The following is a 54,374-nucleotide window of genomic DNA, read 5'->3' as shown; positions in this document are numbered from 1 at the left end:
GCCCTCAACAAGCTCTATAACGAGCTTCGCAAGTTGAAAGTCGAAAGCAATCCCCACATTGGATCGGCAATGATACGCATCTTCACGGAAAAGGCCACTATGGTTTTTCTAGAAGATATGAGCGTTACCTGCAGGAATCCTGGAGGCTGGCTGGATCAAGGCATCAAGCTTAAAGAAAAGGTTGGAGCAGCTCTCCACGTCTTGGATCCTAACAAAAAGGATGCAACCCTTGCCTATGCCCGTGATATTGCTAATGGAACGAAAAGCCACGCACATTCTCTCGATCAGTTAAATAAAGCGATTCACGACCACAAGGCTTTGCCAGCTCCAAGCGAATTGATCACAGTTTGGGATCGCCTGCACCCCTATTTTCAAGCACTCTTTGCTTGCCTTAAAGTCAATGGAAAATAACGCTGGCCGAGCGCGACAACACATGTTACGCCTCATTCCAGCGAGGTAAAAATGGCAAACTATTCTCCATTGAGATATCCCGGAGGCAAGGGAAAACTTGCTCCCTATATCGAGGCCCTTCTGCAGATGAATGGCCTCGAAGGCGGACACTACGCTGAACCGTTCGCAGGTGGAGGCGCTGTAGCCCTGTCACTCCTTTTCTCGGAGAGAGTGAAACAGATACATATCAATGACTTGGATTTCGCGGTTTATTCGTTCTGGAAAGCCGCAGTTGATCACACGGACGAATTGATATCAAAAATTCTTGAAACAGAAGTGTCTGTCGACAATTGGCGCATCCAGCGTGATATTAAGAAAGACCACACCAATCGTAGCATCGTAGAAATTGGTTTCTCCACCTTTTTCTTAAATCGTACCAACCGATCAGGTATCCTGAATGGGGGAATGATTGGTGGCGTACTACAAGCGGGCGAGTGGAAGTTAGATTGCAGATTCAATAAAGAGGAACTTGTTTCACGTATTAAACGAATTGGATTTTATAGGTCGCGTATTAACGTTACTAATCTCGATGCTTCCGTTTTCCTCACGGACCATCTCAGTAATGTGTATCAGAGGTGCCTGATTTACATTGACCCGCCTTACTACGTTAAGGGCGCTTATTTATATCAAAACCACTTTTCTCACGATGATCACGTTGCTTTAGCGGAACGAGTGAAAGCAATAAAGGATCACAAATGGTTTGTATCCTACGATAACGTGTCTGAGATAAAGAATATTTATAAGGATTGCGAGCAGGAAGACTTTAGTATTGGCTATAGCGCGCGCAATTACAGTAAAGGCGCCGAAGTGATGATATTCGGACCAGGTATGTCCCGCCCCAATAGCGTATTTTCTAATAAAGCTGAATATCGAGCAGTTAAAAAAGCCTCTGGATTTTGACCTAGCCTTAGTTCTGACGAAAAATAAACCCGCCCAGCATTGAACTGAGCGGGTTTTAGGGAGGACGCTGGCTTAGAAGCTGTGCGGATTGGATCAGCCAGCCAACGTAGTAAATGCGATCAAGGTTAATGCTGGGTAAGCGAAATATCTGACCGATACGCTTAAAGCGCCTTTAGCCCGCCACTCACAATGTACGTGATAGCCGCGGCCAATATGCCACCAATGACTATTCACATGTTATCCGGCCTTCTCAAGGCTAAAGTTTGCGCTACGGAGACGCACTCACGAACGACCGTGCCGCCCCGGTGTTTTGGGAAGAGCGCCGGGGCAACATAAAAAGCCCACCCAGCGAGATGACGGTGCTGGATGGGCCTTCATAATTGATATCCGGAGATCAACGCTCATAATCTTAACGCGGTTTTCTTTTCTGGCAAGCCCATGCCTCCAAAAGGTCAGATTATAGGCTTTGCCCGTTATTCGGGCATATTCGCTACAGCAGGCAGCTTTCGGTCCATGATGAGAACTTCACCGACTGGTTTCGCCTGCCCGCCACCAACGGTATAGGTCAGCGACACATCGCAGATCTTGAACGCCGAGAAGATTGATCGCACTTCAGGTGTATCGTTAAGGGAAATCAGGAAGCGTCCCTTTATATCCTGCATCCGCTTGGCGATCCTCTCGAAATCGTCACGGCTGAAGACGTTCTTGCCGTAATCATTTTCACAACCGAAATATGGCGGATCCATGTAGAACAGCGTTCCCGGAGTGTCATACCGATCAATGAATTCTGCCCAAGACAGATTTTCGATCTGGACGCCTGCGAGACGTTCGTGGATCTCTTCCAACAATACGCCAAGGCGGTTGACGTTGAAGCGAGCAGATCCGCCCGTATCTACGCCATAGTTGCGTCCGTTGACCTTGCCGCCAAATGCCAGACGCTGGAGGTAAAGAAACCGTGCAGCGCGTTCCAGATCCGTAAGCGTTGAGGCATCGCAAGCTTTGAGCCTCTCAAATTCCTTACGAGATGTGATCTGGAATTTTAGCGTTTCCATAAATTGCGGATAATGTCGCTGCAAGATCCGAAAGAGCGTAATCACGTCGCCAGACACATCGTTGATAACCTCACATTTGGCGATCAGCTGACGGCGGAAGAACACGCCACCCATACCAACGAATGGTTCTGCATAGACAGCGTGCGGGATTTGCTCGATGACAGATGTCACGCGCTGCGCGAGTTGCTTCTTTCCGCCAATGTAGCTCGCAGCCGGAGACACTGGACGAACGCTCGTAAAAGAAAAACCTTCTTGCATTTTTATTAACCTGTAGAGGCCAGTATGCCCGCGCCCGCAAGGGTCGGGGTGTGGCATTTGACCTACCGTCATGCCGGGCGGGCTAGACGCCAATCGAAGACCGCCGCTTTTCGGTGTTTTGCCACCGATAGCCACCCCGTTAAGGGCGGATTTCCACAACCGCAAAAAGGCGGATTGACTCTTATTCCAAATGAGAACATTTTAGGAACATATCCACATTGAGCGGAATATGTTCCTGTGCACCCCTGTGCGCGAGGCAGGTTTCGTTCGCCCTGTTTTCTGGAGTTTGTAATGCGTCTGCCGGAGGCGATTGAACGGCTATACCTCGATTTCGACGGCTTTTTCGCATCAGTCGAACAGCAGTGCGACAAGCGCCTGCGCGGCAGGCCGATAGGTGTGGTTCCATTTGAAGGCACAAACCGCACAGCAGTCATTGCATGCTCGAAAGAAGCTAAGGCGCAAGGCGTCAAGAACGTGATGCCGATCAAGGACGCATTGCGGGTGTGTCCGGATCTTGTACTTGTTCCGCAAAAGCCAGACCTTTACCGCCGAGCACATAACGCCCTGCTCTGCGAGATCGAAACGGTGATCGCCATCGACACCGCAAAGAGCATCGATGAACTGACATGCGTTCTCGATGACAGCGGAAAGCGAGATCCTGAATTGCTCGCAGCAAGGATAAAAGCTGCGATTGCTGACAACATCGGCCCATACATCACCAGTTCAATCGGCTTTGCCGCCAACCGCCAGCTGGCGAAGATCGCCTGCAAGGCTGGCAAAGAAGAAAGCAAGCGACACGGAAGCTATGGCAACGGCCTTGCGATATGGCGGCCCGCCTCGATGCCCGCGCCATTGCTTAAGGTCGAGCTGGAGGATATTCCCGGCATCGGGTCGAGCATGGCAAAGCGGCTTTATCGAAATCGGGTTTACAGCACCGAGCAGCTCTATGCGCTTCAACCGAAACACATGCGCAAAATCTGGAACAGCGTGAATGGCGAGCGGCTTTGGTATGCGCTGCACGGATATGACATCCAAGCGCCAGAGCAGCAGCGCGGCATGTTCGGCCACGGTCGAGTGCTACCGCCCGAAGCTCGCAAGATTGACGGCGCATATGAGATATCGCGCCTATTGCTCACGAAAGCTGCCCGTCGCCTGCGCAGAGAGAACTATTACGCCGGGGGCTTATGGCTCTGGCTGTCGATCCGTGACGGCTCATGGTTTGGCAAGCATCACCTTTCTGTCGTCAATGATGATCAAGCCATTTTATCCGGCCTGCATGCACTCTGGCAGAACGTCAGAAAAGACTTTCCGAAAGGCGTCGAGATCTTTCGGGTTGGCGTCACACTTTACGACCTGTCACCAGCCGACGAGCGGCAGATTGATTTGCTCGATAATGACGACGAGCTGCGCCAGAAATGGGAACGCGCCAACGGGGCAGTTGATAAACTCAACTCGAAATATTCCGGCACGATTGTCAGCATGGGTGAATGGAAACCACCGGCAGGCGGTCATGTCGGTGGCAAGATCAGCTACACGCGGATCCCTAGCGCCGAGGATTTCTGGTAATGGGAAACTGGAAAACAACAGTCAAGGTTGGCGATCTGGCAGACGATCAGAAGCTCGAATTGATATGCCGCAAATGTAACCGCCTCGCCTATACGGATCGAACAATGCTCTGCCAAGAAAAAGACCGCTCGCAACTTTATCTAGATGAGATCGAGAAAAAGGCCGTATGCAAACGCCGGGGCTGCAATGGACCGATGCGCCTATCCATGGTGCGCCTTAAAGAAATGAGCGGCTTTGTGGGTGGTTTAGCATGAGCGGTTATGGTGGTGATAACGGTCGCGTGTCCAAGCCCGGAAAGCTTTTTGAGCATTGGTGTGATGCTGAAGGCTGCAAGGCATGGGGATCCTTTGGATATAAAACCAAGTATGGGCAGCTCTGGTTTTGCCGCGCCCATAAACAAGAAGGCGAAGAGGCACTGGCTGGACGCCGGTAAAATGCGCGCTATTCTTCCTCAAGCAGGAGGAGCGCATGTGCAATCTATATAACATCACGACCAATCATGAGGCCATGCGCCGTCTGTTCCCGAAGTTCGGTGACGTGACGAACCGTGTTGATCCGCAGCTTGATGTGTATCCAGATTATCCGGCGCCAGTACTTCGGAACGTCGAAGCTGACGACCCAGAGCTTACGATGTTGCGCTGGGGCATGCCGACGCCCCGTGAGTTTCTGAAAACGGAAATCGATAAAGGCGTCACGAACGTCAGAAATCTAAAGTCATCCCATTGGCGGCGCTGGCAAGGCGTCGAAAGCCGCTGCATCGTTCCAGCCACTTCATTCTCTGAATACGGACAAGAGCCAGATCCGAAGACAAAGCGCAAGCCGCTGCACTGGTTCGCTCTCAACGAGGAAAAGCCACTCTTTGCATTCACCGGTATCTGGACGACATGGAAAGGTGTGCGGAAGAAGAAAGAGGGCCCGGTCGAGGTCGATATCTTCGCATTCCTGACAACCGAGCCTAACGCCGTGGTCAAGCCGGTTCACCCAAAAGCAATGCCGGTCATTCTACGCACCACCGAAGAAATAGACGTGTGGCTGCGCGCTCCGTGGGATGAAGCCAAGGAAATGCAGAAGCCTTTGCCAGATGCTGACCTAATCGACCTGACGCCAAGCAACGATAATGAAGAGCAGACTTCGCTCTTTTAGGAGCCTTTAGACGTTTGGCGCGTTCTTCCTTGAGCAGGAGGATTACATGCTAGGACCAAAACAATCAGGCTTCTATCCAGACCGAGATGTGGATTGCCAAGAGGCTGTAGCACAAGGCATTACTGATCTTATCGAGCAAGCAACTTTATCAGGTACGTCTGAAGCTGACGCAGCTGCTGCACTTGCTGGAAAATCGACACCCGGCATTCCAGACCTGATTGCCGAGGCCAAGGCGGCAGGCTGGCATGAAATGGAAACGGCCAATGCTATTAGGGTCGTAGCAGCTGGAATGGCGAACGGTTACGCTGGGACTGAGCCGGAAGAGTGAAAATCGTCTTTAAGAATATCAGTTTCTTGATAGTATAATAAATTCCCAGCTTGGAGGAAGCTGGGGTACGACCACTTGCGTGGCCCCGCGACATTGGGATACGTGGGGCCTTTATTTGCCTGAAGCTGCAATATCCTCCAACCTCAAATAATTAAAACGATACCATCCCCGATAATATCGAATGAAGAATGCATGCCGGTTATGCGAATTTTCGGACGCGTTTAACCTGAGAAAAGTCGCAATTCTCTTTTCATCAATTAGCGGCAAGTATGGCGCCAATGACTGAGCGCTAAATGGTTCGGAAACCAAACTATCTACAATGACTATTCGATATATGTCTTTAAGCACGTCCTCTATCCAGCTTAAGACGACCTAATCTAGGGCAGCGCTGTGTGAAATAAAGAGAAAATGAAAACATAGGTGAGCCGGGAACCGCCCCGAACGAATGATCAGCCGACGATAGCAGCCCAAATCTTTTTACCGAACGTCACCAGCAAACCGCCAAGTGATGCCGCGACGAACGAAACGAGCATGATTGCGCCGGCGACGAACGAAACGAGCATGATTGCGCCGACACCTCGCTCTCGCCAGCGGTTGAAATCTGCTACCGGCTCCTCAACCTTCTCAAGGCGGTTGTCCACGCTACGAAGCTTGCGCATGACCTCGTCCAAGGTTCGATCGGTCTTTTCTTGCTTCTCGTATTGCTGTTTCCGATCATCCCGCGCCCGATCCATATCCTTGATGATCTGGTCGAGCTTGCCTTCTACACGGCCAATGGCTCGGTCCTGTCCCGCTTCAGTTGTCATTACCAGCAACCCCATCGCTTCCCATTTTCATCGTTGCCCTCAACCCGTTCAGCCCCTGCCCGATCCGTTTTGATCAGAGCGACAAGGCCTGCGGGTGAGATGTTATTCTGTCTGAACCCCGCGCAGCTCGTCGCACTGGTCGATTGGCAAGCCACGACGACGAAGGGCAACAACGCACAAATCATAATCCGACAGGCCACGTAGTTTCTCATCGTCCTTGCCCCTCTCTCTTTCTGCTTTCACGGTTTGCTTGAGCTGGTATGTGATGGCGTCCTGATGGCCTTGGCGCTTACCGGCGAGATACCCACTCGCCAGAAGCAAAGACGCTGCCACAAGGGCAGCTATCGAATATTTCAGCCAGTTCGGGATTAAGGCCCAAATGACGCTCATAGCGCGTCCACCAGCTTCTCAAGCTTGGCCTTGGCCTGTGGCATGGTGAAGATTGCATAAGCCGCGAGCGCAAGAACGAACACGACAAGCGCCATCTGTACCCGCCAATCGACAAACGGGATTGCAGCACCTGCGCCACCGCTGCCGATCCACGTCCAGAAGCGCGAAGATTTCGATATTGGTTTTTCCTCAACCGGAGTTGGCACCACATCAGCAGCCGGTGCAGTCACCACCTGGCCAACGCCATAACCTTCTGCAAGCAAGGCCTTATCGTAATCCTTGGCATATCCAGCGATCAATTCGGCCTTGTCCGTGCCATTGACGATCCGGCGAGCGTTCTTGAAATCAGACTTCTGCAGGGTGATGTAATCCGACAGCTTCTTGCCGGTGAACCAGCCTTCGACCATCCCCGCGATAATGATCGGTGCCGCGTATTTGGGCTGCAGGAGAAGTTCAGGCTTCAACACGAAGTCAATACCCAGAACTCTGCCAGCCTTTTCATAGTTGGCCTTCCAAGTGATCTGGACGTATCCGCGCCCGATATACGGCCAGTATTTCTTGGACCGGAGATACTTCTCACCGCCCATCTCATTGATCGGCTTCATCGTGTGCGCAGTCTCGTGGTACGCAGTGGCCAACACATACGCCATCTGATTGCGCAATAGTCCACGCTTTCGACCCGCCTCAATCAAGAGGCGGGTATCGCCAAGGTGCGTATTCATTTTTCCCTCATATTTTGATAAATTGCCCTCTTGAAAGGGCGCGATTACTGACTAAATCGAAGCCGTCATTCCGACGTAACGCGTTCGATCAAATGGAGGCTTCGATGAACGATCGTTTGTTTGACCGTCCTGTATTCGTGAAGGACGGGCCATACCTTGTGCGTGAGATTGCCAGCATCGGAGATGCGCTAGATTTTCTCTACGAGTGGCCCGAATATGACCGTGGCCACATTTACGAAACCGCTTGGAAAGCGTGCTGCGACAGCCACGATGGCATCAAACCAGTGAAAGCGGCAGAGAGCGCCATTCGAGGTTTCGCCAAGAAGAACGGAATTCTCGAAAAACCAGAAGTTGCGATCCCTTGGATGAAGGGCAAAAAATCAGGAGGCGGCCTAGTTCAGGCTTGAAAGCGCATCATGATTTGGGTTTTGCTATTTGAAGCGGCTATTCTTGCTACGCTGTCATATGTGGTAGCCTTGATCGGCTGGAAAGAGATCAGGTACTACATGAACAACCGACGTAAACTGTAACACTAGTTTTAAATCAAACCCCGGTCCCATCTCCGGGGTTTTTGTTTGTTTCCTCTTTTAAGATATCGTTATGACAGAGCGGGTTCACTCACCCTGACTGGTGCCTTACATTGTTAATGCGCACCGGATCCCAAGCCCCCCCCCGCTTACCCAATCGGTGCGCAGACCCCGGCATGGACCTCCGAGCCGGGGTTTTTCTTGTTTGTTTTTGGTGATACAGTTTTCCCGCATCTCGTGAACAATCAGGGCGTCCACGTGATGCCGCCCCGGCTTTCTGGGAGGTCAGCCGGGGTTTCTTATGAACTATAATTTTGCTCCTGCGACTAGTTCACTTCACAGATCTGCGCCCTAGCTTAACGGTGTTCACTGTTACAAACCTCCACTCAATCACGACAGTGAATAGCCCCGGCGAACCAGATGGCTCTCATCGCCGGGGTTTTTATTGTCTAAATTCGAACGAGATTGCCGCAGCCGGTATAGTCGGCAGTTCACTTATGTTTATAATTGATCCAGCTTGGTAATGAGCGGCTACTCTGGCTGCAAAACCTTCGCAATTGAGGCTCACACAATGGCTAAACCATCACGTCCCGGGTTCAATAAAATTCTGGGCGCTGGAACTACAGTCCTCAATGAGGATCCGCTACTCGGCATTCTGACACTAAAGACAGATACAGGAATGATCGAGCTGGCAATGATCAACCCCGTGGCTGAAGCGTTGATGGCCGAACTAATCGAATTTCTTCAACATGGGAAAGGCGATGACGCTCCGAGTTTCGCTGTAGAACGGGATCAATAGCTTCGTCAGGCTGCGTGGCTCTGATGGCGAGTGACATTGTGTTTTCCTGAGATTGTGAGAATATAAAATGGCATGAATGTAAAATTTGCCCCGGCTATTGAGCGATACACCTCAAGGTCGGGGCTTTTTTCTGACCAGGTATTGATCAACCGCTATGCCGCGATATCTCCTAGTCATTCACTGCTATGAGCACCCCGCTCGGTTGCACCAGTGAATGGCCCCGGCTTGGTCCCTTTCACCGGGGTTTTCTTTTGCCCTAATTTTGCTATTTACACAGCGCGCTGAGACAATCGCATGCCCGTTGATGCGCAGCCCCGTGACGTTGGGAGACGTGGCGGGGTTTTCTTATTTGTTTTTGGTGATACAGTTTTCCCGTATCGCGTGAACAATCAAGGCGTCCACGTGATACCACCCCGGTCATGGCTGCCCGCCTGCCGGGATCGGCCCCAGAGATCGCAAGTGTCCTTGGGGCTTTTCTTTCTGCGTGACCCTTGCTAACTAAGGCTGCGTTCAACGGTTTCTGATCAATGCAATTGAGCGCCACCCCGGTCATGGCTGCCCGCCTGCCGGGGTTTTCTTTGCCTCGCCACAAGTGTAAAGCTGTCAGGCGTAAGCCAACAATCTAACGCGACTGGAGGCTTGCGTAGCCCCGGCTTTCTGAGAGGTCAGTCGGGGTTTCTTCAGTAAGGGAGTAGTGATGAGCCAAGTAAGAGAGTTCATTGCGTCAGATATCGGGCAGGTAGTTATCGGCGGGGCAGTGCCCATTCTGGCCGTAGTGTTCTTGGCGTTGCTCGCCCAAAACCGTCGCGTTCGCTTCTGAACAAAGACCTAAGCAGCCAGCAACTCAGCGGCCCGCACTTCACCGAATAGCTGTGTCGCCATACTTTCCAGAAGCGGCCAAAGCTCGTGATCTGATCGGAAAGTCGTCGCCGTTCGGAAGATATTGCGAGAACGCGCGTCCTGAGTTTCCATAGCCGCTTCAATGTCAGCAGCCTCTTTCTTAGAAGTACGTTCCCACAGAGTGACCGCAGGCAAAATGACTACGGGATCTGGCATCTCGATGGGTTCCGGTTCTGGCGGGACAGTGATCTTTCCGTCTGGCGACAACCAAAGCTTCATCGACTGCGCATCCTGCCATTGCTGATCGGTCACAGCGTGCGCGTCAGATGGAATACCTGGATTTTCAGCAATCGCTTCGCCTTCATCGTTCACAACAGGCGGATAGGTGATCTCGCAGTAATAGAAAAGCGGATAGCCCTCAGGGCCGAATTTGATGAATTTATATTGCATTGTACTATCCTATTAAAGCACCATAACAAGAGCCTCTACCGCCAGCCGCTTTAACTGTACCTGCCCAACCCTCAAGAGTTAATCTTGGTTGAAATGTTTCCCCGGCTGCAAGTCGTGTGATGGTGTTGAGTTCAATTCCATGAAAGTAATCTGTTCTTCTAGCTCTGACAGTTTCTTGCCACCAATTATTCCTTACGAACAATGATAGAATTGTGTTTCCATTATTCTCAACACCTCCAGTTATGGTAAAATCACAACCGAAGTAATATAATCCATCTTCTGGAGCGGTAAATACTGTTCCGTTCCATCCGTTCCCTACATTTACGTTTACATTTTGAAACGAAACAATATTTACGCCATTTGATAGAGAAACATCGTTTAGTACAGTTGCTTTGAAAGCAGGCCTAGCAAGTCCAAGCGTTGCTCTTTGTCCCGCAGTTGTTGTGTCATCCAAGAGGTTGCGAGCGACGGGCGTTATCGGTGTAAGCGCCGCACCACTGGCACCATTAAGATAAGGCAGCCGGTCCGCTGCCGCTGCGCCGCCGAGATTGAGCAGTGCGATTGCAGCCGCAGTAATGTCAGACTGGACAACGTTTTCATCGGTGTCGGTGCTTAGAAATTTGTTCGCAGCCAACACCAAAGCAGCCAACTTTCCAAGACTGCCGTTCGGGTCTTGGACGCCGAAGGTCGACTGATCCTTCAACTCATACTCACCAGCCGCATTACCGACAGGCACTTTGCCCTCTTCGACACCGAGCTCAGCAAGATTGGATAGAACACCATTGCCGAGCAATTCGATCAGCGTCATAGCCTGCGCAGTCACGCGAGCACCGTCTGGCAAATATCGCGCGCGATAAGGCGCATCGGCCAGCGAAGTGCCAGTCCACGGCTCAGTCAGGGTCAGCGATGTATTACTGTTCACGCTGGCAATGACGGCCGTCAGGTTCTGAATTTGAAGCGTGTCACCTTCACGAAACTTCGCCACATCGAACAGCGTGCCGGTTCCGGTCACAGCCGTTGAGCCATTGGCAAGCGTTATCGTGCCAGAGGTGTAATCTGACAAAACAGCCATAGTATTCTCCGATTTCGGATTGTTAGAGCGTGGTAGCTCCGAGGATGTAGTAGCGGACGCCGACAGGGTCTGGGAAACCAGTCACGGACCCAGCACTGTTGCCAGGCGAGATATGGACAATGCAATGATCGCTGTTGACGACAGTCGCCATGGAGTGCCTCAGCACTTCAACGCCACCGCCCGGTGACAAGTACATGGTGTGATTGCCTTGTCGGAACATGTCTCCAAAATCGACAATAACCTTGGGAAACACGAATAAGCCTTGGCTGTCGAAATCAATACGGGCCGCGATATTTCCGTAACGCCAGTGAACCTGATTGGTTGCGCTGAAACTTGAGGCTGGGATATACCCTTCTGCCAAAACCGTCACAGCTGCGAAACGAGTGTCCAGAAGGATATCGTTGTACCCCGGCGCGACATCACTGGAACCCGGACTTTTAATCTGAAGATATTGACCTTCAACCTTTCGGATTACAGCGCTTCCGCCTGATGTTCGGCCTTGGACGCCGGTAGCGTAGAGCATGAACCGAATAGCAACCGAATGCGTACCGACGACCGAGAACCTTATGCCGCCATGTTCGACGCGGTAATACGCCCAAGTTTGCTGTTCATCAAAGCCAGTATTCAGGTTGACTGGAGGAATGGCAAATCCCCAACCATTCAGGCTGCAAATCGTATCGCAGACCATTGAAGGGGACAGGTCGAAGTCAATCGAAGTAGGCTTTTCGACAAAGTATGATGTTCCCGGCGCGATGGCAGGCGTTTCGCCCATCATCACACACTTGATCGGAGTCCTGTCACTATCCATGATCAGCTGACGACCTGTCGCTGTATCAATTGAAAACCCCGGCCTTGCCATCTTGATGCGGTTGTTGGACGCTTCAAATGCTATCTGCCCTGCGATAGGCGTTCCGACAGGCTTAGGAATTGGCACGTTGTTACATGGCAAATCCCAGATCATCGTATTCACGTATTCTTTGTCGCCGCCGAGGTAGGTGTCAAAACTCGCGGACGTGTCCGATGGCCTTATGCACCACCCGGTATAGCCGAAGTCTGAAGGAATACGTCGATAGCCGAGGCCAGTTGTGCCAGTCTCCGTCGAGTAGCAAGTCACGCCATAGTTAGTGACGCTGAAATAATAGGCGCTCGAACTTCCCGGTTTATTGTTCCAGAGAATGCGAGATGTTCCATCCGCAGAAATGAACTTCACCTCTGCAAATGGGATGGTGCCTGCGAGGTCAGGCATTCGACCAATCAGCCCATAGATATCATAACGAGTGCCAGTCTCATTAGATGTCGTGTAGGTACTTTTCATAACCCACTGATCGCCAAGCGAACCAGTTTGCAGGCCATACATGCCCCCCGGGAGATATCCCCCGGGATAGTTCGATTTGTTCAGGGGCTGTGGTGTCTGAAAGTTTCCAAACACATAGGAAAGATTGCTCGCCTCCGAATTGAAATAGAAGCGATTATGCGCATCGTTCGGCACATCCAACGGCCAGTCGCTGTCATACTTATTGACCTTCATCACCGCGCCTACGCCCGGCTTGTTTGCAACGATCCAGCTAACCATCAGACAATAATCCTTAGATAAGCATTTCCCACATCGCCGCGCATATCGAGCTTTTCATTGTCGGACTGGAGCCGTTTAAACTTCACGGTTCCGACAACGATATTCTCAACCACAACTCGACCATCCTCAACGACGAATGGATAAGTGAAGCTGCCATCGTCGTTCGGATCTGCAATGGCAAACTGATTGGAGATGACAACGAACTGGCTTGAAGTAGGCGTGACATTGACAAACCAACCCGCCTGTTTCCAGCTATCGCCAGACCCAACACGCCCAAACGCTGAAATCTTTACAGACTGGCCTCCTGCTCCCTGTGTCGCTGTCATGCGCCAGGCCGCATTTGAGACGGAACCATCAACCGATGCATTGACTTCAGTCAGTGCATTGGAAATGGCTGTCATATCGCCTTCGACGCCATCAACACGGCTCTGCAACAATGACACGGTGCTTGCATCGGCTTTGTTTCCCAGACTGACATTGATTTGTATCAGCTGCTGACCAATGGCGCTGTTCGGGCCAGTGGCGGTCAGAATGTCTTCCTGCCATGATGCCTTTGCTGTCCCGTATGTGCTGGTTAGCCGCCGACTGAGACGCTCGATATTTGAATAAGCACTGAGAAGACCATCGGCGGATGAGGTAGCATTCTCTTGAGCCTGCCGAACAAGTTCACGTCGATCATCCGTCATCCAGTTAAGAAGGCCGGTCACGTCATCATCGAGGCGACCATAATCGACCGGGCTGTTGTCTGTGGACGTTTCTTGCGTCAGTACCAGCACTGGCGCAGACCAAGTCACAGGTCGCGTTCCTGCCGCCACTCTGAAACGATACCGGACATTCCATTCAGAGAGCCTCGTAAGTCCGTTCACGATCTGAAAGACAGTCACATCACGCGGCACATAATCCGTGAATATCTGGGACGGATCATTCTCAGGCCAATATTGGATTTCCACGCCTTCAACTGTGGTGTCTGCGATCTCATCCCAGAACAGACGAATGCCGGGGTATTCCTGACCGTCATCACCAATGACTCTGTTTGGAATGGCGTTGAAGTTGGCAAGTTGCGTTTGATAAATCGGCTGGCCATTCGGAATTGGAACAGGTGGGTTTGTCTCGTATGCGGTCGGGTCAAAAATACCGTCGCCAACTTCTTTCCAGCTGATCGAAACATCACGAACACCGTCGCTGCCCATCGCGCCAAGAGATTTTGTATGAACCTGAAATCTGATCGTGCGTTTATACCGGACTGACTGCCATTCAACCCATTGCCCGACTTGAAGGCCGAGGAACTTCGGACGCACGACAAAGCTGCCGTTCGCCTGATAGCGGGAGGCACGGATTGCAATGTCTGCCAGCCGGTCACCCACGCGAGGATCAGTGACGGCGGTATAATCCACCTTTGACGCCAAACGCTCACGATCCTGAGCTAAGGCAACAGCGTCAATTCTCGTGGCGAGAGGTGACGTTTCATAGAACAGATCCGGGCTGACATATGTCGCAGCCATTGTGTTGACCAATTCTGATTGAGTGCGATGCAAGGAAAGCTGAAAGGGCTTTTCCCATGCGATATCTTGGTCGGTAATCGTTGCAACAACTGCCTGATTGGCACCGACAATCGGATACTGGCCACGTACGCTTTCAACCCATGAACCGGCGCATGCCTCACGCAAAGGCGTCATATTCGAGTCATGCGTAACACCATCGCCAGACGACGCAATGAGGGCAGCCCTATATCGTCGGCTGCCATCCGACATGACTTCATCGCAGATATTCATCGCGGTGAACCATTCGGAAAGTGGGAGAAGGCTTGCAGCAATACCACGCCCGACAATCTTTTCAGTGCCTATGTAAATCCCACGCTCAAGGTTGAACATTATGACGGGCGGATTATCTGAAAATTCCCAAGTGCTTTGATCATTCCAGCGGTGAGAGCCAAAGCCGCCGACCGAGCTGTCTTTGCGTGGATCATAGAGAGGAGCGCCACGAACTTCGAAACGAAGGCCCGGAACAGCGGTGATATTATCAACATCGGTGATGGTCGTAACGATCACATAGCAAAGACCCGCACCGCGATGCGCTGTCGTCCAGCGGCCAACCGGATTGGCGTATGCAACAAGTGCACTATCCGAAGTCTGATCAAAAGCACCGTGATAGAAGCGGACAAATAACTGACCGCTGTCTTTTACACCAAGAACGCGCTGACCATAGATGCGGCCCTCGTCGCCCTGTTGGTCAGGAGAGAGCGATTTCCACTCGCCATCCATCTGCACGCGAAGAAGTTCAGTGCATCGGAAGTCCGAAAGCTTGAACACGTCCTGGACAATATGATTGCCTTTGTCGAAAGCGTTTCGATAGACATGATGTCCATTGGTGCCGAAGATACCCAGACCGACTTCACGTGTCAGATTCTCGCCGTACTTGGTTTCTGTCGCTGATGCAGATGATTTTGGCGCTTCACTATAGAGCTTTGCATAGGCGTACTGCGCCGCAACGGCCAAGCCACCCAACACCAGGTTGGCCAGCATCGTCCCGCCGAACAGCCATGAACCGGCTGCACCGATAGCACCGACGATCAGGGAAACAGGTTCCGCCGCCGCAGGCGATGCCAGCAGCGCAAAGAAAATAGCCAGAAGATATTTCATCAGGAAACCTTGAAAGCTCGCTCGGTCATTATGCGAGGGAGAAAGCGTAAGCCGTCCTCACCCTTCACAGCGAAACCATATTCACAGAAGTAACCAACCGTACTTTGGTAAAGACCAAGATCACCGCGCATTGCCATGGCGGGGCCAATCTCTTCAAACCTATCGGCAAGAACCTCACCCAGATTGGCAAATCCATATTTTCTGATCAGCCGGTAAGCGCCGATTCTGGTCTTGTATCTGCCACGAATATCAACGGCTGGATCGGTACCGAGAACAGCCGAAACAACGTCACATGCAGTGAGAAGGCAATCCGACTTGCCCCAAACGAGAGGCGTGACTAAGTGCGCCTCCGTGACAGCCACGAGACGTTTTTCCCATTCTGGATGGCGCATGATTGCCCCTTACTGGTATGGCGTGATGTAGAAGTTTTCGAGCTTCACGGTGGAGGCATATTCAAAGAACTTGTCGCCCTGTGAAATGAGCTGCTGATCTTCGTGCGAGGCAGTGCGATAGCCGTCGCGGTGATTTTCGAGCGCCGTCGTTTCGATGTTCGCCTTTAGCATCATTTCGCCACCATCAATCACATGATCAATGGTGTCGATATATCCGCGATACATCGGCTCCACATGCAGCAGCTCGCGTGTGTCCGGATCGATATATGCATCATAAAGGATGATCGAGCGCCCCTTGTAGTCGACGCTCTCAATCTCGGCCAACTTGTCCGGCGTGATGCCATAGTCTGCTGCTGTCGGCATCGTGATGGTGATCGGAAGCGCTTCTGAACCCATTTGCATAGGGGGCTCTTCAATCGCGATAAGCTGGTTGGGAATGTATGTGTTTCCGTTCCAGACAAGTTCAGATGAGCCGTTCCAGACATACCAGAAGCCGGTTCCGAAATGAAAATCACCGAGAGAGCGCACGACAATGCGCCCCTCTTCCAGCAATTGCTGTAGACGAGTTGGGAAAGCCATGTGATAACCGATCTTAACTTGAGTCTGATATGAAGGTTTTCAAATGCGGGGCGCTTTAAAGATCTTAGTTCCACTTATCGCACTTAGTTTGGCTGGTTGCGTAACCATGCCGAAATACACAAACGAAGAGATCTTAGATCTACGCCTTCAACTTACTCAGTGTATATCGACGCTGTCTAAAGCGAGAGCTCGTCCGGAGGAGCGACTAGTTATCGTCAGCATAGATCTTGCTAAAGGTGGCGTTATCAAACGTGCTGTAGTTTCCTATCGCAGTAAGTCAACCGATGCCAGCCTTGGGGTTTTAGCGATGCTGCTGATCAGAAAATGCTCGCCTTTGAAAACGCGAATAGAGGGACCTGTTCACGTCCCAATCGTATTGGTCAGCAAAAAGACAAATTAACTATTTCGGCACCTCGATAAGCTGAAAAGACGCCATTGGAAATGGGCCGTCCGACATTTGGAAACTGTCTTTGATTAGTCTTGTATTCATTTCGGGTTGCTTGAACCGGACCGTCGCCCCGATCCCAACGTAAGACGAAATGGGCTGATCAACCTTGACCGTTATGGTCGTGCTCATGGCCGTAGCTCCCCCGCCATAAACGACTTGCAGGAACTGCCGATAATCACCGCTCATGAGTGAAAACATATCACCATCCATGAGCGTCAACCCCGGAACAACTCCTGTTATCTGAACCGTATAGCCATTCGTCACGGCACCACGCGAGGCGGTGCCGATGATATGCGGATTGTTAGGATCTCCCCAATAAGCTCTGGGAATGCAAATATGCTGAGGACGATAGACAATCGTTTCCATACCTCCACGCGCTGCCGCAATAAACGCCTGAAGCTGCACTGCCTGATCAGCCCGCATTGAAACGGTTTTCATGTCAACGACACGGTACGGATCGGCGTATTCAATATTGGAGATGGTTTTGCCGCCGAATTTGGACTGACTGACAGGAACGATTAATTGCGGATAAGAGGCGATGAAGTCGACATTTGCTATAAGATCGATCATCTCTTGAGCATCCCCCTGCGTCCTGCCTGTTTGCTATCACGGGCAAAGCGTGCCGCTCCCGCTTTATCATAGGACTTCACTGCGCCCACGCTTTCCAGACGAGAAACATTCTTTACATAAGCTTGCAGATTGCCGTTGTTATCGACGCTGACACCGACATCAACCGACACTCTACCGCCAGACGTTTCTGCAATTTGCGGCGATGCGGGTAAGTCAGCCAATCTCAGATCAACAGGGATACTCCTACCATCGGGCAATGGAACCGCGGCCTCCGCCATTGGGCCTTCACCAAAGATTGCCGGCTTATCGCTGATGCCGCCCTTCGCGTAGAGACCTATACCGCCATTCATCGCAATGGACTTCTGCCCGCCAAAGCCGAATAGACCTGCGACGATACCTCCGAGGCCAGGTCCTTTCGATCCGCCAAACAGACTGCTAAAGAAATCGGCATAAGCACCCTTGCCAGTCAGGGCAGATTTCACAATCTCGATGGCGAGTTTTTTAAATGCGTCGGCGGCTTCTTCTGTACCTGTAACCACATTGCCAAGTGCGTCGACGGCGTCTGATCCAATCTGGTCAAGACCCGTTATAAAATCCTGCTGCGATTTGTTCGCTCGTTCCTGAGCCGCCTTTTGTGCATCAATGACAGTGATCAATTCAGTGATGCGGTCTTTTTGCTCCTGCGTTGCGCCTGCACCGAGCTTACGTATCTGATTAGAAATGTTCTGCTGTTCGGCTGTCAGCCCGACAATAGACAGCTCATGTTCCAGCGACTTGATTAACTCGTCTGCCGCCTTTTTCTGCCGCTCGGTTTCAGAAATGGCTGTCTTTCGGCTGCTGCCTTTCGAACCTGTATCGATAACCATGGGTGGAAGCGTAAAACCGTCATCGGGTTTATCGCGCGGCTTATTCCGATCTTGGAAATCCTTGATCTGTTTCTCAATTTCGGCAAGATCTTTTTCGAGCTGCTCTTTTGGAGGTAAAAACGCGCCACGATAGTCGCCCGTATTTTTCATTTCGAGCGCGCGTACTTTTTCTCCACGCTGCTTTTCCAGCGTCGAAAGGCTGCGTTTGTCGACATCATTGAACAGATCAAGCACGTAGCGAACTTGACTGGCGACACTGACAACAGCTTGCTTGAGGCTCACGCCGACAGTTGTCACCACGGTGTTGAAGGCAGCATCCAGCTCCGCAGCCTGCTTTACCAACTCGTCCTCAATGACAATACCCAACTGATGGGCTTCATTGATCGTCTGGCGGATGCCATCTTCACCTTGTGCAATAAGTTCCACGAAGCGCTCACCTGCGCTGCCGCCGAATAATTCATCCATCACGCGAATCTGGGCCGCTTTATTAAGGTGCTGAACACGCTTGATAATTTCGGCGAATAGCTCGGACGGTTCTTTTAAACGCTGTGCCACATCCTTGGCGTCAAATCCAAGTCGCTGGAATGCTTCCGAAGCAGAGCCTTTGCCCGTGACAGCAAATTCATCGGCACGAAGGCTCAACTCTTTCATGCCGTCAATCATCGCATCGACATCAATGCGGTTCTTTTCGGCAACGTATTTCATCTCCTGAAAAGCTTTGATCGAAATACCGGCGCGCCGGGCTTCGCGATCAATTGAAGCAATATCACTGATGACCTGTTGCGCCCCTGCCAGGCTAATTCCAACACCAAGACCCGCAAGCGAAGCCTTGAGCAGGCCCATGGAGCGATCCATGCCAGCTGACAGATTAGCAAACTCACGTTTGGTGTCTTGGGCGGTATCCTTGGCATCGCCCCGAACACGTCGCATCGCATCATGAAAGCCACGAGCATTCGCGCCAATGAAGGCCATGATATCGGCGCGAGTGCTCATTGTGGTTTGCTCCTGATGGATTTGGTGGGAGGATGGTGTCGGGCGATTTCACGCGCTCGTTCTGGCGTGATGACATCGTTCAGTTTTCGACCTGTCCGCCCTTCAATGGCTGCCTGAACTTCAGGCCATGTCGAGCGCCAGAAAGTGCGAGGCGACCAGCCTAACTGGCCAGTCGCAATTCGCTGCATATGAGAAATGCGCTCACTTACACTGAAGGGCTTAGGACGTTTCCCGGGTCGAGCTTATCAAATGCACGATCCAGATCAGCGATAGCATCAACTTCATCTCGGATTTTATGGCCTTGCGCGATATGACCCGTGAGGGCTTTTGTGATGGCGTCGCGCCATTCCGGTTCGTCTGCACCACTAAGCTGACGCATCGCCTCATGTGCCAACTTACGGGCTTCATCCTCACCATCTGAATGCACTGTCAGTGTTCGAATGGCAGCCATGACAGTTCTGGGGTGAAACCCGATCAGACGTTTATAAAGCGTCTGCATGTCGTCGCAGTCTGCCAGCTGGCACAATTGCGCCAGGCGAGCAAACTCAACAACCATCACGATTTTCGTTTTGCCGATCTGGCATGAGGCTTCGCCTCGTGCGGGGTTGAATATCGGATCCATTATGCTGCCGCCGTGAAGCCGATATTGCCGGTCGCAGACATTCGTCCCTGCGCCTGCAATTCGCCAGTCTTGTCACCAGACAGTGTCATTGACACAAGGAAGTCTGCCTCGAACGTGCCGACACCAGGAACCACGACTTGATAGGATGTGACGATCTGATTGACGGCATCGCCGGTCATCGCTTTCTGCGCCGCATTGCCGACATAGGCACCATCCAGCTGCAAACCAATGCTCTGCATGCCATACATCAGCGAACGAACAAGCTTACTACCGGGGTTCACGCAGTCGGGCTTGGTAATATCGATTTCTTCGTTGTTGATTTCGATAGAGCGGGCTTCGGAAACGCAGACCGAAACGAATTCCTGATCGGCGTCCATGTATCTTTTGATGACAAGTTCACGCCCCATGTACTGAGCCATGGCAAATTCTCCTGTAGATTGAAAACGAGGGTCAGGCAGCCCGGTCAGGAATGCCAGCGAAGGTGCGATAGCTCACTTCGAATACGACACGGCCCGAGCCAAGACTCTGGGCTGTTTGCGGGTCAATGAACATTTCCGAAGCGGTGGGTATAATATCGATGACCAGACCACCCAGATGTGATGGCGGTATCGCTTGCTCCACCAACTCTGCCAGTTCATCGAACTCACGCTGTGGGTCTGAACGGCCTTTGAATTGAATAATGACATTGACCAGTAACCGGCGATTGATGCGCGCCAGCTCCTGATTGGTGACCTCATCCAGAATGACGCCATCGGGTGTGGATGTTTCGCCCGTATGAATGATAGTGAAGAATGGCATATCCTCCTGCTCGATGGCGCGTGCACGCATCAGGGATACCCTGCCGTTTTTGGTGACGATGAAAGGCTGTAGATCAGCCTTGAGTTTTTCGAGGATCTGATAACGAAGATGCATAATCAGTGATCCTGTAAAAGAAGACGTTTCATCGCGCGGCCATCATCAACATGCCCCGCAATCTCAAACACATCCCCGACGTTCTTGCTGTCATCACTCTCAAGGATTTTGACCATATCGCCCTGCCGAACGGCATCGATCAGATTTCCTTGAATTGCGAGCGTATAACGGATGCCTTCGGCGGCGATGCCTTCGAGATTAATCAGATCGGTATCGCGAACGCTTCGAAAAATCCCCCGAAGTGGTGCTTGAACGACGCCTGCAATGGTGAGTTCTATTTCAACATTGCCGAGGGAGGCGACAAAAGCGCCTCCCATTTGTGCAAAGACACCGGGCCGCGACATTAGCCCTGTGCGTCCTGAAGCGCCTGTTCAGCAGCATTGAGCGCTTTCTCTGCCGCCTCAAAAGCTTTCAGCTCATCATCGCCTGCGTCTTCGCCTTCCAATGCCGCTTTTGCTGCATCGAATGCCTGTTGCGCCGTTTCAAGCGACTTCGCGAGAGCATCCGTCTCGGATGCTTTTGCGATGACAGTGGCATTGCGAGACGGCTTCACCGCCTCATTCACAGCCGGGATGACGCCAAAAATGTCACCAATTCGTTTGGCTTCATCTTCGGGCAAAGAGACAGGCGTGCCGGGAGGTATGTCCTTGCCCCCGACGATGAGTGTGGCTGCATAGGCCTGCGTGACAGTTTTTTTAGCCATTTCAATGATCCTCCGTTTCAACAGACGCGATCAGCGCACAAGAGCGAACAATGATGCGTTCGCATCGCCGGGAACCGGGAGCGGGGCGCTCTGCGTCATCAACATCGTGGCGGATGGGTCCTGCTGTTCCCACATCTTCGCGAAACGGGCGAGTGGTGCCAGCCTTGCGCCTGTGTCCTGGATAGCACCGTGCGCCATAAAGCCCTGTAACTGCGATGGAGAGACCACGCCCACACCATAGCTAGGCCACACTTCGATATCGTTGCCGGCATCATCCTGAAATAGCTGCGTGTATTGCCAGTAATTAAACTGACCAACAGAGCCGAGGTAGACTGCAACCATATCCTCACTGCCCGCAGCAATCGGGCCAAGCTGCATGACGCCATCTGCCTGCCGGCGGTTATCAAGGAGCTGCCGCATTTCCTCATCGGTCTGAAGCAGTTCTGCAGCTTCTGCACCCAGAATGATTTCAGTTGCAGCACCACCTGACGCCTTTGCAACACGAGTACCCCAATCACGGATGGAAGTTCGGACCTTCACGCCGTTCTCACCCCAACGATTGGCACCTGTAAGCGCCACTGTCAGTTCCGCCTTGCGAGCGTAGTCGACAACCTGCGTTTCATAGTCTTCCCCGCTGACGGTGATCTTTCCCGATTTCAGGGCTTCGGCTGCCATGATCTCTTCGCGTCGGGTGATTTCGTCATCCTGATCAAAGAGTGTGTCGGTAACAGTTTGCAGGTAACGATCTTCCGGTGACAATTCACCGCCGATGCGCTCGCCGGGGCGACGGCGGAAACCCTCACCTGGTCGAATAGTATTTTTCGGCTTCACGTAAGCGGGCGTGAAAGTGGTCGTCTGTCGACCACGGATTGCACGCTCGCGACCCGGCACCAGTGGAGACACAAACGGTGCCACATTGCGGCGACGTTTAAGCTTGTCGAATGCGATTTCTTCTGAATCCGACTGAAAGCCATTCGGGAAGAATGTATCGCGGATCCACGCTGTAGGGCGGTCGCGCGATTCAATGACCGCAGCCAGCGCAACCGTGCTGAAAAGATAGTTTTCCATTCCGGAAAATCCTTAGATTGGGCGTCTAAACGCAGATGATGAGTGATGAAGGCTCAGGCGAGCTTGTGGATGTAGAGCGGTGCTGAAGCTTCACGGAATGCCGCTTCCACCGTGTCAACGGTATGACCTTCACCAAGAATGAGCTTGGAACTATCGAAACCGGCAGAGGTGTAAACGCGCTTTTGCACGGGTCCAGCCGTGGTATCGACGTCAACAGCAAGGACAGCCGACGGCACTTCCGAGCCGTCTGTTTCCGCAGCAGCGGACAGCTTGAAGGTGCCGGCAACGCCGCCCAGCACTGCGCCGCGTTTCAGGACTTGGCCAGCACCAATTGTGACGGTGCGGACAGCAACGGGGTAATCGCCGACAAGCAGGTCGCCGGGCGTATAATCTTGGGTCTGCATGAGCAGCTCTCCCTTATGAGATTTACGGAATTACGAACCTATGAGATTCAGGCCTTGCGAGCGGCGGCGCGGCTTTTGGCAAATGCGACGAGTTTCGCATCAGCCGTTTTGGGCTGAGTGGTGACACCACCATTACCCAAGGCCGGGACACGACCATTCATGCGGGAAGCAAGTGAAGGTTGCGTAGATGCTGCAGAGCCAGAGGCACGAAGCGCAGAAATGGCGCTCTTGGCACTCATGCCGGTTTTAAAGGCTAGATGAGCAGCAAGCGTAGGATTGCCGTCAGCATGTGAGCACCCGAGAATCGACGACATGCGCTTGCGTTCCGCACGGCGACCTCGGGCATATTCGCCGCCTTCTTTTTCATCGTCAGCAACAGGCTCGTCCTCATCCGCTTCCGGCTTTGGCTCGTCTTCATCGTCTGCTGCGGGGTCTGCGTTTTCGTCGTCCTCTGCGTCTTCAGGACGTTCATCGTCTTCCAGTTCCTCGGGCTTTTCATCCTCAAGGCGGTATTTCATGGAACGACCGCCAACGGCGGCCCGGATAGCGCGTGCAAGCGACATCGGCTCTATTCCTTATAAGTTTGTCTGATTTTAGGGTTGGTCAGGCTGGGCGCTTATGCGCCTATCGCTGCCAGAAACTCGTTGAATGCATCCTTTGGTCGTGCAACCGCATCGACCAGTCCGAGATCAACTGCCTTCTGGCCTCGAAACGTATCCGCCTCAGTTGCGAGAGCGGCATCAAGTGATATGCGACCACCGCGATAGCGCGCGACAGTTTCAGCAAACAATACGCGCATGGATTCGAGATCCTCAATTGCGGTGTTGTATTCGTCGTCGGACATGGCTTCGAACATGCCAGGACGAGCTTTGCGCTCGCCAGCACGAAGGATTGTCACGCCAAGCCCCTGTTTCTTCGCCCATTCGGACGCATCCACATGCATTGAGATGACACCAATGGAGCCTGCATAACCGGTCGCCGGAATAACAATCTGGCGGCAGGCTGATGCAATCAAATACGCTGCCGAACAGGCATGATCTGTCAGAACTGCAATTGTCGGCTTTTTCTGAGAGAGCTGAAAAAGGTCCTCGGCACAGTTAAAGCAGCCGTCAACTTCGCCGCCAAAACTATCAACTTCAATGACTGCCGCTTTGATGTCGTCGCGCTCATGGCAATCAGCAATCTGGATGTTCAATCCCTCGTAGGAGGTGACACCTGATGACTTACCGACCCAAGCGCCCTTATTGACCAGAGAACCTTCCGCTTCGATGACCGCAACCTGCCCCACCATTTTAGGGCCGTTATAGATTTTCTCGCCGGTCCATCCGTCACGAAGCTCGCGCATGTCTTCCGTGAGAACTCCCATCTCAGGTGATGCACGAACATTGACCTCGTTTCCGAGCACGCGCGGCCCAAAGGCGCGAGCGATGATATTGGCTTTCCCCTCATGCAGCATCAACGGCGTGTTGAAGAGACGAGCTGCAACTTCGGGCATGGCATATGGCATCATTTGCTTGCCTCTTCCTTTTCTTCATCGCCCTGTTCGTTTGGATCGGATGCAAACCGCGACACGACGCCGGCACTTGCAGTTTCGCCGGACACAACGCCCAGCTTGCGAGCAAATCTCTGTTCGCGCGCACGCTGCATCATATCTTCCTTCCAGTCGCGTCCTTGTTCCGCCGATTCCGATTCTTGCGTGGTAAGACCCGTTGCAAGACGAATGGCAGCGGCTTTCGCTTCCTTCTCAGGATCGACCCAACCGCGCCCGCTGCCAATCCATGCAGCCCGCACCCAGCCCGCAGGGTTGGCCTGAAATGAAACCGCGTGCGGGGGCAGTATGATGCGGCGCTGATCAAACACCTCCTCAAGCCAAGCCCAATAAATGGGCTGCATAAAGGAATGAGCGAAGCTGGATTTTTCCGCAGAAAGACCGCGCCAAATTTCAAGCAATGCTGCACGCGCACTCGAATAATTGACCTTCGACCAATCCATGGTGAGCTGTTCGTATGTCAGCCCGACGCAGGATGCGATGTTACGAAGGGCTGCATTCACAAACACTTCGAATGCAGCATTCGGGTGCTCAGACTTGGTAAAGACGACGTCTTCGCCTGGGTTTAGAAAATTGATCTGAGCGCCTTTGAGGCGGATAGGATCAGCCCCATAAGCTGCAGCTTGTGCCGCAGTTAATGCATTGATTGATTTTCCGATATCGCCAGCGCCCAGAGAATCTGCGAGCTGGTCCATATCGAATGGTGTTTTGATGAAAGCAGCCATCACGGCATTTAGCGACGCCGCCTGCAGTTCGTAATCATTATAGTCCGACACCTGCTTCAACTGCTGCAGGATAGGTGCCCATCTCGACGCGCCTCGTGTCATGCCAGCGCGGGTCGCTTCATATGAATGAACGGCTATCGGACGGCCATATTCATCCTCTCGCTCAATGCGCTCCCAGATAAACATTTGCTGCATGCGCCCGAAGACGTCACCCGGATGTGCCTTGCGGATATGGTAGGCAACAGGCGCACCATATTCGTCGAGTTCTACACCATCACGCAACGTTTCCGAATCCATCTGCCCCATCGGATTTGATAATCGGGCAGGATCAATTACTTGAACACAAGTACCGTAACCGTTCCCACCCATGCGATAAGGCAGGACAGCAAATGCTTCTCCATCGGTAAAACGATGACGGGCAGCAAGTCCGAGGATGCCAGCGACCGACTTGGTACGTTCAGCATCAAACCAGTTTCGGGGATCAGTGGCCACATCAGACCAAAGCGCTTCAATCTGATCACCAATCTCATCCGCCTCATCTTCTGTGAGATTGAGCGTTCTTGCATTAGGCTTCGATGACAAGCGCCAGCCTGAGCCTATGACGTTATCCACGAGACGCGTGACACCTGCTGATGCCCAGCCGCTGTTCCGCACAGCATCATTGATCCGATCTACAACAACATCACGGTTCAAACCGAGCGCGGACTGTCCCGAGTAGGTTCCGGGCCGCCATGCGGCCATAGAGGAATGATCGTTGCTGGCTGCACTATAGGCCGCGCTCATTGCATATCGCCGGCGAGCTGCTGCACGCACGGGTTCAGGCAACGGATTGCCTGAACCGTCGAGAATGACTGTATTGCTCATCCGAACACCACGCGACGTGCACGAGAACGGGATGGCGCAAGACCAAGCTGCGATTCCAGTTCCCGAATATAGTTGCGGAGCTTGCCTTCATCGGCTGTGGTGTAAGTCACGCTTTCACCCTGATAACTTAACTGCACCGTAGCAGCGCCAGTCAGAAGGCGATGCAAAGCGTCCTGTGCCTCGGTGAGACGCTTTTGGATGATCTCACGATTGGCCATTCGAGACTCCTGTTAGCCTCGGCGCGATGCTCTCGCACGCGCTCTGGCAATGGCCGCTGCAACGAGCGGATTTTTATCTTGTGGTTCATGTCTTGATGAAGACTGCGATGGTTGCGACGTCTGAAACATCATTTCTTCAAGATCGAGCTGGGCTGGCGGTGGCTCGCTGGCGAGCCGTTCTGCCAGTGCGTCCCATTCCTCCTCCGTCCAGTAATTGATGCCGAGACGAAGGGCGGCGGCCTGCGCCTGATTGATCATGTCCAGCGCTTCGTTGCGAATGCCTGATGGCAATTCCCATTCATAATAGGGATGGCCTGCACGGTTTTTGCGCTGAACCCGTCGTTCCGAAGTTGCTTGCTGGAAAAAGTCATCTCCCAAGCCTTTCGCAAATTCGATATAGCCAGTCTGCTCAGGGTCTTCTTTTTTGTAAGAGCGGTAGAGAGCAGCTTTCATCACCGAAGCGTTGAAGTTAAAGAAGCGGCGCTGATATTTGAGTGGCTTGCCGCGTTTGTCTTTTTCCTTCTTGACCTGCCCCAACATCGGGGCGGCTTCACGGTTGTCACCGCGAACCATAATGACATCGGTGATCGGATGCTTGCGCGCCCATTCCCACACGTCCTCGGTATAGGCGTTGCCGTCGATGGCAGTCAGATCGGCCTTGCGCCTGTTGCCCCATGAATCGGGCCATTCTCTCTGGATAAGCTTTGACAAAGCATACTGCACCTGCGGCTCTGAGATATGGCCAGAGTGAGAGACGTAGCCAGGCAAAGTCCGCCCAGCCGTGTCGTCAAAGATCCCCCGATCAATCACCACGCGATATCGGTTCTTACCGTGTCCCAGAAGCTGCCATTCAACGCGGTCACCCTGAACGTCGATGCCAATTGTCAGGACAAGCGCACGAGGCGGGATCACGCCGCGAATGACACTGCCCAGTTCCGCGCGGTCACGCAGTAGCTCCCAGCCAATCGCTTCACCATCTGTCTCAAACGGCTGGCCCAGCCAGTCATTGAAGAAGACCTGTTCGGCACCTGACTTTTTACCTTTGTCATCGGGGCCGCCGCGCTGGACGTTCAGATATGCCCGCGCCAGCGCTTCCCAGCTTTCCAGCGGCGAATACGCCACCCAGATGTGAAACGAACGATGATAGCGCGCACGTTCTGGATATTTGGCAACCCAGTTTGCACCATTGGCCGGATCAACCATCCATGCGCGATGATGCTCCCGAATTTCCCCACCGCATTTAGGACAGAAGAAGCCTGCTTTCTCTGGATGCTCAGCATCGATATGATCCCGCATGTTCTCCCATTCGAGCGCATGCAAATGTCGGCAATGGGGACATGGAACATGGTAACGTTCCTGTGTTCCTTGCTCAAAGTTGGTTGAAATCCTGCAGCCCGGAGCAATCAGCGGCGTCGAAATTTTAAGGATTTTCGCCGAGATAAACGCCTTCGACCGGCTTTCTGCCTGACTTTCCGGGTCGCCTGCTTCGTTGTTCTGCCATTTCGACAGATCGTCCTGCACCTGCTTACGCGGTGAAATCATCGAAAGGCCAGATGGCGAGTTGGCACCCGCTGCCTGAATTGCGCCGCGCCCGTCGGCGCGCTCCTTATAATGGATCGAATTGCTGCCATCGCGGCTCTTTTCGGGAAAGAGCGATGCGAGAGCCGTGGTTTCCCGCAAGAGCGGCATCAACTTCTGCTTTGACCAACGCGAAGCATTTTCCTCGGTCGGGTGAACATACAGAAAATCGCACGGGTCCATATCCATGGTTCCCAGCGTGAAGATGTTGGCCAGTACCGTGCCGCCGACCTGTGCCGACTTGGCAATGGTCACCATGCGGCAAGCATCTTCTGGCGACAATGCTCGCAGAATTTCTGAGAAGAACGGAAACAGCGCCTCGTTGTAGGGCCCCGGAAACTGTGTGATGCGATCAGAAAAGACGATATTGCCTTTCGCCCATTTCAGATAATCGACTGGTGGCGGCGGTTGCGTCTCCTGCATCAACACCTGATACGTGAGGCGGCGCGGGTTGCACAGGAGCGTCATTGATCGTCCTCGCTGTCGGCATCCATCAGGTCATCGGTGATATGGGCCGGTTCATTGTCGACAGCGTCGCGAAAGCTCTGAGCGGCACGAGCACGCACGTCGCGAAATGACTTCTGCAGGTGATGCAGAATATCGCGCTGTGGCACTTCAAATTGACCGGCAAGATATGTCGCCATATCCGCAAGCCCGCCCTCCATCACTCGATAAGCCATAGCAACAGCACGGGTGATCTCAGCCTTCGCATCGTCTGCGAAAATGTACCGGCCCTTCGCAAGTGCTTCCTCGCGGCGTGCCCGCGCGGTCTGCATTTTGGCCTGTTCGAGTTTTTCAAGTGCAATCTGGTCGGCAACGACATCAGTGCGAGGAAGCGTGACCGCTGGCGCGCTTGAAAGATCAAGTTCCTGTTTCGATTCTTCTAAAGGCGCAGCGCGAGTTGCGATGCCGTTGAGGCCGAGCCGCTGCGCAACGTCCAACCGACCATTAAGATGGCGGCGAGCCTTATCAACAATGATGCGTGCGCTGCGCCCTGTTCCATCCAAGGCATCCGGCCCGATCTGGCCTGAAGCAATGTACTGAGACACACGGCCCGGCGTGACATTGATCAATCGGGCAAACTCACCCTTCGTCATCGTGGGCAACGATTGCGTTGCTGTCATCTCTCAACCTCGGGATAAAGCATCGGCGGCGCTTAATCCCGCGCTCAATGTTCCAACTTTAGTGTTTGAGTTTAGGAGTTTAGCCTTGAGTTTAGGCTTCGTTTTCCGGCTCAGACTGACCCGATGCAGCCGTGCGAAATACCCGCAGTCAGACCGGGCTTGGAAGGACCCGAAACGTTTTTGAGGGCTTTCCGGTCATGGGCCGATCACCGTTTCATTCGCTTGCCGATCTCCTCGGCCATGAACTGTCCGAAGCGCTTTTCAGCAACGTTCTTAACGACACCAAAGAAGTCGACACGCTTGGTGTATGGACGCATGCGGACAAACAAAAACACCGCCTTGATGCCATTATCGCGAGGGTCGCGTTGCCAAACTCCAGGGTGGAGGTGTGAATTTCGTTCTGGCACAAAGAAACGAGCGAACCGATAGTTGCGGTTCCGTTTCGTGGATGCATCGCTACGCTTGCGGTTGTACCCCTCGGTTCGCGGCGTGACCTGAAGGTCAGCAAGGATGCGGACTATGAGGGCTACCCTAACATTTCCGTATTGATCGAGCGGCGTGTCCCGCGCAGGCACTGCATACTCACCGGACTTCAGGTGACTGGCTGATTGTAATTGCCGTTCGAAGGATTTGAGATTGCGCTGACCACCAAAGAATTGCGGGGTCAGGAAGTTCGCAGGTGGCGTTGAGTTCTTCAATCCCCATGATCGTCCAGAAATCATAACCGTCGCGGATAGCCGATCCTTATTGGCCTGTTCGTAGATGACACCTCGTTTCGCATATGGCGTCACCGCATCGAGCTTGAGTTCCATTTCCTTCTGGACTTCAAGCCGACCTACGGCAGCGGTACGGTTGAGTGCAGCAACAGCTGCCTTCGGCATGACTTCGCGCTCAACAGAGTTCAAGAGAGCATCGAAGTTCTTTGTATCGAAGTTAAGATAGGCAGCTGCGGACGACCCGTTCAGTCCGGTCGACACATCGAGGTTCATTGCAACCCTCATATACATATGGAAAGAGCGCCACATGGGCGCTCAGTGTGATTGGTGAATTTCAGACATAGCTTACGCTCTGGCCCTGAATCGATGTCTCGTGATTGAGACAGTCAAGGCGGGGTCCGAGCGCGACCACCTCAGCAACTTGTGCCCACGTGCTACCGTGTATTGAGGCTCACTATTCTCTACCGGATCATCCCGTGGAGGGATTACGCTCATAAGGGAGCGAGGAATGCAAGAGGCATAATCATTGATCTAGATTGGCCGAAAATCTCGAGCTCTACAACAGCCACACCTTTGCCTTTTGCCGGTCCCGATATGAATTTTGCTTCTTTACCCGCGAACACACCTTCACGAATAGCGACCCTCTTAACGCCGGTAAACGCTGATTGCGGCACCTCATGATCAAACTCACCTTTCCCGGCCTTCTCATTGAATTTATTTACTTTATCGGCATCGACCAAATAAGGCCTCTCGCTACCACCAAGCACCGATACGACATGATCAAACGTTAACAATCCCGCCAAAGATGCATTGTTCAGTTGGCATCTAACTAAGATATACCCGACCATTACTGGCTGCGGTTTGGCTGGTATTTCTTTATGAAAACGACGAAGCTTTGGCCCCATTTTCATGGGGACAATCACTTCTATATTTGCGTCTATCAGCTGATCACGCACCGATAGTTCACGGCCAGTCAACACGCTTAGGACGAACCATGGAGAATCATCTCCTGCGCGATTCGCTGTTTCCGACCTCAAACGAGCGATACGACGGCGCTCTGCAATCACCTTGTCTATCGCCCTGCACTGTTCGTCAGTGGGAGTGGATGCTATCGCTCTATCGATCTGACGTGGATCAATTGTCATCATTTTCACCCAATCCCTTCAAAGCTATTTCGAAACCGTTCAATCCTTGTGGCCCACCGGCTGGGAAATACACCCATTCAGCGCTGCCCAGATCGGGCAACCAAGGCCAACCGCGCTCAAGGTGAAAAGCCTCCCAAGCCTTCCATTCATCGCTACCGATGCGAACCTGGACGAGAAGATCCTTGATTGCCTGCAAGCGAACAGGAAGAAGCGCACCGCGTCGGTTCGCAGCACGTTCGAACAATTCATTCACAGCCGGGAAACCTTGCCGTGCCTTCTTTTCGCGAAGAAGGGCCTCCGCCGTAAAGCGTCCGCTATCTGCGAGGTCCCGCTCGAATGCATTCAGTGAGACAGCCTGCGTGGGACCATTCAGCAAAAGCTCATAGACGCGTGCGCCCCAAATCTTGCCGAGTTGCGGCGCTGGCACCGAACCCGATTGTTCGACCGGCGCTTTCGCTGGCAGCTTTTCCCAACGCTTTTCTCGAAGATAGACCGCATAGGAGCATACAACCTTACGTCCAATGGCCTTTGCGGCCTCGACGTAACGAGCCGCACCATCCGAAGCCGCTAAGCGATCTTCCGGCGAGAGCGTATTCCAGACCCGGAACGCGTCAGGCTCGCTGTCCGTGACCGCAGTCGGCCAAACGTGGAAAGCCTTTTTGAATGCACGCTCAATGGCCTTCCTGTTTTCCCTGCTTTCCTGATCGCCCTCGCGCTCTCTCTCAGATGATGGTTTATCTGATGGTTCTATGACGGTTCGGGTGACACCATGACACCCGTCGGCGTCGTCAATGTCACCCGTCTCAGCCGCCGTTGTCACGGGTGACACCGTGTCACCGGTGACACCATGACACCCGTCAGCGGCATCTTTTGCATCGCGCAAAGAGGTCAATGACTTCATGTTGAAGTCGTAGCGCGTCGGTTCGCCTGGGCGACCTGTAGCAGCGGAAACCACTAGCAACAGACCCTCATCCACAAAATCGCGCAAAAGGCGCTGCACGGTCCGCTCTGACAGGTCCGTTTCACGCGCCAAGGTGGCGACAGAAGGCCAAATGCCCCGACCGTCATCATCTGCAAAATCAGCCAAGCGAACCGCAAGCATCTTCCGGCTTGATGAGCCTAACTGTTTTTTGAATATCCGCGACATGACGGCAATACTCATTGTCCCACCCTTAGCCATGCTTCGAAAGCAGCGCGCAGATCCCGCCAGCGATCAGCCGCAGCGCTGTTTTCGTTCAGTTCTTTTCTGGATTGTATTTTCAGGATCGTGCGCAGTTTTTCCGCTGCCCGTTCCTTTGTTAAAGGCCACTCAAGGCCGTGCCGTTGCTCAAGAAAAGCCTTGAACGCGTCGTCGTCGCACTTCATTGCAGCCTCAGCTGCATAGTTCTGCAACTGGCGCTGTCCGCCTTGCTTTGGCCCACGCTGTCGCATCGCAACAATTGCCCGATCAACCAATTCGAGCATGGTTGTCACCATGCGCGGCGCACTTACGATGAAATCAATCTCGTCAAATGTAGCGCCGGGATGGAACGTAGCGACCTTATTAAGCTCGCCATGTCGCGTCTTTGCCTCAACGAACGAAACATCACTCTCGCAGCACAGCTGCCAGTCAGCGCCTTCCAGCGCCGCCAGTTTCGCGCGTATGCGGCGCAGATCAGAAGCATCAGCGCTCATAACGGCACCTGCTCGGATAACAGCAGCAGTCGCCCTTCGGCATGCTTCAATGCAGCGCCGCGAACGTTTCCACGAAAACGCGTCTGATGCATGGCAGCATAAAAGCAAACGAGATACTCGCTACCAGCATCGAAATCGTGTCGAGCGCAGGCGCTTTCCAGCACCTGACGATACTTCAGCATGATTGAAATCGGACACGTCAGCAGGATTGCAGCGCGTTCAGCGTCGGTCCCGGCGTCATGCATGGCGCGGAGGATAGGCAGCATAGTGTCTGTCATTGTGCTGCCTCCACAAATTCAGCGGCAGGCAAGCCACCCCATTGATCAGCCATGGCGTCAGCAATGCCGGTGAAGAAACGGCTTCGCTCGCGCCATCTGTCAGGACCGGGCGGCATTCTGTGGACGCGCGCCGTCCTGCCATCAACAATATTGGTTGCCTGTAACGGCGGCAGATTATTCAGCCAGAAGCAGGTTCTTTTGACCTCACCATGGCCAAACTGCCACGGCTGCACGCTTTGCGCAGGTGGCGCATAATTTCGTATGCGCGACTTGGCATGCTTGTGCATGACAGGGTTTTCCACGCAAATACGATGAATTGGCGCATCCCAGAAGGTCGAGAACAGTTCGGCGGCTTCATCAAGCTCTTGCCAAATTTGGCTGACAGTCTTTCCGCGCGGCGGCTTTGTCAGCCATCGCACCCCAGAATTGCATAGTCTCGTGCATGGCGGATGAGCGACAATCAGCAAATCCCATCCGTCATTAAGGTAATCACGAGCATCGCCCACGATGTGCCGGTTGGTTTGGTCTTCTGCTGGCAGAAGATCACATGACCATGCGTCATGACCGCGAGCGAGAAAGGCATTTCTTACCGTTCCCGAAAACTCACACGCGACGAAAACACGAAGGGGCTTCATTCCACAGCCCTCCCCGCAGCTTCATAGCCCCAGGCATCCCAACCCGGACGCGGATCGCGACAGAACATCTCCAACTTTGGCAAGTCCGGGTAAATCCGTTCGAGCTGCTCAGCGAACCAAGCAGGCTTCTCGGAATGACGCCTTTTCTTTTGGGTATAGAGACTGGGTGCAGCATCGCCCAACTCAGGCGAAAATCCTTTGCCGCGCTTGGCTATTAACAAGCTTTCATGCTGATCACGAACCTGATAGCCGGTGCCGATATTGACCTTGTTCCAGATTTGCTCTGAGACGTATTCAAAGCCCCAAGCTGGGAGCAGTTCATTGATGGCGCGGCCTTTCATAGGCGTTGTCACCCAGAGATAAAGCATTGCGTCTGGGGTGGCTGGATCGCCTATTTCTTTGAACAGCCGACAGATCGCGTCAAATTCCATCGTCGGATAATGGTTTTCCGCGCCCTTCTCGCCCCCGGTAATTTCCGAATGAGTTTCAAACTTCCACGGCGGATCGGCATAGATGATCGGATAGAGCTTCTGGATAATGCCGGGCGCAGTTTCTCTGCCCCGCTTTGCGATCTCAGCTGCGATTGTCATGCGCACTGCGTGTTTGACCTTTTGTGTATGCGCACGAGCTTGCTTGCTCTCAGCTGCAACCCGCTTATCCTCAGCTTTCAACCCCTCAATGAGGGCGATCTGGGCAACGTCACTGGGGAGCTTTTTGAGCTTATCGAGCGTCGTTCCGTTATCAAAACGGGTTCCGCGCAACAGACGTAGCGCAGCTTCACAAATCTTCTCACCGCGATCAGCATCGCGCCGGATTGCACGTTCCGATTTCCCCGATAGTTCGGCAGTCGCGGCGACAAAACTCTTTCGCTCCTGCCGGTCGATCAACTGGCCAACTTGGCCACTTGATTTCCTATCGCCGCCATGTGCGGTTTCAGGATACTTGAGCAGATACAGTTCCTTGCGACGGAATGTGAATACAGCCCTGTCAGCTGGCGACAATTCAGAACGGGCGAGATTTTCATCAATCTCCCACAACTCGGAATCAAGCTTGCTTTCATCACGAATAAAGCCCGGAACCTCCAGCCAGCCCAACTCCCGGGCAGCTTCCAGACGGTGGGCACCCGCAGATAGTACAAACGGCAAACCGTCCTCACCAACCCGAACCGTGATCGGCGTGCGCATACCCAGTTCGGCAAAGGATTGCTTGAGTGCTTCAACCTTGGATGCATCGACCTCGCGCAAGCGGTCGCGAACATCGATATCGGCAATCTTGATATGGACAGGTGCATCCATGTCAGCGCCCTTCCGCCAGATAAATGGCTATAAAAAATGGAGAAGCCGCCATCAGATTGATCAGGACAGCGACGATGACGGGGATAAGAAAATCGTGCTTAAGCAGGCCCTTGATCATTGCCGCACCGCCCGGAGGGGTTCCAACCCTTCAAGCTTGCGCAACTCGTCCACCAGTTTCCGCACCCGGCGGCGAGGAATGGGACGCCATTGACCGCCGTTCTGCGAGTAATGACAGCGCCAGCCCTGCATGCGCAGGCGGATACCAAAGCGATGCAGATAGCAATTGAAGTATTCAAAGCTCCCGCTTACTTCCGGCTCGAACCGGCGAGGAGCGCCATTGTCAGCGATCCATTGATCAACAAGGCTTGAGACGGAAACCATCGTTAAGCCCCCACCTTGCGCAGCAGGTCTTCGAGCGCCCGCATTGCCTCGCGCGCTTCCTTGGCGATGGTCTTGCGTTCACCAGCATCGATACGACCATCTGCCAGAGCTGCAAGAACAGCCTGCGAAACGTCCATCGTTTCAGACATGACGCGGTGCGCATCCATTGCCGTCAGCGGCGCGTGATCACCGTCAATCACAGCATTGGCAGCAACCAGTTCATAACCAAGCAGTTCCGCAGCTTGCTTAATGATCGTCGGGGATTTCGCTTTGCGATCAACCTCGATAGCAACATCAAGCGGCATGAAACTGTCGTGATGCTCATCATTGAATGATGCGTACTTGGAAAGCGTCGAAGTGCCGACGCGGGTAAATGGCAGAATGCAGCTAATGCCGCCTGCCAAAGCATAAGCGCCATCGGTGGCAGACTTAAGCGAACGCTGTTCTTGCTCGGAAATAGTGCGCACGAAACACCCCCCCTGAAAATTTCAAGGAAAAAAAGTCGTCAAAGGATTCGGTGAAACTCTCAGGTCGCGCCGTTAAAGCTTGACCATCTACTCGAAACGAGGCGGACCACAGGTCCAACGCTTATGAAAGGATGCGAATGATGGTTTCATGGCGCTACCACCAAATCGGAATTTGCGGTCGGGGCGCGCTGCCCAACATTGTTACAGCGCGCCCCAGCTTCGCCACTGGGGAGGTCAGCAGGCGAAACACTAGTTGGGCGGAAAATTCCGTTAGGCCAATTCAATCCGTCGGGCCAATTTGACGAAAACCATCGAAGTGCAGCGTTAAGCCGCGAAACAGTGAGATCGCCGCCACTTCGTAGCGATGAGATTTTCTTACTGTCTCCAAAAACACGACTACTGACAGTTTTGTCCTGCAAGCCAGTCGAACTCTTGTAGCCATCTATAAGGATCAAAAGGTGCTCGATTTCCAACATGATCAAGAAATCGGTTATTTTACCGATATTGTCAACAGGCCACTTCGGTTTTCTTATCGATACCCTCAACATGCTAATTTCGGTAATATTACCACTATGTTAGCAGATGTTCTAAACCGTATCCAAAAAAGGCTCGACGCTGTCGGCCTCAAAGAATCGCGGGCTGCAACAATTGCAGGCCTAAGCGATTCTGCAATTCGAAACATGCGCAGGGCGGTAGAAGCCGGGAAAGATAGAGGCGCGTCTATTAAGACACTTGAGAAACTTGCGCCGGTATTAGGCACCAATGTCACGTGGCTAATGGAAGGTATCGGCAACGAAGAAGGCTCTGCCGAACCAGCATCAATTACGGACGTTCCTCTGATATCATGGATCAGTGCTGGCGAACTCACGCACCAAGATCCTGTTGGCTATCTTGACGATCACCCTACAATACCTGCCGTCAATCTGCCGATTGGCGAGTGGATCGCCTTACGTGTCGATGGGCCATCAATGAACAAAATCAGCCCGCCTGACTCGATCATATTCATTAACACACAAGATAAGCGCCTTGTGGCAAACGGCTGTTACGTTATCTGCGATGAAACAGGCAAAGCCACCTATAAACGCTACCGGCCAAACGAAACCCCTCAGTTTCAGCCCGCATCCTACCAAGAAATAGACCCGCCGATTTTAGAGGGCGCGATCACGGTTATTGGCAGAGTCAAAAGATCAGTCATAGACATGTAAACTGGTAGAAACTGAAAAAGCCTCACTTGATGAGGCTATTTTTTTGACCGAAATTTCCGTTCTTAAACAACGCTATGCCACTTAGACGCATACGCGTCGCAAATCTTTATTTCGGTTTTTTTACCTACTCCTCTTGTCTATCGGTTATTTTACCGATATCTATTTCCTTGCCCCGTCAAGGCGACCGCGCTGAATGAGTACTTTGTAGCAACGCGGTCGCTCCTGACAGAACAGTAGCAATGGAGATCGCCATGATTAAAGTTCAGCCAAAAGCAATTTCAAAGCCTGCTCCAACTTGCCGTGACAATGTCATTGTCAAAATGGCAGACACGATGCGCGTGCTGGCATTTTCTGGCGACAACGTTTCCCCTGAAACACTTGCGCACCACGGCTTTTCCGGTGATGTGGTCGACCGTTTCGGTGCTCGCGCAGCTGCGCTTGCACGCCGCCTATCGGTTCGTCAGGTTGCCAGCCATGTATAACGAAATCCGTTTCCAAACTGAGGTTGATGGCGGATTTCATCTTCCTACCGCTTACAAAGCACATGCACGCCAGCTCGATCATATGGTCGCGATTGCCACGCTGATTGCAGGCAGCGTATGTGCGGCGATCTTGGCTGTAAGCATTTTCGGCTGATCGCACCAATTGTCCGCAGGCGGGCCAAATCCAGCAACTCTGCAATTGATTGCGGATGACGCCCGACAAGCAGTGCTCGACACATTTCACGAGCAATGGCGAGAAGTACGGACAATCGGATTTCCCCCAGCCGAAACCTTAGACGCACTCATTGATGGGCTTCTACGGGCGACAGCAGACCTGATTACACATACTGCCGCGCCGGAAAGGCGCGAGGCGATCCCGCGCATAGCGGCAGAGCGATTAATCCAAGCATTTCAACTAGCCCGCGAGAGGGAGTCTCATGCCAGCAATCATACACTTCGCGATAGAGCGACGCGCCCTCCTTCCGGCTCTTGCTGTGGCTAACCGCGCCGTGGAAAAGAAGCCAACAGTCCCAATTCTGGGCAATGTACTGATTCAGTGCGAAAACGGCCATCTGACAGTGTCAGGCACAAACCTTGACGTGGAAGTTAAGGCGCGTGCCGTGCAGGGTGGCATTTCGGACTTTCCGGCATTTACGGTTTCTTCCGGCCTGCTGCACAGCGCAGTCAGCAAACTACCGGACGGCTGCGAGATTGAGTTTGAAGGCGATGACGCTGTTATTAACATCAGAGCCGGTCGCTCGAAGCTTCAAGTTCCGGTTCTACCAGCTTCTGACTTCCCGGAGATACCGGGCAACAACTTTCCGCACGCGTTTAACTTGCCCGCAAATGACTTATCGCGAGCACTTTCAAATGTTGGGTTCGCGGTTTCAACCGAAGAGTCGCGATACTATCTCAACGGCATATTTATGCACGGGAATGAAGGTAAGCTGAACTTTGTCGCGACGGATGGACATCAGTTCGCCTATTTGAAAATCCAGGCTCCCGATGGCTGCGACGGCATGCCGGGAGTTATTATTCCACGTGGCATTCTCAATCTTCTTTCACACTGCACGAAAGCGGGTGGCGATACTGTCATCAGCCTATCGGATCGAAAGATACGCTTCGCGTTTCAGGATGGCGTGACGGTCACGTCAAAACTCGTCGAGGGCACCTACCCGGATTATCAGCGCATCATCCCGACCCGCAACGACAAGCTCTATCACGTAGACCGTGAAGCAATGCTCGAAGCGGTAGGCCGCGTCAGTCTGGTCGTTGGTGAGAAATCCGACGCGATCAAATTCGCATTCGGCGCAGATGATGTCCGGCTCGAAATTGAAAATCCGTTGGCTGGCAATATGGAAGACGCGGTTTCGCTCTCCGAAAGTCACCCGGAAGATATCAGTATCGGCCTTAGCTACAAATACTGCACCAACGTCCTCAGTGCGATTGGTTCTGAGGAAGTACGGTTCGCGCTCGAAGCGTCGAACAGCCCATGCCTTATTTCACCCGTGCAAGATCCCGAAGCGGGCGACCCTCCCCTGTTCATCATCATGCCAATGCGTTGATAGGAGCGCGGAAACCATGACGACCAAAGCAAAGCCTACCGAAACTGAAATCCGATATGCAATCGAATACGCGTTACGCAGCGAGACCGTCACAGCTGAAGTGTCTGATGGCTGCGGAGGATCGACGCACAAGGTCGTTTATATGGCCACCTCCGATCTCGAACCGTTCGTGATGCGCATGCTGCAAGAACTTCAAGTGATCTGAGGTGGCGACCATGAAAGTCACAGTCGAATGGCACAACGCCGGTCCCCATACGATCTACGGGAAGCTTGAGGCGCGCTTGGGCAGAAAGCCGACTGACAAAGAAGCGTCAGACGAAGTGAAGCGCATATTGCGGGAGGTTAAACATGAGCGATCGTAAGGAAATTCAAGCTCTGCATGCTGCAATCAGCCACCGCGATTGGCATGCCGTTGAAATTGCGGCCAACGTGCTGCGCGATCAGGACGCTCGCCCCACCCCCTCCCGTGCGCAGGCGTTGGAGGACGAGATTGTCAAACACGCAAACAAGACTGTGACGCTTGGCGGACAGAATTATAAGGCAATCTTGCTTGAGGACGTATTGTCAGTTGTCCGCGCCTTCTCGTCTCTGTCCATGGACGTAACTTTTCCTCAACATGAGGAAGAGCCTACGAAATGGCAATGGTGGGGTGGGCGCGATGAAGAATGGTTCACCATTGGCCCTTGCGAGAGCAAGGAAGAAGTCATTCAGCTTGCTATCGACGAGCGCGTCGGTGAGTTTTTCAGTGACGATGGGAAATGGTACGTCGCGGTGCACGTAATCGAAGCGCAGCAAGAACCCGTCAAGCTTTCAGACTACATCCTTGACGCGGACAGGCTCCTTCAGTCTGCCGAGGAAAGTCTGGCGGAAAGCGACCGAGCCAGCGCTGAATATGACGAAGGTCCCTATTTTGACGCGACTGGCGACCAGATCAGCGATCTTGATAAGCGCACCAGGTTAGCCTGCGACGAGTGGCAGCACAGCCATGGCCTTAAGTTCGTTCCCAGTACTTTTTCAGCCAGCAGGAATCGCGAGCATGTTGTGGCCGAAATCCCAACCTCGACAGAGGTGTCATCGTGAGCATGTCATGGATCAGAAAGAACTATCGCGTTCCTGCCAAGCGCGGAGGCCGCATTGAATATACTGGCGGGAAGCAGCCTCAATATGGAACGATTGTAGGCGCTCGCAATCAGTACCTACTCATTCGCCTTGACGGTGAGAGCCATGAACCCGGATCGTACCACCCAACGTGGGAAATCACCTACTTAGACGGCGGTGCATCATGATCGCCATCGCCCAGCATGTTCAGATAGTTGGTGATTTCTTGCGCTTCATCGCGCCGCAGGTTGGAACAAAATTGGCCATTCAGCTTGGCAGGCTCACCCGTCAAAAGCCTAACCACGGTCCATGTTCCATCCGGCTCTTGCCGCTTATTAAAGTGAATTTTGGTCATGGCAGTATCAGTTCGTTTCTCTGCCAGACAGATAAGACTGTGAAGCCTGCATTCAAGCCTTGGAGATATCAAAATGATTGATAGACCACGTTTACGCCGCAAGGACGTTCCTGAATATCTTCGCACAACTCACGGGATCGATATATCCCGCTCGACGCTTGAAAAGCTCGCCACTAACGGCGGCGGCCCGTCAATGCAGTATCAAGGGCGCTTTCCGCTTTATCATAAATTGGATTTAGATAGATGGGCGGAGCAAAAAATATCGCCGTCGGTCAGTTCGACTGCCGAGCGCTAAGTTGAGAGAATATCTAGAATCAAACAGCCCCTTTCAAAGGGGCTTTTTCTTTACCAGCATTACTCACCAACCTATCAACACCGTGTGAGTATTTGGTGAGTTGCATCATTAAGGAGCTAGTCGAAATCCATCTAAGTGATTGATTTTATGGCGCACCCGACAGGATTCGAACCTGTGACCTCTGCCTTCGGAGGGCAGCACTCTATCCAGCTGAGCTACGGGTGCATCGCTGGGAGGCGTAAAGCCTCAATCCAGCCGTTTCTAACTGAACCACGTCATTGCTTCAATGGTCTATTTGGCAAAATAACCATGAAAAATCCGCGTGTTCCGTTTGTGTGCTTTTATGGCGGGCTTATTGTCCTACCTGCGCCTAACGTGGGAAGGAAACCATATCACCATAAAGTTCGTAGAGCTTAGCTTTTACTGCAGATGAGTTCTGATAAATCTCAATAAATTGCTTCAAGCGAGGATCATCTCGCAATTCAGGGCGTGTCACGAATTGAAACGCATAAATCGGTTCATTTTCGAATATCAGCCCTGATGATGCTTCAAGCCCCGCGAGCTTGGCAAAAGTTGGGTAAGTTGCTGCAGCATCCACATCATCCAATGATCGTGCGATCTGCGGACCATCCAACTGCACGATCTTAAGCGGCTTCTTCCAGGTCAATACGTCTTCAAGGCTGGCGCGTTGATCTGTACCGGGTTTGAGGTCCAGAAAACCTGCCTGTTGCAACAGAAGCAAAGAGCGTCCTGTGTTGATCACATCTCCAGAGAAGGCGATCTGGGCGTTATCCGGGAGATCCGCAAGCTTTGAATATTTCTTGGAGTAAAGTCCGAATGGCGTGCTGAAAGCCGGTGCAACGGGAACGAGTCCATTGCCCGTATTGAAATTTGTGTAATTCAAATAGGGAATATGCTGGAAGAGATTGGCATCGACTGTCTTGTCTGCAACGGCAGTGTTTGGCGTGTTCCAGTCGCTGAACTCTACCAGTTCCACATTTAATCCCTGCTCTATTGCTTCAGCAACGGCTATTTCAGCAGCCTGATTGGAGATGCTCGTGGCAAGAGCAATCCGCAACGTCCCCTTATCTTCAGCATGAACAGTAATAGGCAATGATATTCCAAAGAGCATTGCTACTGAAAGAAGCAAAAAACGACGACGGTGCGGCTTACCCAAAACGTTCTGAACAAGAGATTGACGGAGGACGATCATGACATGTCTAAAAGTTGATATTTTTTATCCAGTATATAGATTAACGTCGGCATTAAGAAGCTAAATCTAAGGTTTGAGTGCAAATCAGAGAACACTTGATCACGATCAATGAAGCCGGTGTTAGCTATCTCTAAGTGTCTTATTAACGTCATCGGTCAGTGACAACTTCGCGGTTTATACCGATGTTAAGAGCATAAACGCCCCCCACTTAACAGCAGAAAAGGACACATCATGTCAAACACAGCTAAGGTTGCATTGGTAACAGGTGCGGCACAGGGTATCGGACGCGGCATCGCTCTCCGTCTCGCCAAAGATGGCTTTGATATTGCACTGGTCGACCTGAAAGCAGACAAGCTTGAAGCAGTTAAGAAGGAAGTCGAAGCGCTTGGGCGTAAGGCATCGACCTTCTCCGCCGATGTCAGCAAACGCGATGAGGTGTATGCTGCAATCGACTATGCCGAGAAAGAACTGGGCGGGTTTGATGTCATCATCAACAATGCAGGCATCGCGCAGGTTCAGCCGATTTCTGATGTCATGCCTGAAGAAGTTGATCGTATCCTGAAAATCAATATTGAAGGCGTCTTGTGGGGCATTCAGGCGGCGGCAGCCAAATTCAAAGCCCGCGGACACAAAGGCAAGATCATTAATGCATCGTCGATCGCGGGGCATGATGGCTTTGCTATGCTCGGTGTTTATTCGGCTACCAAGTTTGCCGTGCGCGCACTGACGCAGGCGGCTGCGAAGGAATACGCAAGCGCGGGCATCACCGTAAATGCCTATTGCCCTGGAATCGTCGGAACAGACATGTGGGTCGAAATCGACGAACGCTTCTCAGAACTGACCGGCGCACCAAAGGGAGAAACCTATAAGAAGTATGTTGAGGGCATCGCACTTGGCCGCGCCCAGACGCCGGAAGATGTGGCTTCGCTGGTATCGTTCCTCTCCAGCGCGGATTCAGATTACATCACTGGACAGGCCATTCTTACCGATGGCGGTATCGTGTACCGATAGGGTTTAGACAAATGAAAAGGCGGGAAACTCCCGCCTTCTCATTATCCAACATGCAGCCCCGGCGCTTCCTGACCGGTGCTTTCAACATATTCGCTGTAGCCACCGCCGTATTGCTGAATGCCATCCGGCGTAAGTTCCAGAACGCGATTGGAAAGTGCTGCCAGAAAACGACGATCATGCGATACAAAAAGCATCGTGCCTTCATAAGCAGAAAGCGCCTTGATCAACATTTCCTTGGTGTCAAGATCCAGATGGTTCGTCGGCTCATCAAGTACGAGGAAGTTCGGCGGATCAAACAGCATTGCGGCCATGACAAGTCGGGCTTTCTCACCGCCAGACAACACACGGCACTTCTTTTCGATATCATCGCCTGAGAAACCAAAGCAGCCTGCCAAAGCGCGTAAAGGCGCCTGCCCTGCTTTTGGAAAGCGCTGTTCGAGCCATTCAAGAATGGTGCTGTCGCCATCGAGAATATCCATGGCGTGCTGCGCGAAATAGCCAAGCTTCACACTGGCGCCAAGGTTCACAATGCCCTGATCTGGTTCAGTCGCGCCAGTGACAAGCTTCAGCAAGGTCGATTTGCCTGCGCCATTCACACCCATGATGCACCAGCGTTCGCGGCGGCGAACCATGAAGTCCAGACCATCATAAATCGTACGGCTACCATAGGTCTTGTTGACGCCTTTGAGGCTGACCACATCTTCGCCAGAACGCGGAGCAGGCGCAAAATCAAAGGCAACAGTCTGGCGGCGACGTGGTGGCTCGACCCGGTCGATTTTCTCAAGCTTCTTCACGCGGCTCTGCACCTGCGAGGCATGTGACGCACGCGCCTTGAAACGTTCAATAAACTTGATTTCCTTGGCCAGCATCGCCTGCTGACGCTCGAACTGGGCCTGCTGCTGCTTTTCATTAAGCGCACGCTGACCTTCATAGAAACCATAATCACCGTTGTAGGAATTAAGCGAACCACCGTCGATTTCGATGATCTTGGTGACAATCCGGTTCATGAATTCGCGGTCATGCGAGGTCATGAGCAACGCGCCGTCATAATTCTTGAGGAAAGCTTCAAGCCATATAAGGCTTTCAAGATCGAGATGGTTGCTTGGTTCGTCGAGCAGCATCACATCAGGACGCATCAGAAGAATGCGGGCAAGCGCCACGCGCATCTTCCAGCCGCCGGACAGTTTGCCAACGTCACCATCCATCATTTCCTGGCTGAAACTAAGACCTGCCAGAACTTCGCGCGCGCGTCCATCGAGACCATAACCATCCAGCTCTTCGTAGCGTCCCTGAACCTCGCCATAACGTTCAATGATTGCATCCATCTCGTCGAGACGATCAGGATCACACATGGCGGCTTCAAGTTCACGGAGTTCGGCGGCAACAACACTAACCGGCCCTGCTCCATCCATCACCTCAGCAACGGCCGAACGCCCGCCCATTTCGCCCACATTCTGGTTGAAATAGCCAATCGTCACGCCTTTTTCGACAGTGACCAGTCCTTCATCGGGCAATTCTTCGCCGGTAATCATACGGAAAAGCGTTGTCTTGCCAGCACCATTCGGACCAACAAGGCCAATCTTCTCGCCACGGTTCAAGGCGGCGGAAGTTTCGATAAAGAGAATACGGTGGCTATTGGACTTACTGATATTGTCGATACGGATCATTTGCGTGGGAGGCCTTGTGATAACTTGGCCTCCCTATGGCATGGCTTGCCCGCGCTGTCACGCGGCGCGATGGTCGTTGCAGCCATTCTTTGCTTATGGGATGTGGTGCAGCCACTTTTCGGTTGCGAATTTCTCCTCAACAAGCTGTTCGGCGGCTGCAAATTCCTCAGGCGTGATTGATCCGCTCACCCCGCCATTTAATGATATGAACATTTCCGTCATGCGGTCGATGACTTCGCGGCGCGGCAAGCCGGTCTGGCTACGCACAGGGTCGACACGCTTGACCGCACTGGCTGTACCTTTATCCGAAAGTTTTTCTCGCCCAATGCGCAGAACTTTCACCATTTTCTCGGCGTCCATATCATAAGCCATGGTGACGTGATGCAAAACGGTTCCGCCCGAATAACGTTTTTGTGCCGCGCCGCCGATCTTGCCCTTTGAGCTCGAAATGTCGTTGAGCGGCTTATAGAAAGCATCAATACCGAGAGAGTTCAGCGATTTTAGCACCCATTCATCGAGGAATGCATAGGAATCGGCAAAACTCATATCGCGGACCAGATCGCCCGGCGCATAAAGCGAATAGGTAATCGAGTTACCCGGCTCTACAAACATCGCACCGCCGCCCGTTACACGGCGCACCGTTTCCACGCCCAACTCCTTGGTTGCTTCCATATCCACTTCATTGCGCAGCGACTGAAACGCACCGATGATGATCGACGGGCGTTCCCACTCCCAAAAACGCAGCGTCGGCGCACGGCGTCCTGCAGCCACTTCGCGCGCCAAAACTTCGTCCAATGCCAAATGCATTGTCGGCGTAAGCGGCGGAATATCGATGATCTGCCATTCGTAGTCGCGCCATGTACGAGCAACACCAAGCGCCCGACGAACAGCAATTGCCACAGCTTCCGGGCTAAACCCGATCATGAATGCATCAGGGCGAAGTTCCTTACGAACAGCGTCTGCAATCTCTTCGGATGAAGCGGTTGCAGGCAAACCATTCAGTGCATCGCGAATATCATCTAGCGCTTCTGCTGGCTCGAGGAAAAAGTCACCTGCAACCTGAACCTCGCTCAGTTTGTTATCCTGAACTTCCAGATCAATAACGACCAGCTTGCCACCGTGGACCTTGTATTCACCATGCATTTTCTTACGACCTTGCTGACGAGAAACATCAGACCGCACTCTTGCGGATTCATTAAAAAAAGGGAACTATCTAACTGGAATTTTTACACGATTTGCGTTCAATTAAAGCATTTCCAGCAAAAAGTGCGAAGCGGTTTTGCGTAGGATAGTGCGTAAAAACAAATAGTTACAACAGTTCCAACGATTCAGTCTTAGCTGGAACCGCTGTAATCGCACGTGATTGAGATTTCGATCCGTTGAAACACGGGTCGCTGTTCATTCTATATTCAAGAACTAAATTCTATAAGAACTCATCAGACATTCAAACAATGGTGTTAGCCATGACAGCTCTTCTGTCTAATAAAATAAGCCTCATCGCAGGCCTCTCAGCTTTCGTTGCATCTCTGTATGCTCTTGCACCTGCACCAGCCGAGGCCGCACAATTGCAGCGCTGTGCCGGTGAAAACGAAACATGCAGGCTTCCCTACCCAACCGAAGTCATCTACGGCGCGAATGGCCGTGGAACGTCTCAGTTCATCGACGGTCCGAACGTGCGTTGCTCCAACCAGGTTTTTGGTGATCCAGCCCCTGGTGCGCGGAAAAGCTGCTCTTTTGTCGTCCGTGATCGTTATGAAGATCGACGTGATGATCGACGCAACGACTGGCGTGACGATCGTCGCGATGATCGTCGTAATGACTGGCGTGATAACAGACGTGATGATCGAGGTCGCGGCGATTGGCAACAATGCGCGAAAGAAAACGGCTTCTGCGATTTTTATGGTCGTAAGGTCGTACGCTACGGAGCCAAAGGGCGTTTTGTAGAACGGGTATTCCGTGATGGTGTCCGCTGTGACAATCGTACTTTCGGTGATCCTGCACGCGGTCAGGGAAAAGCTTGTTACGTTCAGAACTAAAATAGAAAAGCGGGCTTTAAGCCCGCTTTTTTTGTTCTTGATGCTGTTTGTCTATGCATACAGCACTATTCGTTGAAATCACTCGTAAGCCGGATAAGCACTGACCGTTCAAAGAGCGGCCAAACGCGATTCGGCAGTTTTGTCGAACGCTTTCTGTAAGCCTGAATCGCGGTCGTAGATATCATTGAAGAAACGAACATTGCCGTTCGCATCCGGCCAGGCCGTGAAATAGGCAATGTAAACCGGAACCGGATTTGCCACCTTGAGGCCGCGTTCGTCCTTGCCAAAATATTTACCCAGCTCTTCGACTGGCTTACCCAAAACGGCAGCTGCCATGTCGCGTGGGCGCTCCAGACGAATACAACCATGGCTCAAGGCACGCATGTCACGGTTGAAATAAGACTTCGCCGGAGTATCGTGCATGTAGATGTCGTGGGCATTCGGGAACAAAATCTTCAACTCGCCCAATGCGTTATCAAGGCTAGGCTTCTGGCGGATGCCAACATGGGCTTTACCGGCAGCAACTGCGCTCCAGTTTACAGCGCTCGCTGAAACCTTCTTACCACCGACATAGACTTCATAGCCATTGCGATCGAGATAACTGGTATCGCGCATTACCTTGGGTAGCATTTCGTTCAAAATGATCGAGCGCGGAACGCCCCAGGACGGATTAAAAACAACTGTCTGAACTTTGTTATAGAAAAAATAGGTCTGATGGGTTGGCGAACCGATGACCACATTCATAGCTAGCTTTTCTTTGCCGTCTTCGAAATATTCAGCCCGATAGGATGGCTGATTGACCATCACATAGCGCGAACCAAAATCATGCGGAAGCCAGCGCAAACGCTCCATCGAATAGAGAATACGATCACGCTTGACCGAATCCTGCTCACCTTGAAGAGCTGCAATCGTGTTCTTGCCGATTATGCCATCTGGCGTGCTACCGGAAAGCTTCTGATAGTCCTTAATGGCAACTGCCAACTCAGGATCATATAGGCTGGCATCGGCATGGGTCTGCAACACATCGCGATGCAGTTCGAGATAGCTGGCAGGCGCGTGTCGCGTGATTAGCGCCACGACTTTGCCAAGCTGATCGTTGGTGTCGCCGGGCCGGATCGCCTTATCAAGCGAAATTCGGATAGGTTCACCTGCTGGTGCTTCGGTCTGCGCCAGTTCGCGCTTCAATGAAGCGTAAGCCTCATTATTGGGCTGAAAACTCTTAAGATAAGCGACTGGATCGCTTTCGGATGCGAGCCGCGCCAACACCGCCTTTGGATCAACGCGACCACGCGGCAGATCATGGAACCCACTCAACCTGTCGGCAACGACACGGCCCTCACCGGCATCGATTGCATAACGCAAAGCCCGCGCAGACATGCGGATTTCAAAGTCGGCAAGTTTCTGTTGGCGTTCTGCCTGCTGTGCTTCATCAAAATGATCGCCCGGAATAACCACAGCATATTCTTCGGGATTCAAACCGTCATCATCAGCCTGTGCAAAGAAAGCTGCAACGTTCCGCGCCGTATCTAGTGCTTTGCTATCTGATGACCAAAGGAATGTGCGCTTTTCCGAATAGAAACTGACAATCGCTTCGGCGATCTGCTTCTCAGCTTTGACATCGACGGTTTTCAGATATTCCGTTGCCGCATCAAAAGCGCGTTCGCCTTGCGTTTCGTCAACCTTTTTCGAAGGACCAATCGGGGACATGCCTGACGTCAAAGGATCGACACGAGCAGGATCAACTGCAGCCGTCACCTGCATATCAACGGCTGAGAAATCGACCTTTATCAGCGTGTCCGGCTTGTAGTTATAGATTTGCGGCCCCTTAACCGTAACACGCTGCGCCGGTGGGACAGCAGCTCTTGGTACGGAAACAGGTTTCGCTGTGCGCTGTACTGGAGCCGCTGGCGCGGACTGAACGGGAGGTTGAGCAGGCTGAGCCTGCTGCTGGCGACGCTGCTGAAACAGCTCCAGCAATGAATTTGCTGCCTGCGCCTGCGCTGTTGAGAACAACGTCGATGCTGCTAGCGCTAAAACAAGCGCATTACGGACATAAGGACCGCTCTTGCGACTATCTTTAATGTCCCGATTCAAATGTCTGGAGAACTGCATTCTAACCGCCCATTCAATGCAATCGCTAAAAAGCGAATCCGCTTCAATCTTTGCCCATAGAATTGATGAATGTCGTATAGAAACTTTTAACGTTAACGCATCCTCCAATAATTTTGGTCCCAACTCTATCAATTTTTCTTGAAAAGCGCTTTTGCGGTCACACTGCCTGTCTCTTTACTGTGCGGCTGAACAATGTGCCGCAGTGGATTCCGCCCTGCATCGCGATAAAAGCCCCGCAGAATATGCCCTGACTTTGGTTTGGGCTGAATAACGGAGCGCATCTTACGAGATGCCGCAGGCAAGCAAGCGAGGTACCACAATGGCAGAAGCAAGCGCCGCCGATCTTTTCCCTCTTGGCGAAGATAAAACCCCTTATCGCAAACTGACTTCGGAACACGTGTCGGTCGACACGTTCAAGGGACAGGAAATCCTGAGCGTTGACGCTGAAGGCCTGCGCATTCTTTCGGAAGCGGCATTTGCTGATATCAATCACCTGTTACGCCCCGGCCATTTGCAGCAGCTTGCCAATATTATGGAAGATCCCGAAGCAACCGATAATGACCGCTTCGTCGCTTATGATCTTTTGAAGAACGCCAATATTGCCGCTGGTGGTGTTTTGCCGATGTGTCAGGATACTGGCACTGCTATCATAATGGGCAAGAAAGGCCGTCGCGTCTGGACGGAAGGCGGCGACGCAGATGCGCTTGGTGCCGGCGTTCTTGATGCCTATAACAAGAAGAACTTGCGTTATTCGCAGCTTGCCCCACTTTCGATGTTCGAGGAAAAGAACACCAAGAACAATCTGCCTGCTCAGATCGACATCTATGAAGAAGGCGAAGACGCTTACAAGTTCCTGTTTGTAGCCAAGGGCGGCGGTTCGGCCAACAAGACGTTCTTGTTTCAGGGGACGCCTTCTCTGTTGACCCACGATCGCATGATCGACTTTCTGAAGGACAAGATCCTCAGCCTCGGCACTGCAGCCTGCCCGCCTTATCATCTGGCAATCGTTATCGGCGGTACGTCTGCTGAAATGAACCTGAAGACGGTGAAACTGGCATCAACACGCTATCTCGATAGTCTGCCAACGCAAGGTTCCGAGACGGGCCATGCTTTCCGTGATCTGGAAATGGAAGCTGAGATTCACAAACTGACCCAGTCGCTTGGTGTCGGCGCGCAGTTCGGCGGCAAGTATTTCTGCCACGACGTTCGTGTTATCCGTTTGCCACGCCACGGTGCATCGCTGCCTATTGGCCTGGGTGTTTCCTGCTCTGCCGATCGTCAGGCCAAAGGAAAGATCACCAGAGACGGTATCTTCCTGGAACAGCTTGAAACAAATCCGGCACAATATATGCCTGAGATTGACGAGGAAAAGCTGTCATCGCATGTGGTCAAGATCGACCTCAATCAGCCGATGGAAAACATCCTCAAGGAACTGTCAAAGCATCCTGTAAAGACGCAGCTCTCGCTGACCGGTTCGATTATCGTCGCACGCGATCTGGCGCATGCGAAAATCCGTGAGCGCCTGGAAAATGGCGAAGCGATGCCCGAATACTTCAAGAACCATCCGATCTATTATGCGGGTCCGGCAAAAACTCCAGCTGGTTACGCCTCGGGTTCTTTCGGCCCGACAACGGCTGGCCGAATGGATTCCTACGTTGATCAGTTCCAGTCGTTTGGTGGCTCGATGGTGATGCTCGCCAAAGGCAATCGCTCGCGACAGGTGCGCGAAGCCTGCGGCACTCACGGCGGCTTCTACCTTGGATCGATTGGCGGCCCGGCCGCTCGTCTTGCGCAGGATTGCATTAAAAAGGTCGAAGTTGTCGAGTATCCAGAACTTGGCATGGAAGCCATCTGGCGTATTGAAGTGGTCGACTTCCCCGCCTTTATCGTCATCGATGACAAGGGCAACGACTTCTTCAAGGAACTCAATCTCGGTTGAGATAAAAACCTGATTGAAAATAAAGGGCGGTTTCCCGCCCTTTTTTTATCTCGGATCGCGTTTTAGACCTTTTCCCGCAAGTTCATCCAGATAAGTATGCCAAAGCGTGTCTTTCTCAGTACCGAGCTTGTGGAGATAGGTCCATGAGAACAGGCCCGTATCGTGCATATCGTCGAAGGTGATGCGGACGGCATAATTGCCAATAGGGTCCATGCGCATAATTTCTACATTACGCTTGCCACCAACGGTCACACGCTGCTCCGGTGAGTGTCCCTGCACTTCCGCAGATGGAGACAAGACACGCAGAAGCTCCGCAGTCAGCTCAAACCGTTCACCGCTTTCAAACGCCACTGTCAGAAGCTTGCGGTCTTTCGAGACTCGCAATTCGGTTGGCCAGACATCACTCATAATTGTTCTCCGTCATTCCAGCGGCTGTTCATTCTGCAGCATATGAAGGCTGACATATAAAATATGCTCCCGACGCTCTGAATTTCGCCAAATCAAAGAGATATTGATGTTCAGTCTCGAAGAGAAGAGACAAAAAGACTGACGCGTCAGATTAATGCCTTATCACTTGAAGGTGCTTAGCAAACGCGTAAACTGGACAAAGCGTTCGAGGCCACTTATCTAGAACTAAGATGCAGAATGGGTTCTGCATCGTGTGGAAACAATGGCTTACTCTATGCAAGGTTCTCAAGTTCTGCCTGTTGTTTCTCCCACCGGACAAATGATTGATCCGTTTGGGCGCGCGGTTACCTATTTGCGCGTTTCAGTGACGGATCGTTGCGACTTCCGCTGCACATATTGCATGGCGGAGCATATGACTTTCCTGCCGAAGAAAGACCTGCTGACGCTCGAAGAACTTGATCGCATCTGCAGTGCATTCATCGACAAGGGCGTCCGCAAGTTGCGACTGACAGGCGGAGAACCACTTGTCCGCAAAAATATCATGCATCTTATTCGCGGACTATCGCGTCACCTAAAAACAGGTGCACTGGACGAATTGACACTCACCACCAATGGTTCCCAGCTGGCCCGATATGCGGATGAGCTGGCGGATTGCGGCGTGCGGCGTATCAACGTTTCGATGGATACGCTCAACCCCGATAAATTCCGTACCATCACACGTTGGGGCGATCTTGATCGCGTCATAGAGGGTATCGATGCGGCCCAAAAGGCTGGGATTCGCGTTAAAATCAATGCGGTTGCGTTAAAGAACTTCAATGAATACGAAATTCCGGAACTGATCCGCTGGGCGCATGACCGCGACATGGACATGACCTTGATCGAAACCATGCCCATGGGCGAAATCGAGTTCGATCGCACCGATCAGTATCTGCCACTTTCACAGCTGCGCGCCGATCTAAGCCAGCAGTTTACGTTGTCCGACATTCCTTACCGCACGGGCGGCCCTGCCCGTTATGTCACTATTGCTGAAACCGGCGGGCGTCTTGGTTTCATTACGCCTCTCACACATAATTTCTGCGAAAGCTGCAACCGTGTACGCCTCACTTGTACTGGCATGCTCTATATGTGTCTGGGGCAGAACGACGATGCAGATTTGCGTGTTGCGGTCCGTGCAAGTGAGAGCGACACCATACTAAACGATGCCATTGATGAAGCCATCTCTCGCAAGCCCAAAGGCCATGATTTCATCATTGACCGTGACCACAACCGCCCGGCCGTAGCGCGCCATATGAGCCTTACGGGCGGATAAATAATTTAAATACATATGCAACAAGTATAAATTGGACCGAATCCAATTGATGCGATAGCGATATACATTCCTAAACCGGATTCTATATCGTGCCGCAGTCAGCTAATTTTCGTGCAAGTATATTTATGCTCCTCGCCATGGGTACATTCACCATCGGCGATACTATGACGAAATATCTGCTGACGCAGATGAACAGCGGTCAGTATATGTTTATCCGCGGGATATTCGCGACAATTGCGATAGGCCTGCTCGCCTGGCGCAACGGCGCATTGCGCCATTTGTCGATGGACTTGATGACGGTTTTGCGCGTCTTGGGCGAAGTGCTGGCGACCGTCACTTATATCTTCTCTCTCGGCCATCTTTCACAGGCATTTTGCTCAGCGGTATTTCAAGCAACGCCGCTGGTCGTCACCCTTGGTGCCGTGCTATTCCTCAATGAAAAAGTTGGCTGGCGGCGCTGGATGTGTATCTCCTTCGGGCTTGTCGGCGTTATCATCATCATTCGTCCCGGCACCGATAGTTCGGCGAGTCTTGCTGCCGTAGGCATTTTGCTATCCAGCGTCTGCTTTGCCGCCATGCGTGATATCGCGACCCGTCGTGTGCCCGCACATGTCCCGACACTTTATCTGTCCACGCTGACCGCCGGTGCCATAGCTATCACTGGCGGTGGCCTCATCCTGCCTATGGGTGGCTGGCAGCCCGTTGGTCTTGTGCCAGTTCTTATCATGGCTTTAGCTGCGGGACTTCTGCTTGTCGGATATCACTTCATCATCATGGCCATGCGGGAAGGTGAAATCTCGTTTGTCTCGCCCTTCCGTTATTCGAGCCTGCTTTGGGCGATCCTGTTGAGCACGGTAGTCTTTAACGAAGCTCCAGATTCCTATACAATTGCCGGGTCAATTCTCGTCGTCGGAAGCGGCATCTATATGGTCTATCGCGAGAATGTTCGCAAAAAGCGTGAGCAGAATAAAAGCACATTGGCCGCGACGCCAACCGGAGTGGAACCTTCGTAATGAGGGATATGATCCGCATCGCAGGCGCGATTATTGCGGGCGGTCAATCCAGTCGCATGCAAGCGGGAGGTGTGGCGGGAGACAAATTCCTGCAAAAACTCGGCTCAACGATGATCGTCGAGCATGTTGCAGAGCGGCTTTCGCCACAAGTCGATCATGTTTTTCTCAATGCAAATGGCGATCCTGAGCGTCTACCGGAGCTGAATATTCCGGTAATCCGAGATAAGCCCTCTTCGCACGGTGGACCGCTTGTCGGGTTAAAAACCGCTCTTGAATATGCTCATGACTACCCATTCGTGGTGAGCGTTGCAGCCGACGGCCCGTTCTTTCCCCGCGATCTGGCGTCCCGACTACATGAGCAGCAAAAGAATACCGTTGCTCGTATTGTGCTGGCCAGCTCGAATGGGCGTGTGCATCCGATTTTCGGACTGTGGAAGACAGACCTTTTGCAGCCACTCGACGAATGGCTTGCACATACTGACAAAGCCAGCGTCCTCGCCTTCGCACACCATATCGGCTTTGAAGTGGTTGAATTTTCCCTTATGCAGCTCGCCGATAGCGAGACTTGTGACCCCTTCTTCAACATCAACAAACCTGATGACCTGATTGAAGCGACCCGTCTGAACGAGGCCACGAAATGACCCATAAGCTGTTCGGTATTACTGGCTGGAAAAATTCCGGCAAAACCACGCTGACCGAGAAGCTCGTGCAGGAACTGACCAAACGCGGCTACCGAATCTCCACTGTGAAACATGCACACCATAATTTTGATATCGATCACGTCGGCACAGATTCATGGCGACACAGAAATGCAGGTGCCGCAGAAGTCGCAATTGTATCCTCAGCGCGCTATGCAATCATGCATGAAAATCTGGGCGAAGAGGAGCCGTCGTTAGCAGCAATTGCGAGCAAACTCGCCCCGTGTGATCTGGTTTTGATCGAAGG

The 54,374-nt window shown here is 52.5% G+C and carries 66 protein-coding genes and 1 tRNA gene (2 of these 67 running past the window's edge); 26 read left to right on the top strand and 41 right to left on the bottom strand.

What is annotated here, in order from left to right; all coding sequences use genetic code 11:
• Together CES85_RS14495 and CES85_RS14490 are read left to right on the top strand one after the other, a co-directional pair.
• Positions 1-411, top strand: partial view of a hypothetical protein gene (locus CES85_RS14495; protein WP_095446607.1) — the 3' end only. 1,023 nt of this gene lie to the left of the window's left edge; 411 of the gene's 1,434 nt are visible here — the last part of the coding sequence; its start codon lies off the left edge, out of view; the stop codon is at positions 409-411.
• A gap of 51 nt (positions 412-462) precedes the next feature.
• Positions 463-1,350 (top strand): DNA adenine methylase, encoded by an 888-nt coding sequence (locus CES85_RS14490; RefSeq protein ID WP_095446606.1) that lies wholly within the window; start codon positions 463-465, stop codon positions 1,348-1,350.
• Between the two features lie 473 nt (positions 1,351-1,823).
• Here the strand turns inward: CES85_RS14490 and CES85_RS14485 are convergent, their stop codons facing one another.
• Positions 1,824-2,660, bottom strand: coding sequence for a DNA adenine methylase (locus tag CES85_RS14485; RefSeq protein WP_095446605.1), 837 nt, complete (start codon positions 2,658-2,660; stop codon positions 1,824-1,826).
• Between the two features lie 291 nt (positions 2,661-2,951).
• Between CES85_RS14485 and CES85_RS14480 the strand changes: the two genes are divergently transcribed.
• From CES85_RS14480 to CES85_RS14460, 5 genes are read left to right on the top strand one after another with little or no spacing between them, the layout of a single operon-like run.
• Positions 2,952-4,226 carry a Y-family DNA polymerase gene (locus CES85_RS14480; protein ID WP_095446604.1) on the top strand — a complete coding sequence of 425 codons (1,275 nt, stop codon included), beginning with the start codon at positions 2,952-2,954 and terminating at the stop codon, positions 4,224-4,226.
• Complete coding sequence (locus CES85_RS14475) at positions 4,226-4,480, top strand: hypothetical protein (RefSeq protein WP_095446603.1); 255 nt, start codon at positions 4,226-4,228, stop codon at positions 4,478-4,480. Before CES85_RS14480 ends, CES85_RS14475 begins: the two co-directional genes overlap by 1 nt.
• Positions 4,477-4,659 (top strand): hypothetical protein, encoded by a 183-nt coding sequence (locus CES85_RS14470; protein ID WP_095446602.1) that lies wholly within the window; start codon positions 4,477-4,479, stop codon positions 4,657-4,659. The genes CES85_RS14475 and CES85_RS14470 overlap by 4 nt, the downstream gene beginning before the upstream one ends.
• A 35-nt stretch (positions 4,660-4,694) precedes the next feature.
• Positions 4,695-5,369, top strand: a complete 675-nt coding sequence (locus CES85_RS14465) for an SOS response-associated peptidase (protein ID WP_095446601.1) — start codon at positions 4,695-4,697, stop codon at positions 5,367-5,369.
• 46 nt (positions 5,370-5,415) lie between these two features.
• Positions 5,416-5,697: a hypothetical protein gene (locus tag CES85_RS14460; RefSeq protein ID WP_095446600.1), complete on the top strand. Its 282-nt coding sequence runs from the start codon at positions 5,416-5,418 to the stop codon at positions 5,695-5,697.
• Between the two features lie 449 nt (positions 5,698-6,146).
• On the opposite strand, the gene CES85_RS14455 is transcribed toward CES85_RS14460, so the two are convergent.
• The 3 genes from CES85_RS14455 to CES85_RS14445 all read right to left on the bottom strand — a co-directional run bounded on the left by CES85_RS14455 (position 6,147) and on the right by CES85_RS14445 (position 7,615).
• Positions 6,147-6,503 (bottom strand): hypothetical protein, encoded by a 357-nt coding sequence (locus CES85_RS14455; protein ID WP_157743463.1) that lies wholly within the window; start codon positions 6,501-6,503, stop codon positions 6,147-6,149.
• A 102-nt stretch (positions 6,504-6,605) separates the two neighbouring features.
• Positions 6,606-6,893, bottom strand: coding sequence for a hypothetical protein (locus CES85_RS14450; RefSeq protein WP_095444625.1), 288 nt, complete (start codon positions 6,891-6,893; stop codon positions 6,606-6,608).
• Positions 6,890-7,615: a hypothetical protein gene (locus tag CES85_RS14445; protein WP_095446598.1), complete on the bottom strand. Its 726-nt coding sequence runs from the start codon at positions 7,613-7,615 to the stop codon at positions 6,890-6,892. Before CES85_RS14445 ends, CES85_RS14450 begins: the two co-directional genes overlap by 4 nt.
• 104 nt (positions 7,616-7,719) lie before the next feature.
• Between CES85_RS14445 and CES85_RS14440 the strand changes: the two genes are divergently transcribed.
• From CES85_RS14440 to CES85_RS28125, 3 genes are all read left to right on the top strand, one after another.
• The gene (locus CES85_RS14440; protein ID WP_095444627.1) at positions 7,720-8,022 is read left to right on the top strand and encodes a DUF982 domain-containing protein; all 303 of its coding nucleotides are present in this window, start codon (positions 7,720-7,722) and stop codon (positions 8,020-8,022) included.
• Between the two features lie 691 nt (positions 8,023-8,713).
• Positions 8,714-8,941 carry a hypothetical protein gene (locus CES85_RS14435; protein ID WP_095446597.1) on the top strand — a complete coding sequence of 76 codons (228 nt, stop codon included), beginning with the start codon at positions 8,714-8,716 and terminating at the stop codon, positions 8,939-8,941.
• Positions 8,942-9,638: 697 nt separating this feature from the next.
• Complete coding sequence (locus CES85_RS28125; protein WP_280523393.1) at positions 9,639-9,761, top strand: hypothetical protein; 123 nt, start codon at positions 9,639-9,641, stop codon at positions 9,759-9,761.
• Positions 9,762-9,769: 8 nt separating this feature from the next.
• Here the strand turns inward: CES85_RS28125 and CES85_RS14430 are convergent, their stop codons facing one another.
• The 31 genes from CES85_RS14430 to CES85_RS14275 all read right to left on the bottom strand — a co-directional run bounded on the left by CES85_RS14430 (position 9,770) and on the right by CES85_RS14275 (position 35,721).
• Positions 9,770-10,231, bottom strand: coding sequence for a hypothetical protein (locus tag CES85_RS14430; RefSeq protein ID WP_095446596.1), 462 nt, complete (start codon positions 10,229-10,231; stop codon positions 9,770-9,772).
• 4 nt (positions 10,232-10,235) lie between these two features.
• Positions 10,236-11,303 (bottom strand): complement C1q domain-containing protein, encoded by a 1,068-nt coding sequence (locus CES85_RS27815; protein WP_244923294.1) that lies wholly within the window; start codon positions 11,301-11,303, stop codon positions 10,236-10,238.
• 22 nt (positions 11,304-11,325) lie between these two features.
• Entirely contained in the window at positions 11,326-12,876 is a 1,551-nt protein-coding gene (locus CES85_RS14420) for a hypothetical protein (protein ID WP_095446595.1), read from the bottom strand.
• Positions 12,876-15,515 (bottom strand): phage tail protein, encoded by a 2,640-nt coding sequence (locus CES85_RS14415; protein WP_095446594.1) that lies wholly within the window; start codon positions 15,513-15,515, stop codon positions 12,876-12,878. The genes CES85_RS14420 and CES85_RS14415 overlap by 1 nt, the downstream gene beginning before the upstream one ends.
• Positions 15,515-15,907: a DUF6950 family protein gene (locus CES85_RS14410; protein ID WP_095446593.1), complete on the bottom strand. Its 393-nt coding sequence runs from the start codon at positions 15,905-15,907 to the stop codon at positions 15,515-15,517. Before CES85_RS14410 ends, CES85_RS14415 begins: the two co-directional genes overlap by 1 nt.
• A 9-nt stretch (positions 15,908-15,916) precedes the next feature.
• Positions 15,917-16,486: a hypothetical protein gene (locus CES85_RS14405; RefSeq protein WP_095446592.1), complete on the bottom strand. Its 570-nt coding sequence runs from the start codon at positions 16,484-16,486 to the stop codon at positions 15,917-15,919.
• Positions 16,487-16,886: 400 nt separating this feature from the next.
• Complete coding sequence (locus tag CES85_RS14395) at positions 16,887-17,504, bottom strand: hypothetical protein (protein WP_095446590.1); 618 nt, start codon at positions 17,502-17,504, stop codon at positions 16,887-16,889.
• Positions 17,501-19,363 (bottom strand): hypothetical protein, encoded by a 1,863-nt coding sequence (locus CES85_RS14390; protein WP_095446589.1) that lies wholly within the window; start codon positions 19,361-19,363, stop codon positions 17,501-17,503. Before CES85_RS14390 ends, CES85_RS14395 begins: the two co-directional genes overlap by 4 nt.
• Positions 19,360-19,551: a phage tail assembly chaperone gene (locus CES85_RS27170; protein WP_157743462.1), complete on the bottom strand. Its 192-nt coding sequence runs from the start codon at positions 19,549-19,551 to the stop codon at positions 19,360-19,362. The genes CES85_RS14390 and CES85_RS27170 overlap by 4 nt, the downstream gene beginning before the upstream one ends.
• A gap of 17 nt (positions 19,552-19,568) precedes the next feature.
• On the bottom strand, positions 19,569-19,985 hold the full coding sequence (locus tag CES85_RS14385; RefSeq protein ID WP_095446588.1) for a hypothetical protein: 417 nt from the start codon (positions 19,983-19,985) through the stop codon (positions 19,569-19,571).
• A complete protein-coding gene (locus CES85_RS14380; protein ID WP_244923293.1) occupies positions 19,985-20,404 on the bottom strand; it encodes a phage tail tube protein in 420 nt (139 codons plus the stop codon). The genes CES85_RS14385 and CES85_RS14380 overlap by 1 nt, the downstream gene beginning before the upstream one ends.
• Before the next feature lie 31 nt (positions 20,405-20,435).
• On the bottom strand, positions 20,436-20,897 hold the full coding sequence (locus CES85_RS14375; RefSeq protein WP_095446587.1) for a hypothetical protein: 462 nt from the start codon (positions 20,895-20,897) through the stop codon (positions 20,436-20,438).
• 2 nt (positions 20,898-20,899) lie between these two features.
• Positions 20,900-21,241, bottom strand: coding sequence for a hypothetical protein (locus CES85_RS14370; RefSeq protein ID WP_095446586.1), 342 nt, complete (start codon positions 21,239-21,241; stop codon positions 20,900-20,902).
• Entirely contained in the window at positions 21,241-21,600 is a 360-nt protein-coding gene (locus CES85_RS14365) for a hypothetical protein (RefSeq protein ID WP_095446585.1), read from the bottom strand. The genes CES85_RS14370 and CES85_RS14365 overlap by 1 nt, the downstream gene beginning before the upstream one ends.
• A 30-nt stretch (positions 21,601-21,630) precedes the next feature.
• On the bottom strand, positions 21,631-22,668 hold the full coding sequence (locus tag CES85_RS14360) for a major capsid protein (RefSeq protein WP_095446584.1): 1,038 nt from the start codon (positions 22,666-22,668) through the stop codon (positions 21,631-21,633).
• A gap of 53 nt (positions 22,669-22,721) precedes the next feature.
• Positions 22,722-23,072 carry a head decoration protein gene (locus CES85_RS14355; protein WP_095446583.1) on the bottom strand — a complete coding sequence of 117 codons (351 nt, stop codon included), beginning with the start codon at positions 23,070-23,072 and terminating at the stop codon, positions 22,722-22,724.
• Positions 23,073-23,119: 47 nt separating this feature from the next.
• Positions 23,120-23,635: a hypothetical protein gene (locus CES85_RS27165; RefSeq protein WP_157743461.1), complete on the bottom strand. Its 516-nt coding sequence runs from the start codon at positions 23,633-23,635 to the stop codon at positions 23,120-23,122.
• Positions 23,636-23,688: 53 nt separating this feature from the next.
• Entirely contained in the window at positions 23,689-24,582 is an 894-nt protein-coding gene (locus tag CES85_RS14340) for a S49 family peptidase (protein ID WP_095446581.1), read from the bottom strand.
• On the bottom strand, positions 24,579-26,210 hold the full coding sequence (locus CES85_RS14335; protein WP_244923292.1) for a phage portal protein: 1,632 nt from the start codon (positions 26,208-26,210) through the stop codon (positions 24,579-24,581). Before CES85_RS14335 ends, CES85_RS14340 begins: the two co-directional genes overlap by 4 nt.
• Positions 26,207-26,428 carry a phage head-tail joining protein gene (locus CES85_RS14330; RefSeq protein WP_095446580.1) on the bottom strand — a complete coding sequence of 74 codons (222 nt, stop codon included), beginning with the start codon at positions 26,426-26,428 and terminating at the stop codon, positions 26,207-26,209. Before CES85_RS14330 ends, CES85_RS14335 begins: the two co-directional genes overlap by 4 nt.
• 12 nt (positions 26,429-26,440) lie before the next feature.
• Positions 26,441-28,474: a phage terminase large subunit family protein gene (locus CES85_RS14325; protein ID WP_095446579.1), complete on the bottom strand. Its 2,034-nt coding sequence runs from the start codon at positions 28,472-28,474 to the stop codon at positions 26,441-26,443.
• A complete protein-coding gene (locus CES85_RS14320) occupies positions 28,471-29,130 on the bottom strand; it encodes a hypothetical protein (RefSeq protein ID WP_095446578.1) in 660 nt (219 codons plus the stop codon). The genes CES85_RS14325 and CES85_RS14320 overlap by 4 nt, the downstream gene beginning before the upstream one ends.
• Before the next feature lie 206 nt (positions 29,131-29,336).
• The gene (locus CES85_RS14315) at positions 29,337-30,119 is read right to left on the bottom strand and encodes a hypothetical protein (RefSeq protein WP_095446577.1); all 783 of its coding nucleotides are present in this window, start codon (positions 30,117-30,119) and stop codon (positions 29,337-29,339) included.
• Between the two features lie 218 nt (positions 30,120-30,337).
• On the bottom strand, positions 30,338-30,994 hold the full coding sequence (locus CES85_RS14310; protein WP_095446576.1) for a transcription termination/antitermination NusG family protein: 657 nt from the start codon (positions 30,992-30,994) through the stop codon (positions 30,338-30,340).
• Complete coding sequence (locus CES85_RS14305) at positions 30,981-32,153, bottom strand: helix-turn-helix domain-containing protein (protein ID WP_157743460.1); 1,173 nt, start codon at positions 32,151-32,153, stop codon at positions 30,981-30,983. Before CES85_RS14305 ends, CES85_RS14310 begins: the two co-directional genes overlap by 14 nt.
• Positions 32,150-32,665, bottom strand: a complete 516-nt coding sequence (locus tag CES85_RS14300) for a hypothetical protein (RefSeq protein ID WP_095446574.1) — start codon at positions 32,663-32,665, stop codon at positions 32,150-32,152. Before CES85_RS14300 ends, CES85_RS14305 begins: the two co-directional genes overlap by 4 nt.
• The gene (locus CES85_RS14295) at positions 32,662-32,943 is read right to left on the bottom strand and encodes a hypothetical protein (RefSeq protein ID WP_095446573.1); all 282 of its coding nucleotides are present in this window, start codon (positions 32,941-32,943) and stop codon (positions 32,662-32,664) included. Before CES85_RS14295 ends, CES85_RS14300 begins: the two co-directional genes overlap by 4 nt.
• Positions 32,940-33,578 (bottom strand): hypothetical protein, encoded by a 639-nt coding sequence (locus CES85_RS14290; protein ID WP_095446572.1) that lies wholly within the window; start codon positions 33,576-33,578, stop codon positions 32,940-32,942. Before CES85_RS14290 ends, CES85_RS14295 begins: the two co-directional genes overlap by 4 nt.
• Positions 33,575-34,873 (bottom strand): MT-A70 family methyltransferase, encoded by a 1,299-nt coding sequence (locus CES85_RS14285; protein ID WP_095446571.1) that lies wholly within the window; start codon positions 34,871-34,873, stop codon positions 33,575-33,577. The genes CES85_RS14290 and CES85_RS14285 overlap by 4 nt, the downstream gene beginning before the upstream one ends.
• Positions 34,874-34,987: 114 nt before the next feature.
• Positions 34,988-35,254 carry a hypothetical protein gene (locus CES85_RS14280; protein ID WP_095446570.1) on the bottom strand — a complete coding sequence of 89 codons (267 nt, stop codon included), beginning with the start codon at positions 35,252-35,254 and terminating at the stop codon, positions 34,988-34,990.
• Positions 35,255-35,256: 2 nt separating this feature from the next.
• Positions 35,257-35,721: a phage regulatory CII family protein gene (locus CES85_RS14275; protein ID WP_095446569.1), complete on the bottom strand. Its 465-nt coding sequence runs from the start codon at positions 35,719-35,721 to the stop codon at positions 35,257-35,259.
• Positions 35,722-36,179: 458 nt separating this feature from the next.
• Here CES85_RS14275 and CES85_RS14270 point away from each other — a divergent pair, with 458 nt between their 5' ends.
• The 9 genes from CES85_RS14270 to CES85_RS14235 all read left to right on the top strand — a co-directional run bounded on the left by CES85_RS14270 (position 36,180) and on the right by CES85_RS14235 (position 40,721).
• Entirely contained in the window at positions 36,180-36,926 is a 747-nt protein-coding gene (locus CES85_RS14270; RefSeq protein WP_244923291.1) for a LexA family protein, read from the top strand.
• Positions 36,927-37,177: 251 nt separating this feature from the next.
• Positions 37,178-37,408: a hypothetical protein gene (locus tag CES85_RS14265; protein ID WP_095446568.1), complete on the top strand. Its 231-nt coding sequence runs from the start codon at positions 37,178-37,180 to the stop codon at positions 37,406-37,408.
• Positions 37,401-37,562, top strand: a complete 162-nt coding sequence (locus tag CES85_RS27160) for a hypothetical protein (RefSeq protein WP_157743459.1) — start codon at positions 37,401-37,403, stop codon at positions 37,560-37,562. Before CES85_RS14265 ends, CES85_RS27160 begins: the two co-directional genes overlap by 8 nt.
• A gap of 283 nt (positions 37,563-37,845) precedes the next feature.
• Positions 37,846-38,973, top strand: coding sequence for a DNA polymerase III subunit beta (gene dnaN / locus CES85_RS14260; protein ID WP_095446567.1), 1,128 nt, complete (start codon positions 37,846-37,848; stop codon positions 38,971-38,973).
• A 16-nt stretch (positions 38,974-38,989) separates the two neighbouring features.
• Positions 38,990-39,178, top strand: coding sequence for a hypothetical protein (locus CES85_RS14255; protein WP_095446566.1), 189 nt, complete (start codon positions 38,990-38,992; stop codon positions 39,176-39,178).
• Between the two features lie 143 nt (positions 39,179-39,321).
• Positions 39,322-40,053 (top strand): hypothetical protein, encoded by a 732-nt coding sequence (locus CES85_RS14250; RefSeq protein WP_095446565.1) that lies wholly within the window; start codon positions 39,322-39,324, stop codon positions 40,051-40,053.
• Between the two features lie 2 nt (positions 40,054-40,055).
• A complete protein-coding gene (locus CES85_RS14245; protein ID WP_244923290.1) occupies positions 40,056-40,259 on the top strand; it encodes a hypothetical protein in 204 nt (67 codons plus the stop codon).
• A complete protein-coding gene (locus CES85_RS14240) occupies positions 40,256-40,507 on the top strand; it encodes a hypothetical protein (RefSeq protein WP_095446563.1) in 252 nt (83 codons plus the stop codon). Before CES85_RS14245 ends, CES85_RS14240 begins: the two co-directional genes overlap by 4 nt.
• Positions 40,500-40,721 carry a MerR family transcriptional regulator gene (locus CES85_RS14235; protein ID WP_095446562.1) on the top strand — a complete coding sequence of 74 codons (222 nt, stop codon included), beginning with the start codon at positions 40,500-40,502 and terminating at the stop codon, positions 40,719-40,721. The genes CES85_RS14240 and CES85_RS14235 overlap by 8 nt, the downstream gene beginning before the upstream one ends.
• A gap of 148 nt (positions 40,722-40,869) precedes the next feature.
• On the opposite strand, the gene CES85_RS14230 is transcribed toward CES85_RS14235, so the two are convergent.
• Positions 40,870-40,946, bottom strand: a tRNA-Arg gene (locus CES85_RS14230).
• Positions 40,947-41,091: 145 nt separating this feature from the next.
• A complete protein-coding gene (locus CES85_RS14225; RefSeq protein WP_244923289.1) occupies positions 41,092-41,835 on the bottom strand; it encodes a MetQ/NlpA family ABC transporter substrate-binding protein in 744 nt (247 codons plus the stop codon).
• Between the two features lie 330 nt (positions 41,836-42,165).
• Between CES85_RS14225 and CES85_RS14220 the strand changes: the two genes are divergently transcribed.
• Positions 42,166-42,945, top strand: a complete 780-nt coding sequence (locus tag CES85_RS14220) for an acetoin reductase (RefSeq protein WP_095446560.1) — start codon at positions 42,166-42,168, stop codon at positions 42,943-42,945.
• 41 nt (positions 42,946-42,986) lie between these two features.
• On the opposite strand, the gene CES85_RS14215 is transcribed toward CES85_RS14220, so the two are convergent.
• Both CES85_RS14215 and lplAB read right to left on the bottom strand, forming a co-directional pair.
• A complete protein-coding gene (locus CES85_RS14215) occupies positions 42,987-44,612 on the bottom strand; it encodes an ABC-F family ATP-binding cassette domain-containing protein (RefSeq protein ID WP_095446559.1) in 1,626 nt (541 codons plus the stop codon).
• Between the two features lie 93 nt (positions 44,613-44,705).
• Entirely contained in the window at positions 44,706-45,794 is a 1,089-nt protein-coding gene (gene lplAB / locus CES85_RS14210) for a lipoate-protein ligase LplAB (protein ID WP_244923288.1), read from the bottom strand.
• Positions 45,795-46,075: 281 nt separating this feature from the next.
• On the opposite strand from lplAB, the gene CES85_RS14205 reads away from it, so the two are divergent.
• A complete protein-coding gene (locus tag CES85_RS14205; protein ID WP_235901954.1) occupies positions 46,076-46,648 on the top strand; it encodes a hypothetical protein in 573 nt (190 codons plus the stop codon).
• Positions 46,649-46,756: 108 nt separating this feature from the next.
• Here the strand turns inward: CES85_RS14205 and CES85_RS14200 are convergent, their stop codons facing one another.
• Positions 46,757-48,760: a L,D-transpeptidase family protein gene (locus CES85_RS14200; RefSeq protein WP_095446557.1), complete on the bottom strand. Its 2,004-nt coding sequence runs from the start codon at positions 48,758-48,760 to the stop codon at positions 46,757-46,759.
• 319 nt (positions 48,761-49,079) lie between these two features.
• Here CES85_RS14200 and CES85_RS14195 point away from each other — a divergent pair, with 319 nt between their 5' ends.
• Positions 49,080-50,699, top strand: coding sequence for a fumarate hydratase (locus CES85_RS14195; RefSeq protein ID WP_095447894.1), 1,620 nt, complete (start codon positions 49,080-49,082; stop codon positions 50,697-50,699).
• Between the two features lie 45 nt (positions 50,700-50,744).
• Here the strand turns inward: CES85_RS14195 and CES85_RS14190 are convergent, their stop codons facing one another.
• Positions 50,745-51,107 (bottom strand): gamma-butyrobetaine hydroxylase family protein, encoded by a 363-nt coding sequence (locus CES85_RS14190; RefSeq protein WP_095446556.1) that lies wholly within the window; start codon positions 51,105-51,107, stop codon positions 50,745-50,747.
• A 274-nt stretch (positions 51,108-51,381) separates the two neighbouring features.
• Here CES85_RS14190 and moaA point away from each other — a divergent pair, with 274 nt between their 5' ends.
• The 4 genes from moaA to mobB form a co-directional block, all read left to right on the top strand.
• Positions 51,382-52,416 (top strand): GTP 3',8-cyclase MoaA, encoded by a 1,035-nt coding sequence (moaA, locus tag CES85_RS14185; protein ID WP_095446555.1) that lies wholly within the window; start codon positions 51,382-51,384, stop codon positions 52,414-52,416.
• A 125-nt stretch (positions 52,417-52,541) separates the two neighbouring features.
• A complete protein-coding gene (locus CES85_RS14180) occupies positions 52,542-53,429 on the top strand; it encodes a DMT family transporter (RefSeq protein WP_095446554.1) in 888 nt (295 codons plus the stop codon).
• A gap of 56 nt (positions 53,430-53,485) precedes the next feature.
• The gene (gene mobA, locus CES85_RS14175; protein WP_244923305.1) at positions 53,486-54,070 is read left to right on the top strand and encodes a molybdenum cofactor guanylyltransferase; all 585 of its coding nucleotides are present in this window, start codon (positions 53,486-53,488) and stop codon (positions 54,068-54,070) included.
• On the top strand, positions 54,067-54,374 hold the 5' portion of the coding sequence (mobB, locus tag CES85_RS14170) for a molybdopterin-guanine dinucleotide biosynthesis protein B (RefSeq protein ID WP_095446553.1). 196 nt of this gene lie beyond the right edge of the window; only the first 308 of its 504 coding nucleotides appear in the window; its start codon is at positions 54,067-54,069; the stop codon falls past the right edge of the window. The genes mobA and mobB overlap by 4 nt, the downstream gene beginning before the upstream one ends.

It is taken from the genome of Ochrobactrum quorumnocens, assembly GCF_002278035.1.
Classification (GTDB): Bacteria; Pseudomonadota; Alphaproteobacteria; order Rhizobiales; family Rhizobiaceae; genus Brucella; species Brucella quorumnocens.
This window is presented reverse-complemented; position numbering and strand designations above follow the sequence as displayed.

What these genes read in the sequence shown, in the direction of transcription:
- CES85_RS14295 (WP_095446573.1), bottom strand. Translation starts at nt 32,943, where the DNA reads ATGACAGACACTATGCTGCCTATCCTCCGCGCCATGCATGACGCCGGG.
- CES85_RS14255 (WP_095446566.1), top strand. Translation starts at nt 38,990, where the DNA reads ATGACGACCAAAGCAAAGCCTACCGAAACTGAAATCCGATATGCAATC.
- CES85_RS14215 (WP_095446559.1), bottom strand. Translation starts at nt 44,612, where the DNA reads ATGATCCGTATCGACAATATCAGTAAGTCCAATAGCCACCGTATTCTC.
- CES85_RS27165 (WP_157743461.1), bottom strand. Translation starts at nt 23,635, where the DNA reads ATGTCGCTTGCACGCGCTATCCGGGCCGCCGTTGGCGGTCGTTCCATG.
- CES85_RS14460 (WP_095446600.1), top strand. Translation starts at nt 5,416, where the DNA reads ATGCTAGGACCAAAACAATCAGGCTTCTATCCAGACCGAGATGTGGAT.
- CES85_RS14370 (WP_095446586.1), bottom strand. Translation starts at nt 21,241, where the DNA reads ATGTCGCGGCCCGGTGTCTTTGCACAAATGGGAGGCGCTTTTGTCGCC.
- CES85_RS14380 (WP_244923293.1), bottom strand. Translation starts at nt 20,404, where the DNA reads ATGGCTCAGTACATGGGGCGTGAACTTGTCATCAAAAGATACATGGAC.
- CES85_RS14405 (WP_095446592.1), bottom strand. Translation starts at nt 16,486, where the DNA reads ATGGCTTTCCCAACTCGTCTACAGCAATTGCTGGAAGAGGGGCGCATT.
- mobA (WP_244923305.1), top strand. Translation starts at nt 53,486, where the DNA reads ATGCAAGCGGGAGGTGTGGCGGGAGACAAATTCCTGCAAAAACTCGGC.
- dnaN (WP_095446567.1), top strand. Translation starts at nt 37,846, where the DNA reads ATGCCAGCAATCATACACTTCGCGATAGAGCGACGCGCCCTCCTTCCG.
- CES85_RS14205 (WP_235901954.1), top strand. Translation starts at nt 46,076, where the DNA reads ATGACAGCTCTTCTGTCTAATAAAATAAGCCTCATCGCAGGCCTCTCA.
- CES85_RS14430 (WP_095446596.1), bottom strand. Translation starts at nt 10,231, where the DNA reads ATGCAATATAAATTCATCAAATTCGGCCCTGAGGGCTATCCGCTTTTC.
- CES85_RS14300 (WP_095446574.1), bottom strand. Translation starts at nt 32,665, where the DNA reads ATGAGCGCTGATGCTTCTGATCTGCGCCGCATACGCGCGAAACTGGCG.
- CES85_RS14455 (WP_157743463.1), bottom strand. Translation starts at nt 6,503, where the DNA reads ATGACAACTGAAGCGGGACAGGACCGAGCCATTGGCCGTGTAGAAGGC.
- CES85_RS14465 (WP_095446601.1), top strand. Translation starts at nt 4,695, where the DNA reads ATGTGCAATCTATATAACATCACGACCAATCATGAGGCCATGCGCCGT.
- CES85_RS14265 (WP_095446568.1), top strand. Translation starts at nt 37,178, where the DNA reads ATGATTAAAGTTCAGCCAAAAGCAATTTCAAAGCCTGCTCCAACTTGC.
- CES85_RS14340 (WP_095446581.1), bottom strand. Translation starts at nt 24,582, where the DNA reads ATGATGCCATATGCCATGCCCGAAGTTGCAGCTCGTCTCTTCAACACG.
- CES85_RS14200 (WP_095446557.1), bottom strand. Translation starts at nt 48,760, where the DNA reads ATGCAGTTCTCCAGACATTTGAATCGGGACATTAAAGATAGTCGCAAG.
- CES85_RS14190 (WP_095446556.1), bottom strand. Translation starts at nt 51,107, where the DNA reads ATGAGTGATGTCTGGCCAACCGAATTGCGAGTCTCGAAAGACCGCAAG.
- CES85_RS14440 (WP_095444627.1), top strand. Translation starts at nt 7,720, where the DNA reads ATGAACGATCGTTTGTTTGACCGTCCTGTATTCGTGAAGGACGGGCCA.
- CES85_RS14420 (WP_095446595.1), bottom strand. Translation starts at nt 12,876, where the DNA reads ATGGTTAGCTGGATCGTTGCAAACAAGCCGGGCGTAGGCGCGGTGATG.
- CES85_RS14385 (WP_095446588.1), bottom strand. Translation starts at nt 19,985, where the DNA reads ATGGATCCGATATTCAACCCCGCACGAGGCGAAGCCTCATGCCAGATC.
- moaA (WP_095446555.1), top strand. Translation starts at nt 51,382, where the DNA reads ATGCAAGGTTCTCAAGTTCTGCCTGTTGTTTCTCCCACCGGACAAATG.
- CES85_RS14305 (WP_157743460.1), bottom strand. Translation starts at nt 32,153, where the DNA reads ATGAGTATTGCCGTCATGTCGCGGATATTCAAAAAACAGTTAGGCTCA.
- CES85_RS14320 (WP_095446578.1), bottom strand. Translation starts at nt 29,130, where the DNA reads ATGACAGCAACGCAATCGTTGCCCACGATGACGAAGGGTGAGTTTGCC.
- CES85_RS14445 (WP_095446598.1), bottom strand. Translation starts at nt 7,615, where the DNA reads ATGAATACGCACCTTGGCGATACCCGCCTCTTGATTGAGGCGGGTCGA.
- CES85_RS27815 (WP_244923294.1), bottom strand. Translation starts at nt 11,303, where the DNA reads ATGGCTGTTTTGTCAGATTACACCTCTGGCACGATAACGCTTGCCAAT.
- CES85_RS14315 (WP_095446577.1), bottom strand. Translation starts at nt 30,119, where the DNA reads ATGAACCTCGATGTGTCGACCGGACTGAACGGGTCGTCCGCAGCTGCC.
- CES85_RS14195 (WP_095447894.1), top strand. Translation starts at nt 49,080, where the DNA reads ATGGCAGAAGCAAGCGCCGCCGATCTTTTCCCTCTTGGCGAAGATAAA.
- CES85_RS14240 (WP_095446563.1), top strand. Translation starts at nt 40,256, where the DNA reads ATGATCGCCATCGCCCAGCATGTTCAGATAGTTGGTGATTTCTTGCGC.
- CES85_RS14285 (WP_095446571.1), bottom strand. Translation starts at nt 34,873, where the DNA reads ATGGATGCACCTGTCCATATCAAGATTGCCGATATCGATGTTCGCGAC.
- CES85_RS14360 (WP_095446584.1), bottom strand. Translation starts at nt 22,668, where the DNA reads ATGGAAAACTATCTTTTCAGCACGGTTGCGCTGGCTGCGGTCATTGAA.
- CES85_RS14490 (WP_095446606.1), top strand. Translation starts at nt 463, where the DNA reads ATGGCAAACTATTCTCCATTGAGATATCCCGGAGGCAAGGGAAAACTT.
- CES85_RS14475 (WP_095446603.1), top strand. Translation starts at nt 4,226, where the DNA reads ATGGGAAACTGGAAAACAACAGTCAAGGTTGGCGATCTGGCAGACGAT.
- CES85_RS14310 (WP_095446576.1), bottom strand. Translation starts at nt 30,994, where the DNA reads ATGATGACAATTGATCCACGTCAGATCGATAGAGCGATAGCATCCACT.
- CES85_RS14435 (WP_095446597.1), top strand. Translation starts at nt 8,714, where the DNA reads ATGGCTAAACCATCACGTCCCGGGTTCAATAAAATTCTGGGCGCTGGA.
- CES85_RS14220 (WP_095446560.1), top strand. Translation starts at nt 42,166, where the DNA reads ATGTCAAACACAGCTAAGGTTGCATTGGTAACAGGTGCGGCACAGGGT.
- CES85_RS14330 (WP_095446580.1), bottom strand. Translation starts at nt 26,428, where the DNA reads ATGGCCAATCGTGAGATCATCCAAAAGCGTCTCACCGAGGCACAGGAC.
- CES85_RS14335 (WP_244923292.1), bottom strand. Translation starts at nt 26,210, where the DNA reads ATGAGCAATACAGTCATTCTCGACGGTTCAGGCAATCCGTTGCCTGAA.
- CES85_RS14415 (WP_095446594.1), bottom strand. Translation starts at nt 15,515, where the DNA reads ATGAAATATCTTCTGGCTATTTTCTTTGCGCTGCTGGCATCGCCTGCG.
- CES85_RS27170 (WP_157743462.1), bottom strand. Translation starts at nt 19,551, where the DNA reads ATGCAGCGAATTGCGACTGGCCAGTTAGGCTGGTCGCCTCGCACTTTC.
- CES85_RS14250 (WP_095446565.1), top strand. Translation starts at nt 39,322, where the DNA reads ATGAGCGATCGTAAGGAAATTCAAGCTCTGCATGCTGCAATCAGCCAC.
- CES85_RS14290 (WP_095446572.1), bottom strand. Translation starts at nt 33,578, where the DNA reads ATGAAGCCCCTTCGTGTTTTCGTCGCGTGTGAGTTTTCGGGAACGGTA.
- CES85_RS14280 (WP_095446570.1), bottom strand. Translation starts at nt 35,254, where the DNA reads ATGGTTTCCGTCTCAAGCCTTGTTGATCAATGGATCGCTGACAATGGC.
- CES85_RS14235 (WP_095446562.1), top strand. Translation starts at nt 40,500, where the DNA reads ATGATTGATAGACCACGTTTACGCCGCAAGGACGTTCCTGAATATCTT.
- CES85_RS14480 (WP_095446604.1), top strand. Translation starts at nt 2,952, where the DNA reads ATGCGTCTGCCGGAGGCGATTGAACGGCTATACCTCGATTTCGACGGC.
- CES85_RS14450 (WP_095444625.1), bottom strand. Translation starts at nt 6,893, where the DNA reads ATGAGCGTCATTTGGGCCTTAATCCCGAACTGGCTGAAATATTCGATA.
- CES85_RS14395 (WP_095446590.1), bottom strand. Translation starts at nt 17,504, where the DNA reads ATGATCGATCTTATAGCAAATGTCGACTTCATCGCCTCTTATCCGCAA.
- CES85_RS14325 (WP_095446579.1), bottom strand. Translation starts at nt 28,474, where the DNA reads ATGACGCTCCTGTGCAACCCGCGCCGCCTCACGTATCAGGTGTTGATG.
- CES85_RS14355 (WP_095446583.1), bottom strand. Translation starts at nt 23,072, where the DNA reads ATGCAGACCCAAGATTATACGCCCGGCGACCTGCTTGTCGGCGATTAC.
- CES85_RS14365 (WP_095446585.1), bottom strand. Translation starts at nt 21,600, where the DNA reads ATGGCTAAAAAAACTGTCACGCAGGCCTATGCAGCCACACTCATCGTC.
- CES85_RS14245 (WP_244923290.1), top strand. Translation starts at nt 40,056, where the DNA reads ATGTCATGGATCAGAAAGAACTATCGCGTTCCTGCCAAGCGCGGAGGC.
- CES85_RS14410 (WP_095446593.1), bottom strand. Translation starts at nt 15,907, where the DNA reads ATGCGCCATCCAGAATGGGAAAAACGTCTCGTGGCTGTCACGGAGGCG.
- CES85_RS14180 (WP_095446554.1), top strand. Translation starts at nt 52,542, where the DNA reads ATGCTCCTCGCCATGGGTACATTCACCATCGGCGATACTATGACGAAA.
- CES85_RS27160 (WP_157743459.1), top strand. Translation starts at nt 37,401, where the DNA reads ATGTATAACGAAATCCGTTTCCAAACTGAGGTTGATGGCGGATTTCAT.
- CES85_RS14375 (WP_095446587.1), bottom strand. Translation starts at nt 20,897, where the DNA reads ATGCATCTTCGTTATCAGATCCTCGAAAAACTCAAGGCTGATCTACAG.
- CES85_RS14485 (WP_095446605.1), bottom strand. Translation starts at nt 2,660, where the DNA reads ATGCAAGAAGGTTTTTCTTTTACGAGCGTTCGTCCAGTGTCTCCGGCT.
- CES85_RS28125 (WP_280523393.1), top strand. Translation starts at nt 9,639, where the DNA reads ATGAGCCAAGTAAGAGAGTTCATTGCGTCAGATATCGGGCAGGTAGTT.
- CES85_RS14470 (WP_095446602.1), top strand. Translation starts at nt 4,477, where the DNA reads ATGAGCGGTTATGGTGGTGATAACGGTCGCGTGTCCAAGCCCGGAAAG.
- CES85_RS14390 (WP_095446589.1), bottom strand. Translation starts at nt 19,363, where the DNA reads ATGAGCACTCGCGCCGATATCATGGCCTTCATTGGCGCGAATGCTCGT.